At 64.9% G+C, this 57671-nt stretch carries 53 protein-coding genes (1 of these 53 running past the window's edge); 13 read left to right on the forward strand and 40 right to left on the reverse strand.

What is annotated here, in order from left to right:
* Window positions 1–155: 155 nt before the first annotated feature.
* Both PMN64_RS09725 and PMN64_RS09730 read left to right on the forward strand, forming a co-directional pair.
* Entirely contained in the window at window positions 156–1016 is an 861-nt protein-coding gene (locus PMN64_RS09725; protein ID WP_411780531.1) for an SDR family NAD(P)-dependent oxidoreductase, read from the forward strand.
* 85 nt (window positions 1017–1101) lie between these two features.
* The gene (locus PMN64_RS09730; RefSeq protein WP_411780532.1) at window positions 1102–2205 is read left to right on the forward strand and encodes an alkene reductase; all 1104 of its coding nucleotides are present in this window, start codon (window positions 1102–1104) and stop codon (window positions 2203–2205) included.
* Between the two features lie 181 nt (window positions 2206–2386).
* Here PMN64_RS09730 and PMN64_RS09735 read toward each other — a convergent pair whose 3' ends face one another.
* The 23 genes from PMN64_RS09735 to PMN64_RS09845 all read right to left on the reverse strand — a co-directional run bounded on the left by PMN64_RS09735 (window position 2387) and on the right by PMN64_RS09845 (window position 29925).
* Window positions 2387–4129: an ABC transporter substrate-binding protein gene (locus PMN64_RS09735; RefSeq protein WP_028338610.1), complete on the reverse strand. Its 1743-nt coding sequence runs from the start codon at window positions 4127–4129 to the stop codon at window positions 2387–2389.
* 115 nt (window positions 4130–4244) lie between these two features.
* Window positions 4245–4571 (reverse strand): DUF2160 domain-containing protein, encoded by a 327-nt coding sequence (locus PMN64_RS09740; protein ID WP_016846242.1) that lies wholly within the window; start codon window positions 4569–4571, stop codon window positions 4245–4247.
* A 9-nt stretch (window positions 4572–4580) separates the two neighbouring features.
* Window positions 4581–5387 carry a carbohydrate ABC transporter permease gene (locus PMN64_RS09745; protein WP_028333212.1) on the reverse strand — a complete coding sequence of 269 codons (807 nt, stop codon included), beginning with the start codon at window positions 5385–5387 and terminating at the stop codon, window positions 4581–4583.
* Window positions 5387–6289, reverse strand: coding sequence for a carbohydrate ABC transporter permease (locus tag PMN64_RS09750; RefSeq protein ID WP_028338609.1), 903 nt, complete (start codon window positions 6287–6289; stop codon window positions 5387–5389). The genes PMN64_RS09745 and PMN64_RS09750 overlap by 1 nt, the downstream gene beginning before the upstream one ends.
* Window positions 6289–7374, reverse strand: a complete 1086-nt coding sequence (locus tag PMN64_RS09755) for an ABC transporter ATP-binding protein (protein WP_411780533.1) — start codon at window positions 7372–7374, stop codon at window positions 6289–6291. The genes PMN64_RS09750 and PMN64_RS09755 overlap by 1 nt, the downstream gene beginning before the upstream one ends.
* Window positions 7375–7386: 12 nt before the next feature.
* Complete coding sequence (locus tag PMN64_RS09760; RefSeq protein ID WP_028338607.1) at window positions 7387–8526, reverse strand: ABC transporter ATP-binding protein; 1140 nt, start codon at window positions 8524–8526, stop codon at window positions 7387–7389.
* Window positions 8523–10067: a glycerol-3-phosphate dehydrogenase gene (gene glpD, locus PMN64_RS09765; RefSeq protein ID WP_411780534.1), complete on the reverse strand. Its 1545-nt coding sequence runs from the start codon at window positions 10065–10067 to the stop codon at window positions 8523–8525. Before glpD ends, PMN64_RS09760 begins: the two co-directional genes overlap by 4 nt.
* 198 nt (window positions 10068–10265) lie before the next feature.
* Window positions 10266–10535 (reverse strand): hypothetical protein, encoded by a 270-nt coding sequence (locus tag PMN64_RS09770; RefSeq protein ID WP_411780535.1) that lies wholly within the window; start codon window positions 10533–10535, stop codon window positions 10266–10268.
* Window positions 10532–11329 carry a hypothetical protein gene (locus tag PMN64_RS09775; RefSeq protein WP_411780536.1) on the reverse strand — a complete coding sequence of 266 codons (798 nt, stop codon included), beginning with the start codon at window positions 11327–11329 and terminating at the stop codon, window positions 10532–10534. The genes PMN64_RS09770 and PMN64_RS09775 overlap by 4 nt, the downstream gene beginning before the upstream one ends.
* A gap of 75 nt (window positions 11330–11404) precedes the next feature.
* On the reverse strand, window positions 11405–12244 hold the full coding sequence (locus tag PMN64_RS09780) for a DeoR/GlpR family DNA-binding transcription regulator (RefSeq protein ID WP_411780537.1): 840 nt from the start codon (window positions 12242–12244) through the stop codon (window positions 11405–11407).
* A 135-nt stretch (window positions 12245–12379) separates the two neighbouring features.
* Window positions 12380–12574, reverse strand: coding sequence for a hypothetical protein (locus PMN64_RS09785; protein ID WP_028338602.1), 195 nt, complete (start codon window positions 12572–12574; stop codon window positions 12380–12382).
* A gap of 174 nt (window positions 12575–12748) precedes the next feature.
* Window positions 12749–13180, reverse strand: coding sequence for an acyl-CoA thioesterase (locus PMN64_RS09790; protein ID WP_411780569.1), 432 nt, complete (start codon window positions 13178–13180; stop codon window positions 12749–12751).
* A gap of 41 nt (window positions 13181–13221) precedes the next feature.
* The gene (locus PMN64_RS09795; protein ID WP_411780538.1) at window positions 13222–15318 is read right to left on the reverse strand and encodes a 3-hydroxyacyl-CoA dehydrogenase NAD-binding domain-containing protein; all 2097 of its coding nucleotides are present in this window, start codon (window positions 15316–15318) and stop codon (window positions 13222–13224) included.
* A gap of 2 nt (window positions 15319–15320) precedes the next feature.
* A complete protein-coding gene (locus PMN64_RS09800; RefSeq protein ID WP_028338599.1) occupies window positions 15321–16604 on the reverse strand; it encodes an acetyl-CoA C-acetyltransferase in 1284 nt (427 codons plus the stop codon).
* The gene (locus PMN64_RS09805; RefSeq protein ID WP_411780539.1) at window positions 16604–18871 is read right to left on the reverse strand and encodes an acyl-CoA dehydrogenase; all 2268 of its coding nucleotides are present in this window, start codon (window positions 18869–18871) and stop codon (window positions 16604–16606) included. Before PMN64_RS09805 ends, PMN64_RS09800 begins: the two co-directional genes overlap by 1 nt.
* A 358-nt stretch (window positions 18872–19229) precedes the next feature.
* Complete coding sequence (locus PMN64_RS09810) at window positions 19230–20471, reverse strand: SMP-30/gluconolactonase/LRE family protein (RefSeq protein WP_411780540.1); 1242 nt, start codon at window positions 20469–20471, stop codon at window positions 19230–19232.
* Window positions 20472–20797: 326 nt separating this feature from the next.
* Window positions 20798–21421, reverse strand: coding sequence for a flavin reductase family protein (locus PMN64_RS09815; protein ID WP_411780541.1), 624 nt, complete (start codon window positions 21419–21421; stop codon window positions 20798–20800).
* A gap of 160 nt (window positions 21422–21581) precedes the next feature.
* Window positions 21582–22190, reverse strand: coding sequence for a TetR/AcrR family transcriptional regulator (locus PMN64_RS09820; RefSeq protein WP_028338595.1), 609 nt, complete (start codon window positions 22188–22190; stop codon window positions 21582–21584).
* A 21-nt stretch (window positions 22191–22211) separates the two neighbouring features.
* The gene (locus PMN64_RS09825) at window positions 22212–25349 is read right to left on the reverse strand and encodes an efflux RND transporter permease subunit (RefSeq protein ID WP_411780542.1); all 3138 of its coding nucleotides are present in this window, start codon (window positions 25347–25349) and stop codon (window positions 22212–22214) included.
* Window positions 25350–25405: 56 nt separating this feature from the next.
* The gene (locus PMN64_RS09830; protein WP_411780543.1) at window positions 25406–26512 is read right to left on the reverse strand and encodes an efflux RND transporter periplasmic adaptor subunit; all 1107 of its coding nucleotides are present in this window, start codon (window positions 26510–26512) and stop codon (window positions 25406–25408) included.
* A gap of 363 nt (window positions 26513–26875) precedes the next feature.
* Complete coding sequence (locus PMN64_RS09835; RefSeq protein ID WP_304496931.1) at window positions 26876–28201, reverse strand: MFS transporter; 1326 nt, start codon at window positions 28199–28201, stop codon at window positions 26876–26878.
* A gap of 238 nt (window positions 28202–28439) precedes the next feature.
* Window positions 28440–29603: a winged helix-turn-helix domain-containing protein gene (locus tag PMN64_RS09840; protein ID WP_411780544.1), complete on the reverse strand. Its 1164-nt coding sequence runs from the start codon at window positions 29601–29603 to the stop codon at window positions 28440–28442.
* Between the two features lie 79 nt (window positions 29604–29682).
* On the reverse strand, window positions 29683–29925 hold the full coding sequence (locus tag PMN64_RS09845; protein WP_411780545.1) for a hypothetical protein: 243 nt from the start codon (window positions 29923–29925) through the stop codon (window positions 29683–29685).
* Window positions 29926–30083: 158 nt separating this feature from the next.
* Between PMN64_RS09845 and PMN64_RS09850 the strand changes: the two genes are divergently transcribed.
* Window positions 30084–30716 (forward strand): OmpA family protein, encoded by a 633-nt coding sequence (locus tag PMN64_RS09850; RefSeq protein WP_411780546.1) that lies wholly within the window; start codon window positions 30084–30086, stop codon window positions 30714–30716.
* A gap of 63 nt (window positions 30717–30779) precedes the next feature.
* Here PMN64_RS09850 and PMN64_RS09855 read toward each other — a convergent pair whose 3' ends face one another.
* The 4 genes from PMN64_RS09855 to PMN64_RS09870 all read right to left on the reverse strand — a co-directional run bounded on the left by PMN64_RS09855 (window position 30780) and on the right by PMN64_RS09870 (window position 34384).
* Window positions 30780–32084 carry a phospholipid carrier-dependent glycosyltransferase gene (locus PMN64_RS09855; RefSeq protein WP_411780547.1) on the reverse strand — a complete coding sequence of 435 codons (1305 nt, stop codon included), beginning with the start codon at window positions 32082–32084 and terminating at the stop codon, window positions 30780–30782.
* A gap of 224 nt (window positions 32085–32308) precedes the next feature.
* Window positions 32309–32797 carry a VOC family protein gene (locus tag PMN64_RS09860; RefSeq protein WP_028338587.1) on the reverse strand — a complete coding sequence of 163 codons (489 nt, stop codon included), beginning with the start codon at window positions 32795–32797 and terminating at the stop codon, window positions 32309–32311.
* A gap of 30 nt (window positions 32798–32827) precedes the next feature.
* Entirely contained in the window at window positions 32828–33250 is a 423-nt protein-coding gene (locus PMN64_RS09865; RefSeq protein ID WP_035630843.1) for a VOC family protein, read from the reverse strand.
* Between the two features lie 117 nt (window positions 33251–33367).
* Entirely contained in the window at window positions 33368–34384 is a 1017-nt protein-coding gene (locus PMN64_RS09870; protein WP_411780548.1) for an alpha/beta hydrolase, read from the reverse strand.
* Window positions 34385–34601: 217 nt separating this feature from the next.
* Here PMN64_RS09870 and PMN64_RS09875 point away from each other — a divergent pair, with 217 nt between their 5' ends.
* The gene (locus PMN64_RS09875) at window positions 34602–36128 is read left to right on the forward strand and encodes an amidohydrolase family protein (RefSeq protein ID WP_411780549.1); all 1527 of its coding nucleotides are present in this window, start codon (window positions 34602–34604) and stop codon (window positions 36126–36128) included.
* A 137-nt stretch (window positions 36129–36265) separates the two neighbouring features.
* Here the strand turns inward: PMN64_RS09875 and PMN64_RS09880 are convergent, their stop codons facing one another.
* On the reverse strand, window positions 36266–37003 hold the full coding sequence (locus PMN64_RS09880) for an enoyl-CoA hydratase/isomerase family protein (RefSeq protein WP_028338583.1): 738 nt from the start codon (window positions 37001–37003) through the stop codon (window positions 36266–36268).
* Between the two features lie 132 nt (window positions 37004–37135).
* Complete coding sequence (locus tag PMN64_RS09885) at window positions 37136–37654, reverse strand: cupin domain-containing protein (protein ID WP_028338582.1); 519 nt, start codon at window positions 37652–37654, stop codon at window positions 37136–37138.
* 146 nt (window positions 37655–37800) lie between these two features.
* On the opposite strand from PMN64_RS09885, the gene PMN64_RS09890 reads away from it, so the two are divergent.
* Window positions 37801–38004: a CsbD family protein gene (locus PMN64_RS09890; protein ID WP_411780550.1), complete on the forward strand. Its 204-nt coding sequence runs from the start codon at window positions 37801–37803 to the stop codon at window positions 38002–38004.
* Between the two features lie 57 nt (window positions 38005–38061).
* On the opposite strand, the gene PMN64_RS09895 is transcribed toward PMN64_RS09890, so the two are convergent.
* The 3 genes from PMN64_RS09895 to PMN64_RS09905 form a co-directional block, all read right to left on the reverse strand.
* Complete coding sequence (locus PMN64_RS09895; protein ID WP_411780551.1) at window positions 38062–39069, reverse strand: D-2-hydroxyacid dehydrogenase family protein; 1008 nt, start codon at window positions 39067–39069, stop codon at window positions 38062–38064.
* A gap of 46 nt (window positions 39070–39115) precedes the next feature.
* Window positions 39116–39574 (reverse strand): FKBP-type peptidyl-prolyl cis-trans isomerase, encoded by a 459-nt coding sequence (locus PMN64_RS09900; protein ID WP_028333243.1) that lies wholly within the window; start codon window positions 39572–39574, stop codon window positions 39116–39118.
* A gap of 63 nt (window positions 39575–39637) precedes the next feature.
* The gene (locus tag PMN64_RS09905) at window positions 39638–40732 is read right to left on the reverse strand and encodes an NAD(P)/FAD-dependent oxidoreductase (RefSeq protein ID WP_411780570.1); all 1095 of its coding nucleotides are present in this window, start codon (window positions 40730–40732) and stop codon (window positions 39638–39640) included.
* Between PMN64_RS09905 and PMN64_RS09910 the strand changes: the two genes are divergently transcribed.
* Window positions 40664–40864, forward strand: a complete 201-nt coding sequence (locus PMN64_RS09910) for a hypothetical protein (protein WP_411780552.1) — start codon at window positions 40664–40666, stop codon at window positions 40862–40864. The two genes, PMN64_RS09905 and PMN64_RS09910, sit on opposite strands and share 69 nt — an antisense overlap.
* A gap of 99 nt (window positions 40865–40963) precedes the next feature.
* On the opposite strand, the gene ggt is transcribed toward PMN64_RS09910, so the two are convergent.
* Window positions 40964–42550, reverse strand: a complete 1587-nt coding sequence (gene ggt / locus PMN64_RS09915) for a gamma-glutamyltransferase (protein ID WP_018273408.1) — start codon at window positions 42548–42550, stop codon at window positions 40964–40966.
* A 170-nt stretch (window positions 42551–42720) separates the two neighbouring features.
* On the opposite strand from ggt, the gene PMN64_RS09920 reads away from it, so the two are divergent.
* Window positions 42721–43512, forward strand: a complete 792-nt coding sequence (locus PMN64_RS09920) for a rhodanese-related sulfurtransferase (protein WP_411780553.1) — start codon at window positions 42721–42723, stop codon at window positions 43510–43512.
* Window positions 43505–43720: a SlyX family protein gene (locus tag PMN64_RS09925; RefSeq protein WP_411780554.1), complete on the forward strand. Its 216-nt coding sequence runs from the start codon at window positions 43505–43507 to the stop codon at window positions 43718–43720. Before PMN64_RS09920 ends, PMN64_RS09925 begins: the two co-directional genes overlap by 8 nt.
* A gap of 29 nt (window positions 43721–43749) precedes the next feature.
* On the opposite strand, the gene PMN64_RS09930 is transcribed toward PMN64_RS09925, so the two are convergent.
* Entirely contained in the window at window positions 43750–44637 is an 888-nt protein-coding gene (locus PMN64_RS09930) for a LysR family transcriptional regulator (RefSeq protein ID WP_225158615.1), read from the reverse strand.
* A gap of 379 nt (window positions 44638–45016) precedes the next feature.
* Here PMN64_RS09930 and PMN64_RS09935 point away from each other — a divergent pair, with 379 nt between their 5' ends.
* The 3 genes from PMN64_RS09935 (at window position 45017) to PMN64_RS09945 (ending at window position 47542) form a co-directional block, all read left to right on the forward strand.
* Window positions 45017–45430, forward strand: coding sequence for a TadE/TadG family type IV pilus assembly protein (locus PMN64_RS09935; RefSeq protein ID WP_028338572.1), 414 nt, complete (start codon window positions 45017–45019; stop codon window positions 45428–45430).
* 1 nt (window position 45431) lies between these two features.
* Entirely contained in the window at window positions 45432–47102 is a 1671-nt protein-coding gene (locus tag PMN64_RS09940) for a pilus assembly protein TadG-related protein (RefSeq protein WP_304496945.1), read from the forward strand.
* 152 nt (window positions 47103–47254) lie between these two features.
* On the forward strand, window positions 47255–47542 hold the full coding sequence (locus tag PMN64_RS09945) for a PilZ domain-containing protein (RefSeq protein WP_411780555.1): 288 nt from the start codon (window positions 47255–47257) through the stop codon (window positions 47540–47542).
* Window positions 47543–47666: 124 nt separating this feature from the next.
* Here the strand turns inward: PMN64_RS09945 and PMN64_RS09950 are convergent, their stop codons facing one another.
* A complete protein-coding gene (locus PMN64_RS09950) occupies window positions 47667–47852 on the reverse strand; it encodes a hypothetical protein (protein WP_028338569.1) in 186 nt (61 codons plus the stop codon).
* Window positions 47853–47974: 122 nt separating this feature from the next.
* Between PMN64_RS09950 and hemE the strand changes: the two genes are divergently transcribed.
* Window positions 47975–49021 (forward strand): uroporphyrinogen decarboxylase, encoded by a 1047-nt coding sequence (hemE, locus tag PMN64_RS09955; RefSeq protein WP_411780556.1) that lies wholly within the window; start codon window positions 47975–47977, stop codon window positions 49019–49021.
* Between the two features lie 282 nt (window positions 49022–49303).
* On the opposite strand, the gene PMN64_RS09960 is transcribed toward hemE, so the two are convergent.
* Genes PMN64_RS09960 through PMN64_RS09970 form a run of 3 tightly spaced genes read right to left on the reverse strand, consistent with a single transcriptional unit; the run spans window position 49304 to window position 53563 of the window.
* On the reverse strand, window positions 49304–50917 hold the full coding sequence (locus tag PMN64_RS09960; protein ID WP_411780557.1) for a GMC family oxidoreductase: 1614 nt from the start codon (window positions 50915–50917) through the stop codon (window positions 49304–49306).
* 59 nt (window positions 50918–50976) lie between these two features.
* Window positions 50977–52566 (reverse strand): bifunctional 3-(3-hydroxy-phenyl)propionate/3-hydroxycinnamic acid hydroxylase, encoded by a 1590-nt coding sequence (locus PMN64_RS09965; protein WP_411780558.1) that lies wholly within the window; start codon window positions 52564–52566, stop codon window positions 50977–50979.
* Between the two features lies 1 nt (window position 52567).
* The gene (locus PMN64_RS09970; protein ID WP_411780559.1) at window positions 52568–53563 is read right to left on the reverse strand and encodes a VOC family protein; all 996 of its coding nucleotides are present in this window, start codon (window positions 53561–53563) and stop codon (window positions 52568–52570) included.
* A gap of 266 nt (window positions 53564–53829) precedes the next feature.
* Here PMN64_RS09970 and PMN64_RS09975 point away from each other — a divergent pair, with 266 nt between their 5' ends.
* Window positions 53830–55791: a putative bifunctional diguanylate cyclase/phosphodiesterase gene (locus PMN64_RS09975; RefSeq protein WP_411780560.1), complete on the forward strand. Its 1962-nt coding sequence runs from the start codon at window positions 53830–53832 to the stop codon at window positions 55789–55791.
* A 203-nt stretch (window positions 55792–55994) separates the two neighbouring features.
* Here PMN64_RS09975 and PMN64_RS09980 read toward each other — a convergent pair whose 3' ends face one another.
* Window positions 55995–56975, reverse strand: a complete 981-nt coding sequence (locus tag PMN64_RS09980; protein ID WP_304496952.1) for a PDR/VanB family oxidoreductase — start codon at window positions 56973–56975, stop codon at window positions 55995–55997.
* Between the two features lie 12 nt (window positions 56976–56987).
* A protein-coding gene (locus PMN64_RS09985) for a GntR family transcriptional regulator (protein ID WP_411780561.1) crosses the window boundary here: on the reverse strand, window positions 56988–57671 show its 3' portion. 69 nt of this gene lie beyond the right edge of the window; the window shows 684 of its 753 coding nt (coding positions 70–753); its start codon lies off the right edge, out of view — the gene reads right to left on this strand; the stop codon is at window positions 56988–56990.

Genomic DNA, 57671 nt, shown 5'->3' on the forward strand with positions numbered 1-57671 from the left:
GACGCCTTCACCTCCGAGGAATGTGCCAACTACCTCAAAAATTCAGGCTATCGAACTTAATGCCATCACGCTTTAGGCTGCGGCGCGACACGTCGCCTCGCATGCGCAGCCGTGCTACTGCTCCCTGACAACAACAAGACGTCAGGGAGCACGCCATGTCGACCACAACCCACGCACCGAAAGCCATCGATCCGTCCGCCTCGCTGCATGCCGAAGCGCTGGGACTGGCGAAGAACCACGGCCGCCTCGCCGGGCGGCGCGTCATCGTGGTCGGCGCGGGACAACGCACGACGGTGGATGAAGCGCCGCCGATCGGCAATGGCCGCGCCATGAGCGTGCTGTTCGCGCGAGAGGGCGCTGCGGTCGCCTGCCTCGACGTCAACAAGGACGCGGCCGACGACACCGTCGCGCAGATCACCGGCGAAGGCGGCAAGGCCTTCACCGATGTGGTCGATGTCTCCGACGTCGCGGCGATCGCTCCCGCGGTCGAACGCTGCGCGCAGAGGCTCGGCGGGCTCGACGGGCTGGCGCTCAACGTCGGCATCTCCTCCGGCCTGTCGCTGCCCAAGATGACGGCCGAAGCCTGGGACCGCGACTATGCCGTCAATGTGCGCAGCCACATGCTGTTCGCGCAGAAGGCGCTGGAGGTGATGGCGCCGGGCGGCGCGATCATCCTGATCTCCTCGATGGCGAGCCAGCGCGCCGGCGGGCGCAACCCGGCCTACGAATCCTCCAAGGCGGCGCAGATCGCGCTGGGCCGGGCGATCGCGCGGGCCGGCGAGGACAAGGGAATTCGCTGCAATGTGATCGCGCCCGGCTTCATGGACACGCCGATGGGCCGTGACGCCAGCCGCAGGCGATCGGACCGCGCCTTGACAGTGCCTTTCGGCCGCCAGGGCACCGGCTGGGAGGTCGCCTATACTGCGCTGTTCCTGATTTCGAATGAATCTTCCTACGTGAACGCGCACACCCTGTTCCTCGATGCCGGCCACATGGGCGGAATTGTGCGCAGCTAGCCTGCGGAGCGCGAATGCCTCGGGCATTGCGCTCGTCGCGGCAATGCACAATTCTCCTTCATCAGTCATTCTCTGGAACATATACATGAGCCAATCGACCAAACTTCTCGAGCCCTACAAGCTCGGCCCGCTGACGCTGCCGAACCGCCTGGTGATGGCGCCACTGACGCGCAACCGCGCGGTGCCGCCCGGCATGGTGCCGAGCCCGCTCGCGGTGGACTATTACGGCCAGCGCGCCTCCGCCGGCCTTCTGATCACCGAGGCGAGCCAGGTCTCACAGCAGGGCCAGGGCTATCAGGACACGCCCGGCATCTATTCGAAGGAACAGGTCGAGGGCTGGCGCAAGGTCACCGATCGGGTGCATGAGCGCGGCGGCCGCATCTTCATCCAGCTCTGGCATGTCGGCCGCATCTCGCACACCTCGTTGCAGCCGAACGGCGGCGCGCCGGTGGCGCCGAGCGCGATCCGCGCCAAGGGCAAGACATTCGTGAGCGGCACCTTCGCCGACGTGTCCGAGCCGCGCGCGCTCGAACTGTCGGAAATTCCGGGGATCATCGAGGACTTCAAGCGCGGCACGGCGAATGCGCTGGCGGCCGGCTTCGACGGCGTCGAGATCCACGGCGCCAACGGCTATTTGCTCGACCAGTTCGCCCGCGACGGCACCAACAAGCGCACCGACGCTTATGGCGGCGGAATCGAGAACCGCGCCAAGCTGATGCTGGACGTGTCCAAGGCGGTCGCCATCGAGGCCGGCGCCGATCGCACCGGCATCCGGATCTCGCCGGTGACGCCGGCCAACGACATCACCGACTCCAATCCGCAAGCGCTGTTCGACTACATCGTCGACCAGCTCAGTGCGCTGAAGCTGACCTATCTCCATGTCGTCGAGGGCGCGACCGGCGGCCCGCGCGATATCGCGCCGTTCGACTACGCCTCGCTGCGCAAGCGCTTCAAGCAGGCCTATGTCGCCAACAACGGCTACGATTTCGCGCTGGCGGAGAAAGTGCTGGAGGCCGGCGCGGCCGACCTGATCGCGTTCGGCAAGCCGTTCATCTCCAATCCCGATCTGGTCGAGCGGCTCAAGACCGGCGCGACGCTCAACGAGTGGGACAAGGCGACCTTCTACGGCGGCGGCGCCAAGGGCTACACCGACTATCCGACGCTGAGGGCGACCGAGGCGGCGGAGTAGCGCGCTCTCTCTCCACATCGTCATTCCGGGGCGATGCGAAGCATCGAACCCGGAATCTCGAGATTCCGGGTCTGGTGCTTGCGCACCATCCCGGAATGACCTGGCAAACAACAAAACGGCCGGGATCGCTCCCGGCCTTCTGTCGTTCTCGGATGGCGTCGGCTGTTACGCCTTGTCCTACTTACTTCGCTTCGGCGCGCTTCGGCGGGTTGGCCGGCCACGACTTGATCAGCGTGTCGTAGTCGATCGTCTCGCCCTTCGGCTTCTCGTTCGCGAGCTTGCGCTGCGGAGCGATGGTGCCGTCCTTCTCGGCCTTCTTGTACCAGAACTCGGCGGATTCCTTCTTGTTCAGCTTCGGTCCGCAGGCGCCCTGCACACCGGACTTCTCAAGACGCTCCATCACCGAATCCTGGGCCGCGGCCAGCGCGTCCATCGCCTGCTGCGGCGTCTTGGTACCGGACGACGCATCGCCGATGTTCTGCCACCACAGCTGCGCGAGCTTCGGATAGTCGGGCACGTTGTTGCCGGTCGGGGTCCACTGCACGCGCGCGGGCGAGCGGTAGAACTCGATCAGGCCGCCGAGCTTCGGCGCACGCTCGGTGAACGACTTGTCCCAGATATCGGACTCACGGATGAAGGTGAGACCGACATGGCTCTTCTTCAGCGACACCGACTTCGAGATGATGAACTGCAGATAGAGCCAGGCTGCCTTGCGGCGATCCGGCGGGGTCGACTTCAGGAGCGTCACGGAGCCGGCGTCCTGATAGCCGAGCTTCATGCCTTCCTTCCAGTATGAGCCGTGCGGCGACGGAGCCATACGCCACTTCGGCGTACCGTCCGCGTTCATCACGGCGATGCCCGGCTTCACCATGTCGGCCGTGAAGGCGGTGTACCAGAACATCTGCTGGGCGATGTTGCCCTGCGCCGGCACCGGACCCGCTTCCGAGAAGGTCATGCCCTGGGCCTGCGGCGGGGCATACTTCTTCAGCCAGTCGAGATATTTGGTGATCGAGTAGACTGCGGCCGGGCCGTTGGTGTCGCCACCACGCTCGACCGAGGAGCCGACCGGGCGGCAGCCTTCCATGCGGATGCCCCACTCGTCGACCGGCAGGCCGTTCGGGATACCCTTGTCGCCGTTGCCGGCCATCGACAGCCAGGCGTCGGTGAACCGCCAGCCGAGCGAGGGATCCTTCTTGCCGTAGTCCATATGGCCGTAGATCTTGACGCCGTTGATCTCCTTGATGTCGTTGGTGAAGAACTCGGCGATGTCTTCATAGGCCGACCAGTTCACGGGCACGCCGAGCTCATAGCCATACTTGGCCTTGAACTTGGCCTTGTACTCGGGGTTGGTGAACCAGTCGTAGCGGAACCAATAGAGGTTCGCGAACTGCTGGTCGGGCAGCTGGTAGAGCTTGCCGTCCGGCGCCGTGGTGAACGACTTGCCGATGAAGTCATCGACGTCGAGCATCGGGTCGGTGACCTCCTTGCCCTCACCCTTCATGTAGTCCGACAGGATGATGGTCTGACCGTAGCGGAAGTGGGTGCCGATCAGGTCGGAGTCGTTGATCCAGCCGTCATAGACGTTCTTGCCCGACTGCATCTGGGTCTGCAGCTTCTCGACGACGTCACCTTCCTGGATGATGTCGTGCTTGAGCTTGATGCCGGTCAGTTCGGAGAACGCCTTGGCCAGCGTCTGCGATTCATATTCATGCGTCGTGATCGTTTCCGAGACGACGTTGATCTCCATGCCCTTGAAGGGTTCGGCGGCCTTGGCGAACCACTCGAGCTCCTTCTTCTGGTCTTCCTTCGACAGCGTCGAGGGCTGGAATTCCGCGATCCACTTCTGGATCACGGCATCGTCGGCGGCGCGGGCCGGCGTGGCGACCGCGAGCGAGGCTGCGATCAGCGCGGCGGCGCTGGTCATAGTCAAAAGACTATCCTTTGTCGTTCTCAAATGTCGCATTATGATTCCTCCGGTTGCAGCGACAAACAAAACCCCAGGCCCGGGTTGACCCCGGATCTGCTCTTCTTCGCTTTCGTCAGACGGTGCGAAAGATCGCCACGGCTGAAAGAAGCGAAATCAGCGTTGCGAGCCACAGGCTCGAAATTTCCACGCCCTCGCCGATCGGCAGGGTGAGGATCGGATCGGTGCCGACGAGGCCGATCCACACCAGGTGGATCACCGCCGCCAGCACCAGCGAAATGAACAAACGATCGCCGCGCGTGGTCGGGATGCGCAGCACGCCGACCCGCTCGGCCTCGGGATAGACCGCCGCGAGCCAGGTCATCACGCCGAGCGTCGAGGCCAGCAGCACGAAGAAGATCGCGGTCGGCAGCGTCCAGGCCATCCATGCGATGCTTTCCATGATCGCCTCCTAGACCCGGCCGAGCGCGAAGCCGCGCGCGATGTAGTTGCGGACGAACCAGATCACCAGCGCGCCCGGAATGATGGTGAGCACGCCGGCGGCGGCAAGCAAGCCCCAGTCCATGCCGGCCGCCGAGACCGTGCGCGTCATGATCGCCGCGATCGGCTTGGCCTGCACCGAGGTCAGCGTGCGCGCCAGCAGCAGCTCGACCCAGGAGAACATGAAGCAGAAGAAGGCGGCGACGCCGATGCCGCTCGCGATCAGCGGCACCAGGATCTTGATGAAGAAGCGCGGGAACGAATAGCCGTCGAGGAAGGCGGTCTCGTCGATCTCGCGCGGCACGCCGGAGACGAAGCCTTCGAGGATCCACACCGCCAACGGCACGTTGAAGATGCAGTGCGCGAGCGCGACCGCCCACGGCGTATCGAACAGGCCGATTGCCGAATAGAGGTTGAAGAACGGCAGCGCGTAGACCGCCGCCGGCGCCATGCGGTTCGACAGCAGCCAGAAGAACAGGTGCTTGTCGCCGAGGAAGCGGTAGCGCGAGAACGCATAGGCCGCCGGCAACGCCACCGCGATCGAGATGATGGTGTTGAGCACGACGTATTCGAGCGAATTGATGTAGCCCGAATACCAGCTCTCGTCGGTGAAGATGCGCTTGTAGTGCTGCAGCGTCGGCGTGTGCGGCCACAGCGTCATCGTCGAGACGATCTCGGCGTTGGTCTTGAAGCTCATGTTGACGAGCCAGTAGATCGGCAACAGCAGGAAGATCAGGAACAGCGCCATGATCAGGCGGCGGCCGGGGATCGAATGCATCACGCCGCTCCTTCCTTGGCCGGACGCTCGGAGCCGGCATTGACCATCACGGTGTAGAACACCCAGCACACGATCAGGATGATCAAATTGTAGACCAGCGACAGCGCCGCGGCCTTTCCGAGGTCGAACTGGCCGAGCGCGATCTTGACGAGCTCGATCGAGACGAAGGTCGTCGAATTGCCGGGGCCGCCGCCGGTGACCACGAACGGCTCGGTGTAGATCATGAAGCTGTCCATGAAGCGCAGCAGCACCGCGATCAGCAGCACGCGGTTCATCTTCGGCAGCTGGATCGCCTTGAACACCGCCCAGCGCGAGGCGCCGTCGATCTGCGCGGCCTGGTAATAGGCGTCGGGGATCGACTTCAGGCCGGCATAGCAGAGCAGCGCGACGAGGCTGGTCCAGTGCCAGACGTCCATCACGATGACCGTGACCCAGGCGTCGACCTCGTTGGACACGTAATTGTAGTTGAGGCCGAGGTGGTTCAGCACATAGCCGAGCAGGCCGATATCGGGCCGGCCGAATATCTGCCAGATGGTGCCGACCACGTTCCACGGAATCAGCAGCGGCAAGGCGAGGATGACGAGGCAGGCCGCGACGCTCCAGCCCTCGCGCGGCATCGACAGCGCGACGATGATGCCGAGCGGCACCTCGATCGCGAGGATCACGGCAGAGAAGAACAGGTTGCGGCCGAGCGAGGCCAGGAAGCGCCCGCCGAGATCGGTCGATGGATCGAGCAGCTCCTTGAACCAGCCGACGCCGTTCCAGAAGAACTGGTTGTTGCCGAAGGTGTCCTGCATCGAATAGTTCACGACGGTCATCAGCGGCAGCACCGCCGAGAACGCGACCACCAGGAACACCGGCAGCACCAGGAACCAGGCTTTTTGGTTGATCGTCTTGTCCATCAGGCGACCCCCTCCACCAAATGGCTGTCGGCATAGACGTGGACATGCGCGGGATTGAAGATCAGCCCGGCGGTGTCGCCGGAGACCGAGAAGCCCGGCGGCACGCGCGCGGCGAATTTGGTATCGCCGACCCGCACGCGGGCGAACTGGATGCGGCCGAGGTCGTCGATCCGCTCGATGGTGGCCGACAGCAGCCCTGACGCGGGCGCCGTGACATCGACGAATTCCGGCCGCACGCCGATCTCGATCTTCTTGCCCGCAGGCAGCACACCATAGTTTCGATGCAGGCCGATGACATGGCCGTCGACCCGCGCCTCGTGACCACTGACCTCGGCGGGCACGATGTTCATGCCGGGCGAGCCGATGAAATACCCGACGAAGGTGTGCGCCGGCTTGTCGAACAATTCGGCCGGCGTGCCGCTCTGCACCACGCGGCCGTCATGCATCACGACGACGGTGTCGGCGAAGGTCAGCGCCTCGGTCTGGTCGTGGGTGACGTAGATCATCGTGAGGTCGAGCTCGCGGTGCAGCGCCTTCAGCTTGGAGCGCAGCTGCCACTTGAGCTCGGGATCGATCACCGTCAGCGGTTCGTCGAACAGGACGGCCGCGACGTCGGAGCGCACCAGGCCGCGGCCGAGCGAGATCTTCTGCTTGGCGTCGGCGGTGAGCCGCGTCGCCTTGCGTTTGAGATAGGGCTTGAGGTCGAGCAGATCGGCGATCTGCCTGACCCGCGCGTCGACTTCGGCCTTCGCGACGCCGCGATTCTTCAGCGGGAAGGCCAGATTCTGGCCGACCGTCATGGTGTCGTAGATCACCGGGAACTGGAACACCTGCGCGATGTTGCGCTTCTGCGTCGACAGCGGCGTGATGTCGCGGCCGTCGAACAGGATCTTTCCGCGCGACGGCGTCACGATGCCGGAGATCAAATTGAGCAGCGTGGTCTTGCCGCAGCCGGACGGCCCGAGCAGCGCATAGGCGCCGCCCTGCCGCCAGGTCATGGTGACCGGCTTCAGCGCAAAGGATTCCTGCGGCGCGTCGTTGCCGCCGTAGGAGTGCGCGAGATCGACGAGGTCAATGCGGGCCATGGAGCATCTCCCTCACTTGCCGTTGCCGGCTGACGCGTTTGCCGCACGCGCACTGCGATGCACGTTGCCCGAAAACGCGGTCGCGGGCGACGCGACGAGGCGGTCGGCCGCGTCGAACACGAAGATGTTGTCGGGATCGAGCGCGGCGTCGAGCACCTGCCCGGGTTCATATTCGTGCACGCCGTGCAGCACCGCAACCCAGTTCGAGCCGTGGACATGGACGTGCACAAAGCTCTCCGACCCGGTGATCTCGGTCACCGTCACCGCGGCGGAAAATTTGTGACGGCCGGCCGCGACATTCCCGACCTCGAGCTGGTGCGCACGGAAGCCGGTCCGGTAAGCGCCGTCGGGCAGATTGGCATAGAGGCCGGCCGCGGGCGCCTGCTCGCCGCCGGCATAGATCACTTGCGCGCCCTTCTTCTCGATGCCGATGATGTTGAGCGGCGGATCGGAAAACACCTGCGCGACGCGTAGCGTGTCGGGATGGCGGTAGACCTTGGGCGTCGCGCCGGTTTGCAGCGCCCGGCCCTGCCACATGCAGACCGTGTCGCCGCCGAGCAGCAGCGCTTCCGACGGTTCGGTGGTGGCATAGACGAAGATCGCGCCGGAGGCCTCGAAGATGCGCGGCAGCTCGGCGCGCAGCTCCTCGCGCAGCTTGTAGTCGAGATTGGCAAGCGGCTCATCGAGCAGCACGAGGTCGGCGCCCTTGACCAGCGCCCTTGCGATCGCGGTGCGCTGCTGCTGGCCGCCGGAGAGTTGCAGCGGCGTGCGCTTCAGGAACGGCTCGAGCCTCAACAGGCTGGCCGCTTCCACGACCCGCCGCTCGATCTCGGCGCGCGGCTTGCCCTGCACGCGCAGCGGCGAGGCGATGTTCTCGTAGACGGTCAGCGAGGGATAGTTGATGAACTGCTGATAGACCATCGCGACCGAACGCTGCCGCACGTCGGCGCCGGTGACGTCCTTGCCGTCGACCAGCACGCGGCCGGTGGTCGGCTTGTCGAGGCCGGCGAGCAGCCGCATGATCGAGGTCTTGCCCGACAGCGTCGGCCCGAGCAGCACGCTGAGCGTGCCACGCTCCAGCGTCAGCGACACATCGCGGATGGTCGGAATGCCATCCACGGTTCGCGTGACATTCTGCAGTGTGACGCTCATGCCCGTCCTCCCGCTTCGCGGAGGGGACGTTCACCGGACACGCGGTTGGCGAGCATCCACTCGTCGAGCGCGGCGATTTCACCCGCCGTCATCCGCAAGCCCAGCTTGGATCGTCGCCAGACGACATCGTCCGCAGTCCGAGCCCATTCGTTCGCCATCAGGTACCTGACTTCGCTTTCCGTCAAGGTGGCGCCGAAGGAGCGGCCGAGATCGGCCGTCGATGTTGCGTTGCCCAAGACTTTGCTGGCGCGCGTGCCATAGGCATGGGCGAGACGATTGGCGTGCGATTGCGCGAGAAACGGATAGTTGCGGATCAATTCGGCGCTCAGCGCCGCGACCGCGGATACATCCATGTCGCCGCCGGGCAGCGGCGCCTTGCCGGTCCAGCCCTCCTGCGCCTTTGTGCCGCGGAGATAAGGCGACAGCCGCTCCAGCGCCTCTTCGGAGAGGCGGCGATAGGTCGTGATCTTGCCGCCATAGATCGACAGTAGCGGCGCACCGCCGGGCGTATCGAGCTCGAACACATAGTCGCGGGTCGCGGCCTTGGCTTCGCTCGCGCCGTCGTCATAGAGCGGACGCACGCCGGAATAATTCCAGACCACGTCCTCGGGCTTCACCGGCTTGGCGAGATAGGCGCTGGCGGACGCGCAGAGATATTCGATCTCCTCCTGCGTCGCCTTCACCTTGGCCGGATCGCCGTCATAGTCGCGATCGGTGGTACCGATCAGCGAGAAGTCGTTCTGATAGGGAATGACGAAGATGATGCGGCCGTCGGCATTCTGGAAGATGTAGGCACGGTCGTGGTCGTAGAGCTTCGGCACCACGATGTGCGAGCCCTGCACCAGGCGCACCTTGGCGCGCGCGTTGACGCCGGCGCCCGAGGCCAGGACCTGTTCGACCCAGGGACCGCCGGCATTGACCAGCACACGTGACTGGATCGTATCGCGGGCACCCGTAACACTGTCCTCGACCGTGACGTGCCAGACGCCGTCGACCTGCCTGATCTCGACCGCGCGGGTGCGGGTGCGGATTTCGGCGCCGCGATCGGCGGCATCGCGCGCGGTCAGCGCAACCAGCCGGGCGTCGTCGACGAAGCAGTCGGAATATTCGAAACCCTTGGTGTAGCGGCCCGGGATCAGCGGCTTGCCGACCACGTCGCGGGTCAGATCGACCGAGCGCGTCGCCGGCAGCAAATGCCGGCCGCCGATGTGGTCGTAGAGGAAGAGGCCGAGCCGCAGCAGCCAGGCCGGGCGCAGGCCGGCGTGGTGCGGCAAAACGAAACGCAGCGGCCGAATGATGTGGGGCGCGATCTGCCAGAGGATTTCGCGCTCGATCAGCGCCTCGCGCACCAGACGAAACTCGTAATATTCGAGGTAGCGCAGACCGCCATGCACGAGCTTGGTCGACCAGGACGACGTCCCGCTGGCCAAGTCGTTCATTTCACAGAGGAAAACAGAGTTACCCCGGCCCGCTGCATCGCGCGCGATGCCGCAGCCATTAACGCCGCCTCCGATGATGGCGAGGTCGTAAATCTGATCCAAAGAACGCTTCCCCCGGCAACCGCCTTCGCTTTGACGGTTTTACTTTCGGATTGGAGTAAATCACAACCAAAAACGAAAGCAAAGTGAAAACGGGGAACTTTGTCTGGGGATTCTTTGGGCGGAGTGCTCGCGGTCAGGGCTTTTGGGGAGGACGGGACGAGCAACGCTTGGGGTGACGCCAGGCAAGGCGGTGGGCGATCAGGGACGCTGTGGCGATCGTCCGACGCGCAATTCCGGCAGAGCCTTTTCGGGATAGTAGGTACGGCGAACTTCACCGCCTACCCGCTGGGCGCAAGCTCGGCTGTCGCGCACAAAGTAGGCCGCGAGCAAAAGCACACCGGTCGACGCGACGAATGTATGACGGCTGGCGAACAGGACGTAGAAGACCAACGATGCGACGAAAAGGATCGCATACCATTTGAGCGCGAAGCGGAGATAGATTCGCCCGACCGAGCGATCCCTGTTCATCGGATCGCCCGATTGCCTGGCAGCGACGCCGACAGCACGAGAAAGAAAAGCGGAAAGAACACGAAGACCGCGGCATAGGCCCAGAGGTGTCCGCCGCCGAGCGCGACTTGCAGGGCGCTATATCCCGATGATTTTCGGTGCGCCAGGAGTGCCCAGAATGCAAAGCAGAACAGCGGCATCGTGAGATACTTCCACTGCTCTCGCCAGTCGCGCAGGATGGTCGCGAGATCGCCAAGCAATGCGATCAGGAACAGGGAAAACGTGACGGCGTAGAGCGAGACCAGCGGCAGGAAGAGGTGCTCGAACCTCATTTGCGCGGCTGCTTCAGCCGACATCGGGATGCCATCCGCAAACAGGCTGCCGAGCGACGGGATTGCGAACAGCCGCATGTCAAAGCCCATCGCCTGGCCAAGCCAGAACACGACGATCGCCACCAGGCCGATTACCGACTGCGCGAGGAAGGCCCCGCTCGCGGTGCGCTGACACAGCGATCCCGAAGAGAGGATCCGCGACAGTCCGTAAAGCAGTTTCCCGCCGCGGCCGTTCTGCTGTTCCAGTTCCGAAAGCCAGGCCGGGCGGCTCCCGCTGCCGAAGCGAAAGATGTCGGCACGGACGCTACGCGACGGCGGCTGGGTCTCACCATCGAACGCGCGCATGACCACAAGCGCAGAAACGCCGCCGGCCAGCGCCGTTGCGCACGCGGATGCGACGTTAAAGCCAAGGACAAACGAGACGATGCCGAACATCGCCGCCATGCCCAATGCCGTGACGATCTTGAATTGCGTGCTGACCAACGAACCGCTCCACCTCAGGCAGGCTACAGCAGCGGCCGAAAGGCATCCGAAACAGGTTCGCTAAAACTTGAGCGATTAGGCGCCTTGCGCGCTGCGCAGCGCCGCGGGTGCCGCGTCGGCGCCGTTGTCGTCGAGATCGACTTGCGGCTTGTCCATCGCGACGACCACCTCGATGCCGCGGCTATGGCAGATGTTGGCGAGGCCCGCGGGGAGCGGTGAATCGGTGACGAAGGTCTGGATCTGGCTCATATGGGCGATCCGCACCGGCGCGCTGCGGCGGAGCTTGGTCGAGTCCGAGACCAGCATCACGTTGCGCGCATTGGCGATGATCGCCTGCGCGACCTGCACCTCGCGATAGTCGAAGTCGAGCAGCGCGCCCTCCTCGTCGATCGCCGATGCGCCGATGATGGCGTAGTCGACCTTGAACTGGCCGATCAGCTGCGTCGCGGTGGAGCCGACCACGGCGCCGTCGGCGCGGCGCACCGTGCCGCCAGCCACCACGACCTCGATGCGCGGATGGCGATACAGCAGCATCGCGACGTTGAGGTTGTTGGTGATGACGAGCAGATCCTCATGCGAGGTCAGCGCGCTCGCGACCTCTTCCGTGGTGGTGCCGATATTGATGAACAGCGAGCAGCCGTTCGGAATCCGTGCCGCCGCGGCAGCGCCGATCGCCTTCTTCTCCTCGGCGGCGACGAAGCGGCGCGCCTCATAGGCGAGGTTCTCGACGCCCGAGGCGATGATCGCGCCGCCATGGATGCGGGTCAGCGAGCGCTGATCGCAGAGATCGTTGAGGTCCTTGCGGATGGTCTGCGCCGACACCTCGAATCGCTTGGCGAGGTCTTCGACCATGACCCGGCCGAACGCGCGCGCGATGTTGAGGATTTCAGTCTGGCGATGGGAGAGTCCGGCCACGGCGGCCCCCTTGAAACGGCGAGTCGCCCATGGTGCGACCGTTCGGCACGGAGGTCAACGTGCAGTGCCGTGTCAGGGACGGCCGGGCGAAGGTGGACGCTTCGCCCGGACCACGCGCTATCGCGCAAAGGTGTTCTACGACGCCACCTGCATGGATTGACCGGTGAGCAGCCGGCGCGCCGCGCGCTCGGCCTCGCGGGCATTGCGGAAGATCTGGCCTTCAAGGCGGTCGAAAAGGTGCGATGCAGCAAAGAACTGATAACCACGCGTATCGCGCACCACGATACCCGCCGTCTGCGAACTCACTTCGATCACGTAACTGTCGGACATTGTAAGCCTCGGTTTGACTCCGGCCCGACAACGGAGTCGCTGGCTGTTTGTTCCTCAGTTATTTTGCGCGGCGAAGCGCCGGAATCCGATGCTTTTTGCAATCAAACCACGCTCCGGACTCAGTTTCGACGCGTTTGCCTCCGCGCCGAATCAGCGGCACTGGCGCGACGAATGTCAGGTCTCGATCGTGGCGCCATCGCGCTGGATCGGTTGCGGATGGCCCTGCTCGTCGATCGAGACATAAGTGAAATTGCCGTCGGTCACGAGGATCGACTGCTGCTCGCGACGGCGCAGCACCCAGGCCTCGAGATGTACCGTGATCGAGGTGCGGCCGATGCGCACGAGATTGGCATGGACGGAGACCAGATCGCCGACATTGACCGCTTTGCGAAAATTCATCGCGTCGATCGCGACCGTCACGGTGCGCGACTTCGCCACCTTTGAGGCGAACACACCGCCGCCGAGATCCATCTGGCTGAGCAGCCAGCCGCCGAAGATGTCGCCATTGGCATTGGTGTCGGCCGGCATCGCCAGCGTGCGGATGCAGAGATCGCCCTTCGGCTCAGCATCGTTGCTCAGCGGCGCGTGAACATGGGTGTCGGTCACTTGCGAGGCGGTCACCTGCGAATCGGTCACTTGCGAATCGGTCACTTGAAGGCCTCCCAGCCGGGATCCGGCGCAAATCGTCCGCCGAACTTGCGCATCAAGGCCTGCATCGCCGACACCACATTGTCGACGCCGCGGCTGCGCGCATAGTTGAGCGGGCCGCCGCGGAACGGGGCATAGCCGGTGCCGAAGATCATCGCGCCGTCGACCATGTCGGGATTGTCGACGATGCCCTCGCGCAGGGCGGCGACGCAGACATTCGAGATCGGCAGCACCAGGCGGTCGATCATCTCATCGCTCACCCGGGGACCCGTCTCGGGCAACGGCGCCTTCTCCGCCTTGCCGTCCTTCCAGGTGTAGAAGCCCTTGCCGGTCTTGCGGCCGAGCTCGCCCCTGACGACTTTCTCGCGCAACCATGCAGGCGTCGGCGGCAGCGTATCGCCGAACTTCGAGCGCAACATGTCGCCAACATCGAGGCAGATATCGAGGCCAACCTGGTCAGCAAGTTCGATCGGCCCCATCGGCATGCCGAACTCGACCGCGGCCGCGTCGATCAGGCGCTGGTCGGTCTTCTCGTCCAGCATCATCATCGCTTCCAGCATGTAGGGCGTCAGCGCGCGGTTGACGAGGAAGCCCGGCGAGCTCTTCACCGACAGCGGCAGGCGGTCGATGGCGCCGACGAAAGCGAGCGCCTCCTTGAGCATGCCGGTATCGGTGCCGTCATGGCTGACGACCTCGACGAGTTGCAGCCGCGACACCGGGTTGAAGAAGTGCAAGCCGAGCAGCCGCTCCGGCCGTACCAGCGTGGTGCGCAGATCCTGCAGCGGGATGCTCGAGGTGTTGGTAGCGAGGATCGCGCCGGGCTTCATCTTCGGCTCGAGGGAGGCATAGACCTTCTGCTTCAGCTCGAGCTTTTCCGGCACCGCCTCGATGATCAGATCGGCGTTGCGGACGCCCTCGCCGTCCATGTCGGGAATCAGGCGGTCGAGCGCGTCGCGCTGGTCGATCCGCTTGCGCATGATCTTGCCGTACAGCTCCGAAGCCCGCTTCATCGCGCCCGCGATCGGCTCGGCCTTCATGTCGGCGAGCGTCACCCGCATGTCCTGGTTGGCGCACCAGGCCGCGATATCGCCACCCATCGCGCCGGCGCCGATGACATGGACATGCGCAACCTTGTTGCCGCTGCCGGCGACCTTCTTCATCTGCTCGCGCAGGAAGAACACGCGGATCAGATTCTGCGCGGTCGGCGTCACCATCAGATTGGCGAACGAGGCCTTCTCCGCATTCAGCATCGCCGCGCGATTGCCGGCGTACTTCTCCCACAGATCGATCAGCGCATAGGGCGCCGGGTAATGCTTGCGCGGCGCGGCCTTCTCGGCCTCGCTGCGCATCCGCGAGGCGAGGAAGCCCCTGACCGGACCAAGATTGAGAATCGAGTTGAGCGCGCCCGGCCTGGCGCGCTTCAGCCGGCCGAACACCGCATCCTTCACCGCGTTGCGGACATGGCGCTCCTGGGTGACGGCGTCGACCAGGCCGAGCGACTTGGCGCGGCGCGCGTCGATCGTCTTGCCGGTCAGCATCAAGGTCATCGCCTGCATCGGGTTGACCAGCTCGGTGAAGCGCACCGTACCGCCGAGACCGGGATGCAGGCCGAGCATCACCTCGGGGAAGCCGAGCCGCGCGTCGTCGATCGCGATCCGCATCTGGCAGGCCAGCGCGACCTCGAGGCCGCCGCCGAGGCAGAAGCCGTGGATGACGGCGACCGAGGGCACACGCAGCGCCTCGAGCCGGTCGATCACCGCATGGGCGCGACCGATGACGAACTCGACCGCGCTGGAATCGCTGGCGCCGCGAAACTCATTGACGTCGGCGCCGGCGATGAAGCCGCTTGGCTTAGCCGAGCGCACCACGAGGCCGGTCGGCCGCTGGTTCTCGAGCGCCGAGACGATGGCATCGAGCTCCTCGAGCAGATCGGCGGACAGCGTGTTGGCGCTGGCGTCGGCGCGATCGAACAGCAGCCAGGCGATGCCGTCCTCATCGCGCGTCAGCTTGAAATTCCGGTAGGGGCCGTCGGCGGCAGGCTTCGGCCCAAGTTCGAGCACGCGATCGGCGAGAACGTCCATGATCCGTGAATCCATGATCACACCGTCTCTATCAACATCGCGCCGCCCTGCCCGCCACCGATGCATTCGGTGGCGACGCCGCGCCTGGTGCCGAGCCGCTTCATCGCATTGACCAGATGCAGCACGATGCGGTTGCCGCTGGTGCCGACGGGATGGCCGAGGCTGATCGCGCCGCCATCGACGTTGAGCTTCGCGCGGTCGATCTCGCCGGCCGCGCCGTCGAGCCCGAGAATCTCGCGGCAGAATGTCTCGTCGTTCCACGCCGCGAGGCAGCCCAGCACCTGGGTGGCGAAGGCCTCGTTGAGCTCCCAGGTCTCGACGTCCTGCAAGGTCATGGCGTTGCGCTTGAGCATCGCGCTCGCCGACAGCACCGGGCCGAGGCCCATGATCGAGGGATCGAGCGCCGACCATTGGCTGTCGAGGATGACGGCCTTCGGCGTCAGCCCGTGCTTGGCTACCGCCGTCTCCGACGCCAGGATCACCCAGGAAGCGCCGTCGGTGATCTGCGAGGAATTGCCGGCGGTGACCTGGCCCCAGGGCCGTTCGAACACCGGCTTCAGCTTCGCCAGCGTCTCGGGCGTCGAGTCCGGGCGGACGCCGTCGTCGTGGTCGTAGAACTTGCCGTCGCGGGAGAACGCGGTCTCGACCTCGCCCTTGAGAAAGCCTTGCTTCTGCGCGTTGGCCAGCCGCTGATGGCTCTCGGCGGCATATGCATCGGACTGTGCGCGCGTAATGCCGAAGAGATGGCCGACCTTCTCGGCGGTCTGCCCCATGTTGAGCTCGGTGATCGGGTCGGTCAGCCCGCGTTCGAGGCCGATGATCGGCTTGAAGTAGCTCGGCTTCACCTTCAGCGCCGCGGCGACCTTGGCACCTAGCCCCTTGGCGCCGGCAAAGCCGGCAAACCAGCGCACGCCGGAATTGGGCCAGACTAGCGGCGCGTGGCTCAAGGCCTCGGCGCCGCCGGCGAGGATCAGGTCGGAGGTCCCCTCGCGGATGTAGCGGTAGCCGGTGTCGATCGACTGCATGCCGGAGCCGCAATTGATCTGCACCGTGAAGGCGACCATCTCTTCGCCCATGCCGAGCCGGAGCGCCGCGACGCGTGCCGGGTTCATCTCGTCGGCGATCACGTTGACGCAGCCGAGGATCACCTGGTCGAAGCCGGTGGGCGCGAACGGCTGCCGGGCCAGCAGCGGCCGGCCGCATTGCACGGCAAGATCGACCGGGGTGAACGGGCCGGGACCGGAGCGCGCCTTCAGGAACGGCGTCCGGCTGCCGTCGACGATAAAGACTGGTCGCGCCATCAGCTCGCCGCCCTCTGCTCACCAAGCTCCTGGAAGAACTGATGCACGTCGGCGGATTTCTTGTAAATCGGGGACAGCGCCTCAGGCGCAAAATCATCGACCTCGATGACTTTGGCGACGGCCTCGTGAGCGGCCGCGAGTTTCTCGCCGTCGGCCTCGGTGATGACGCCCTTCTTGACGGCATCCTTCCAGTCATGCAGCCGCGCCGCGCGCAGCTGCTTGGCGGCATCCTCGGCTTCGGTGACGAGGCGGAAGGCCTTTTCCAGCCGCGCGATGCCGCCGTCGTCCTCGACAAAGGCGAGGTCCGGCGTCAGCCGGTCGCGCGCCGCCGACGGCGACAGCACGAGCTGCGCGCATTGCTGCACGACGCGATCCGACGGGCCGGTAACGCGGGCGCCGAACGGCTGGATCAGGAATTTCAGCAGCCAAGCCACCGGGCGGTTCGGCAGATTGGCGAAGATTTCCGCAAAGCGGTTCTCGATGGTCTTGAAGCCGGATGCCATGCACCATTGGAGCGCGGGAATATCCTCCTTCTGCCGGCCCTCGTCCTGCCAGCGCTTGAGCGCGGCGGAGAGCAAATAGAGCTCGGAGAGGATGTCGCCGAAGCGCGCGGAGAGCATCTCCTTGCGCTTCAGCGCGCCGCCGAGGGTGAGCAACGCCATGTCGGCGCTCAGCGCGAACGCCGACGAATAGCGCGACAGCTGGCGATAGAACTCGGTCGCATCGCCGGCATCCGGCGCCGGCGCAAACAGGCCGAAGCTCCAGCTGCGACCCCAGGCGCGGAACATGGTCGCGAAGCTGTGGCCGACATGCTTCCAGAACGCGGTGTCGAACGCGGTGAGGCCCTTGTCGCGGTCGGGCTCGCCGAGCGCGTTCATCTCCTGCAACAGATAGGGATGCGCGCGGATCGCGCCCTGCCCGAACACGATCAGATTGCGGGTCAGGATGTTGGCGCCCTCGACCGTGATGCCGACCGGCACCGAGCGGTAGAGCCCGCCGAGATAATTCTGCGGCCCGTCGATCACGGCCTTGCCGCCATGGATGTCCATGGCGTCGTCGATCGCGATCCGCATCCGTTCGGTGGCGTGCAGCTTCATGATCCCGGAGATGACGGCGGGATGATGCCCTTCGTTCAGTGCCGCACAGGTCAGCCGCCGCGCGGCGTCGAGCAGATAGGCCGTGCCGGCGATGCGGGCGAGCGGCTCCTCGATGCCCTCGAACTTGGAAATAGAAATGCCGAACTGCTCGCGGATGCGGGCATAGGCGCCGGTGGTGCGCGCGGCATAGGCAGCGCCGGCCGCCGACAGCGACGGCAGCGAGATGCCGCGGCCGGCGGCGAGCGCCGTCATCAGCATCTTCCAGCCCTGGCCGAGCCGCTCCTGACCGCCGATGATGTAGTCGAGCGGAATGAAGACATCGCGGCCCCAGTTCGGGCCGTTCTGGAACACCTGCATCGCCGGCAGATGGCGGTGGCCGATCGAGACGCCGGGCAGATGGGTCGGGATCAGCGCGACGGTGATGCCGAGCTCCTCCTCGCTGCCGACCAGGTGATCGGGATCATAGGCCTTGAACGCAAGCCCGAGCAGCGTCGCGACCGGACCGAGCGTGATGTAGCGCTTGTGCCAGTTGAGCCTCAAGCCCAGCACCTCGCGGCCTTCGAAATCGCCCTTGCAGATGATGCCGGTGTCGATCATCGAGGCGGCATCGGACCCTGCCTCCGGGCTGGTCAGCCCGAAGCATGGAATGTCCTGACCGGAGGCGAGGCGCGGCAGCCATTTGTCCTGCTGCTCCTTGGTGCCGAAGCGCATCAAGAGTTCGCCCGGCCCGAGCGAGTTCGGCACCATCACGGTGACGGCCGCGGTCAGCGAACGCGACGAGATCTTGCGCACCACTTCGGAATGCGCGTAGGGCGAGAAGCCGAGGCCGCCGAATTCCCTGGGGATGATCATGCCGAAGAATTTCTTGGCCTTGATGAAGGCCCAGACCTCGGGCGGCAGATCGCGCCATTCCCAGTTGATCTTCCACTCGTCGAGCATCCTGCAGAGCTCGTCGACCGGACCGTGCAGGAAGGCTTGCTCTTCGTCGGTCAATCTGGCCGGCGCGAACGCCAGCAATTTCGACCAGTCGGGATTGCCGGTGAACAGATCGGCGTCCCACCAGACGTCGCCGGCCTCCAGCGCCTCGCGCTCGGTGTCCGACATCGTCGGCAGCACGCCACGCGCCCAGGAGAAGATCGGTTTTGTCATATAGTCGCGGCGGAAGCTCATGGCGGATCCTCATGAAACGGCGGCGCGGATGGGTGATCTTATCGGAAAGTGCCGTTCACCGGTGAACACTTCGCTGTTCAAATAAAGCGAAATTGACGCGGCCCAGGCGCCATTCTGTTAACGGCAGGCCACGCGTTCAGTTCCGAAAGCTGAGGTGCGACAATCAGGTAGCGGGGCGATAGCGAATCGCGCGGGACGGCCAAGGAGGCCGCTCTGGCGGCCACCTCTCCCTTGGGAGAGGTCGGCGCGCAGCGCCGGGTGAGGGGTTGCGGTCTCTCGTTGGAGCGGCTCCCCCTCACCCGATTTGCTGCGCAAATCGACCTCTCCCCGCTGGGGAGAGGTGAAGTGAAAACCGAGATCAGGCCGGCCCCGCTCCCTGGGTTGCGGTATAGACCGCGTAGAGCGACTGGCTTGCGGCCATGAACAGGCGATTGCGCTTGGGGCCGCCGAAGGTGATGTTGCCGCAGACCTCGGGCAGCCGGATGCGGCCGAGCAGCTTGCCTTCGGGCGACCACACCGTCACGCCGCTGTAACCGACCGCGCGGCCGGCATTGCTCGAGCACCAGACATTGCCGTTGACGTCGCAGCGGATGCCGTCCGGTCCGCACTTCACGCCGTCGATCGTGAAATCGCTGAACCGCTTGCCGTTGGAAAGCTTGTTGTCGGCGCCGACATCGAACACGAAAACGTCGCCCTTGCCGCCGGGGCCGCTATCGCCCGGTCCCTTGCCGGTCGAGACCACGTAGAGCTTCCTGTAGTCCGGCGAGAAGCAGAGGCCGTTCGGATCGGGCACCTGGTCCTCGCTGACCACGAGATCGATACGGCCGGAGGGATCGATGCGATAGCAATTGGTCGGCAGCTCGCGCTTGGCCGGCACGAAGCCCGCCGGCTGGCCGATCCGGGGATTGAGCTTGCCGGCCGGATTGCCCGGGCCACCCGCGGCGTCGGGTTCGCCCTCATAGAGCTGCCCGCCATAGGGCGGATCGGTGAACCAGTAGCTGCCGTCGGGATGGGCGACGATGTCGTTCGGCGAGTTCAGCCGCTTGCCTTGATAATTATCGGCAAGCACGGTCGCGGTGCCGTCATTCTCGTAGCGCGTCACGCGGCGGGTGAGATGCTCGCAGGACAGCTGGCGGCCCTGGAAGTCGAACGAATTGCCGTTCGAGTAGTTCGACGGCATGCGGAAGACGCTGACATGGCCGTCATCCTCCGACCAGCGCATCTGCCGGTTGTTCGGGATGTCGCTCCACAACAGATAACGGCCCTGCGAACTCCAGGCCGGGCCTTCCGCCCACAACAGGCCGGTGTGGAGGCGCTTGATCGAGGTGTTGGGCTGGGCAAGGTCGTTGAAGGATGGGTCGACCGCGATGATGTCGGGGTCCCAGAAATAGGTGGTCGGCGCACCGCGCGGACTGAAATCGCGCGGCGGGCTGGTGATCGTCGTCGGCGGCCCGACCGGCGCGGGCGCATTCTGAGCCAGCGCGCTGCCCATGCCCGCGACGGCGGCGGCGGAAGCCGCCAGCCCCTGAACCAGCGTGCGTCGTGAAACATTCGGATCGCGTTGTTCTTCGTTCGGATCGCGCCGCGGTTGGCGTGTCATCGCATCCTCCAACTCTGTTGGCCGGCCGTTGATCCGGCCTGGCGGGTGGAGGTTAGACTGCTCCCGGAGAGGTTGCGAGTGACGGTTTTTCATCCCCGCGCGCGGAAATTTCACATTGTTGTGGTGCGGGCTGTCGTTGCGGCGCGACGTCTCTTACCTCGCCCCGCTTACGGGGAGAGGTCGGATTGCATCGCAAGATGCAATCCGGGTGAGGGGTACAGGTCTCACGACGATCATAACTGGTGGAAGCAGCCCTCACCCTACCCTCTAAGAGCGAGCTTCGCTCGTCTCGACCCCGCAAGAGCGGGGCGAGGGAGAAGGAAGAGCTAGTCCGGCCGGATCATCTCGAACATGTTTTCCGGCTTGATCTCGAAGTAGTCGCCGCGGCGGCCGGCGCGGACGATCGGGTGCGCGAGACCGGTCTGGTAGACGCCGTCCTTGATGAAGGCCTTGTCGATGTGGACGGCGACGACCTCGCCAAGCGTCAGCCAGGCCTCGGCCTTCTTGCCGTCGGCGCCCTGGAGCTGGACGATCTGGCTCACCTTGCATTCGAACGACACCGGGCTTTCTGCGACCCGCGACACGTTGACGAGCTTGCCGGCAACCTGCGTCAGTCCAGCGAGCTTGAACTCGTCGACATCGCGCGCGACATGCGCCGCCGTCGCGTTCATGTGCTTGGCGAGATCCATCGTCGCCAGATTCCAGACGAACTCGCCGGTGTCCTGGATGTTGGCGACGCTGTCCTTCCAGTTGGTGGAGGAGAAGCCGATGATCGGCGGCACGTAGCAGAACGCGTTGAAGAAGCTGTAGGGCGCGAGATTGACGTTGCCGCCCTTGTCGCGCGAGGAGATCCAGCCGATCGGCCGCGGCGCGACGATGGCGTTGAACGGGTCGTGCTTCAGGCCGTGGCCGTTCTTCGGCTCGTAGAAATGCAGGTCTTTGGCAGTCACGGCTGGCCCCTCTCACGTAGCCCGGATGGAGCGCAGCGTAATCCGGGACGGTCTCGCAAGCGGAAATGGCCCCGGATTGCGCTGCGCTCCATCCGGGCTACAAACCCGATTTGCCTGCAATGCAAGAAGAGTCAACTGACGAAAACGTCAGGGCTGGCGCTCAATTGGCGCGGCTGCGCGGCGACAGGCCGGCGATCACGAAATCGATCATCTGGTCGATGGTCGGGCCCGGCTTGGTGGCACATTGGGCGATCATCTGCGGGTGGAAGAACCGCATCATCGCCGTGCAGGCGCACAGCGAGGCGAGTTGCAGGTCCGTGATCTCGAACTCCCCCGACGCGGCTCCTTGCGCGATCACCTCGCCGATAATGGAGGCAATACACTCCATATGGGCGACACAGACGTCCCAGTCCTCCTGCATCGCGATCTCGACCATCTCGTGCAGCTTGGAGTCACCGACATAGCGTTCGGTGTTCATGCGATTGATGGTCGTCATCAGCTGGCGCAGGCGCGGCGCCGCCGGCCCCTCCGAGCGCGCGATGCGCTGGGCCTCGATCTCGACCTCGCCCATCAGGCCGCGGGCCACGCTTTCGTGGATCGACTTCTTCGAATCGAAGAAGCGGTACACGTTGGCGGGGCTCATCCGCAGCTCTTTGGCGATGTCGGCGACCGTCGTCTTCTGGTAACCGATCTGCCGGAACAAGCGCTCCGCCACCACGAGAATCCGCTCGCGGGTGTCGGTTTCGCTATGTTCCGAGATCAGTGTCATGTTGGCCTGCTCAATCTTCAATTATTCGGCCGCCTCAGCAAGCGGAAATGCGCGTTGCGCATCGCCGGCATGCTGCGGCGCAGTATCGGCTTGCTCGGAGCCGCTCTCCTCGAGGGTCTTGCGGAACCAGAGGGCGTAAAGGCCCGGCAGATACAGCAAGGTCAGGAAAGTCGCAACAAACAAACCGCCCATGATGGTGATCGCCATCGGGCCCCAGAACGCCGAGCGCGACAGCGGGATCATGGCGAGGATGGCGGCCAGGGCCGTCAGCACCACCGGCCGGGCGCGCCGGACGGTGGCTTCGACGATCGCCTCGCGCCGGGTCAGGCCGGACGCAACGTCGCTCTCGATCTGATCGACCAGGATCACGGCGTTGCGCATGATCATGCCGGCAAGCGCGATCAGGCCGAGCAGCGCCACGAAGCCGAACGGCTGGTTGGCGACGTTGAGCCCGAGCGAGGCGCCGACGATGCCGAGCGGCGCGGTCAGGAACACCAGGAACAGGCGCGAGAAGCTCTGCAGCTGGATCATCAGCAGCGTCAGCATCACCATCACCATCACGGGGAAGAGGATGAAGATCGACGCATTGCCCTTGGCGGATTCCTCGAACGCTCCGCCCGGCTCGATCCGGTAGGCCGGCTCGAGATGGGCCTGGATGTCCTTCAGCTTCGGCGAGATCTGGTTGGTGACGTCGGGCGCCTGCACGCCGTCGACGACATCCGACCGCACGGTGATTGCCATGTCGCGGTTGCGCCGCCACAGGATCGGCTCCTCATGCGCGTATTCGATCTTGGCAATCTGCTGCAGCGGCACGGCGACGCCGTTGCGCGTGGTGATGGTGAGATCGCCGACGCGGCCGAGATCGAGCCGCTCGGACGGTACCGCGCGGGCGACCACGCCGACCTTCTCGATGCCGTCGCGGATCGTGGTGACCGGCGCGCCCGAGATCAGCATCGCCAGCGCCTGCGAGACGTCCTGCGGGGTCAGGCCGAGCGCGCGCGCCCGATCCTGGTCGACGGCGAGCTTCAGGTAGGGCGACTGCTCGTTCCAGTCGAGCTGGACGTCCTTGACGTTCTTGTTCTGGCGCATGACGTCGCGCACCTGGTAGGCGATGTCGCGCACCTTGTTGGCATCGGGGCCGATCACGCGGAACTGGACCGGGAAGCCGACCGGCGGACCGAAATTGAAGCGGTCGACCCGGACCCGCGCCTCGTTCAGCGCGCCATCGGCGGCGGCCTGCTCGATCTTGGCCTTGACGCGCTCGCGCGCCTCGACGTTCTTGGCGAGGATCACGATCTCGGCAAAGGCCTCGTTCGGCAGCTGCGGGTTGAGGCCGAGCCAGAAGCGCGGCGAACCCTGGCCGACATAGGCGGTGTAGGTCTGGATGTCGTCATCGCCCTTCAGCAGCCCTTCGGCCTTCTTCACCGTCTTCTCGGTGACGTTGAAGGCGGTGCCCTCGGGCAGCCGCAGCTGCAGGAACAACTCGGGCCGCTCCGACAGCGGGAAGAACTGCTGCTGGACGTGGCCGAACGCAACGATGGAGGCAACGAAGACGCCGACGGTCGCCGCCACCACCTTGATGCGGTGATCGACGCACCACTGCACGACGCTGCGCAACCCGCGATACATCCGCGTCTCGTAGATCGCGTGCGGATCGTGGTTCTGGTGCACCTTGATGTTGGGCAACAGCTTGACGCCGATATAGGGCGTGAAGATCACCGCGACGAACCAGGACGCGACCAGCGAGATCGCCACGATCCAGAAGATGCCGCCGGCATATTCGCCGACCGCAGAATTGGCAAAGCCGATGGGGAGGAAGCCAGCGGCCGTGACCAGCGTTCCCGTGAGCATCGGAAACGCGGTGGATTCCCAGGCAAAGGACGCCGCCTTCATGCGGTCCCAGCCTTGCTCCATCTTCACCACCATCATCTCGACCGCGATAATGGCGTCGTCGACCAGAAGGCCGAGCGCAATGATCAGCGCGCCGAGCGTGATGCGGTGCAGGTCGAGCGACATCGCGTTCATCACGATGAAGACGATACCGAGCACCAGCGGCACCGACAGCGCGACCACGATGCCGGTGCGCCAGCCGAGCGCGACAAAGGAGACGAACAGCACGATCGCGAGCGCCTCGACGAAGGAGTGCACGAACTCGCCGACGGCGTGCTCGACCACCTTGGGCTGGTCGGCGATCTGCTGGACATCGACGCCCTGCGGCACCGCCTTCAGGAACTCGGCGGTCGCCTTCTGGACCTCCTTGCCGAGCTCGAGGATGTTGGCGCCCTTGGCGGTGACGACGCCGATGCCGAGCGCCGGCTTGCCTTCCTGACGCACCACGAAGCTCGGCGGATCGACATAGCCGTGAGAGACGGTCGCGATATCGCCGAGCCGGAACACGCGGCCGTTGCTCTCGACCGGCGTTTCGGCAACCGCCTTGACGCCGTCAAGCGCGCCGGTGACGCGCAGCGGCACGCGCTGCGATGAACTCTCGACGGTACCGGCCGGGGTGACGTTATTCTGCTTGGCGAGCGAGTCGAACAGCGCCTGCGGCGTGATGCCGAGCGTCGCCAGCTTGGCATGCGAGAACTCGACGAAGATGCGCTCGTCCTGGGTGCCGTAGAGATCGATCTTGGTGACGCCCGGCACCTTCAGCAGGCGCTGGCGAAAACCCTCCGCGACCTTCTTGAGCTGCGCATAATTGGCGCCGTCGCCGGTCATCATATAGAGGATCGAGTCGACGTCGGAGAATTCGTCGTTGACCACGGGACCGAGGATGCCGGAGGGCAGCTCGCCCTGCACATCGACCAGCTTCTTGCGCAACAGATAGAAGAGATAGGGCACGTCCTTCGGCGAGGTCGAATCCTTGAAGGAGACCTGCATCGCCGTGAAGCCCGGCTTGGAATAGGTCTGCACCTTGTCGAAGAACGGCAGCTCCTGCAGTTTCTTCTCGATCGGATCGGCGACCTGCATCTGCATTTCCTGCGAGGTCGCGCCCGGCCACATCACCGAGACGTTCACCACCTTGACGGTGAAGAACGGATCCTCGGCGCGGCCGAGCTTCTCATAGGAGAAGAAGCCGGCGGCGCCGAGAATGATCATCAGGAACAGGACCAGCGTCGGATGGCTGACCGCCCAGGCCGAAAGGTTGAAGCGCTTCATCGAACTCTCCAAGTTCTAGACCAGTCCCAGAACCGTTTCCGCTGCGATTGCGAGGGTTAGAACGACAGCGACGACACGACCCGCACCTTCTGGCTCGGATCGAGTTTCTGCACACCGAGGGCGACCACCTTGGCGCCATCGTCGACGCCGCCCGAGATGACGACGTTGTTGCTCTCGTAGGCCTTCACCTTGACCGGCTTCAGCGCGATGTCGCCCTTGTCGTCGACGATGTAGAGCGAGGGATCGCCGCCCTGGCTGTACAGCGCCGACAGCGGCAACTTGGCGACGCGCTCGCTCGCCTTGTCGGCCAAGGTCAGCGTCGCGGTCATGCCGAGCGAAACCGCCTCGTCGGCGTCCGGCAGCGAGAATTTTGCGAGATAGGTACGGGTAGCGGGATCGGCCTGCGGCGCGACCTCGCGCAGCCTGGCGGCATAGCTCTTCTTGGCGTCCGACCACAGCGTCACCGTGGCTACGCCCGACCTGGCACGAGCGAGAAGCGTCTCGGGGATCGCGACGACAGCTTCCTTCTCGCCAAGTCGGGCGACACGGATCGAAGCCTGGCCCGCGGCAACCACCTGGCCGGGCTCGATCATGGTCGCTGTGACGACACCCCGGGTGTCGGCCACCAGCGTTGCGTAAGAGAGGGAATTCTTGGTCAGCTCGACCGAACGCTCGGCGCGGTTCAGTCGGGCGCGGGCCTCGTCGCCGGCGGCCTTGGCGGAGTCGAGCGCCGCATCGGTGGTCCAGCCCTTGGCCTTCAGATCCTTGGCGCGCTGCTCGGCGGCCGCGGCCTGCGCCAGCACGCCGGTGGCGGCGCGGAACTCCGCCTCGGCCTGCTCGGCCTGCAGCTTCAGGTCGACCTCGTCGAGGGTGGCCAAGGGCTGGTCGACGTCGACTGTCTGTCCGACCTCGACCAGCCGCTTGGCCACCTTGCCGGCAACCCGAAAGCCCATATCGGCTTCGATACGGGGCTTGATGGTGCCGACAAAGCTGCGCTCAGGGGTTTCGGCTTCATAATGGACGGTCGCCACCAGAACGGGGCGCCCCGGATCGGCAACTTCGGCCGCCTTTTCATTGCAACCGGTCAGCGCGAACACCGCAAATGCCAACGATGCTCCCGTCAAGAGCCTGTAATAGCTCGAGAAAACGGAACGAACGAACATCTGAAATCTCCATCGGGCTGACGACTGATGAAGAGTATCGATTTATCACTGATGAATGTCAATATTCGTCAGTGATAACCAATTCGTGAGCGAGGGTCGGATTTGGCGGTGCAGAGTTCGGAAAATGCGTAGCCCGGATGAAGCCAACGGGTCGCGCGAACGCGCGCCCGATGACCGGCTCAGCGAAATCCGGGACCTCACCGGTGGCGTGAGGATACCCGGATTACGCTACGCTTCATCCGGGCTACAGCATCGACGGTCCGTAGGATGGGTAGAGCGCAGCGAAACCCATCAACTTGCCGCGGGTGCCATGATGGGTTTCGCTTCGCTCTACCCATCCTGCGAAGGTCTACGCAGTTGTCGCTACTTCGCGCCGGCGAACTCGGTCTTGGTCTCGTGGCTGCCGAGGAAAACCAGCAGGCCCGCGGCAAGCGGCAACAGCGAGAGCACCAGCAGACCGGTCGACGTGCTTCCGGTGGCTTCCTTGACCCAGCCGATCAGATAGGGCCCGCCGAAACCGGCGAGGTTGCCGATCGAGTTGATCAGCGCGATCGCGCCGGCCGCGGCGGTGCCGGAGAGCCAGGCGGTCGGCAGCGTCCAGAACACCGCGAAGGTGCAGAACACGCCGATCGCGGCGACCGTCAGCACCACCATCGTCATGACCGGATCGGTGATGTAGCTGGAGACGGCGAGCGCCAGCGCCGTCAGCAGCAGCGGCGCGCCGACATGGAACACGCGCTCGCGCGTGGCATCGGAACGGCGCGCCCACAGGATCATCGCGACGGTGCCGAATGCGTACGGAATCGCGGTGACGAAGCCGGTCTGCGCATTGGTCAGCCCGAACGCCTTGACGATCTGCGGCAACCAGAACTGCATGCCGTAGAGCGAGGCGACGAAGCCGAAATAGATCGCACTGAGCGCCAGTACCTTGGGCGAGGACAGCGCCTCGCCCAGCGTGAAATGCTTCGCCGCCTGCTTGGCCGCGACCTCGGCGTCGAGCTTCGCCTTGAGCCACGCCTTCTGCTCGGCCGAGAGCCAATCGGCCTTCTCCGGCCGGTCGGTCAGATAGAACCAGGTAACGATGCCGAGCAGCACCGAGGGAATGCCCTCGATGACGAACAGCCACTGCCAGCCCTTCAAGCCCATCACGCCGTCGAGGCCGAGCAACAGGCCGGAGATCGGCGCGCCGATCACGGTCGAGATCGGCACCGCGAGCGCAAAGGCGGCGAGGAAGCGCGCACGATACTCGGCCGGATACCAGTAGGTCAGATAGAGGATGATGCCGGGGAAGAAGCCGGCCTCGGCCACCCCGAGGAAGAAGCGCAGCGCGTAGAAGCTGTGCTCGTCATAGACCGCCGCCATCAACGCCGAGAGGATGCCCCAGCTCACCATGATGCGGGCGATCCACCTGCTGGCGCCGAACCGCTCCAGCGCCAGGTTGCTCGGCACCTCGAAGATGAAATAACCGATGAAGAAGATACCGGCGCCGAACGAGAAGACCACCGGCGAGAACTTCAGCTCGCTGTTCATGGTGAGCGCGGCGAAACCGAGATTGACGCGGTCGAGATAGGAGAAGAAGTAGGCCAGGATCAGGAACGGGATCAGCCGCCAGGAGATCGCGCGGATCGTCGACGTCTCGATCTCGCTGCGGGCGCCGCGATCGGGCGCGATGGTTGCTGTCTGGCTCATGAGCTTTCCCCGGGTGTTGCTTGCCGTGAGGATTATTGGCTGGCCACGCATTGAGCAATGGCAAAAACTCATAGCTCACAGCGCAAACGGGAACCCTGTGCGTTTTGTGCACGGCGTCGTTGCGAGCGAAGCGAAGCAATCCACTTATCCGCTTGTGGCGCGATGGATTGCTTCGCGGAGCCTGTCATCGGGCGCGCGTTCGCGCGACCCGGTGGCTCGCAATGACGGAGAGCCAGCCCTATTCAGCCAGCTGGAAGCGCTCGAAGCGGTCGAGCTCTTCCTCGATGCGCCGCTTCAGCTCCTTGCGTGCCGCCTGCTTCTTGCCGTTGCCGACCCAGCTCCATTTCTGCATCAGGAGCTTCTTGTTTTGCCGGTCGGTCTTCAGGTCGAGGGCGGCGACGATCTCGTCGCCGACCAGCACCGGCAGCGCGAAATAGCCGAACAGGCGCTTCTCCTTCGGCACATAGGCCTCGAAACGGTGGCCATAGCCGAAGAACAGCTCGGTGCGCTTGCGCTGGATGATCAGCGGATCGAACGGCGAGAGGATGTGAACCAGAGTGGGATCACCCTCGCCGGTCGCTTCCAGCACCTCGGGCCGAGCCCAATGTTCCTGCTTGCCGGCGCCTTCCAGCGCGACCTGGACCAGCTCCTTGCGGCGCAGGCGCGCCTCGATCAGGCTGCGCACCGCCTTCTTGCTCGGCGCGTCGAGATGGCAGATCGAATCCAGGCTGACGATGCCCTGCGAGCGCAGCGCGCGGTCAAGCAGATAGGCGGTCCGGGCCGAGGCCGGGGCCGGCTTCGGCGGCTTGTCCCAGCCGAAGTGCCGGGTCATCAGCTCGTAGGTCTTCAGCATGCCGGCACGCTCGCTGATCGTGACCACACCGCCATAGAAGGCGAGCTGCAGCGCGCGCTTGGAGGGCTTCCGGCTCTGCCAGAGATGCTCTTTCTCGGTCAGCACGTCGTCGTCGATGTCGCGGATGGTCAGCGGACCGGCACGGAGCAGCCGCAGCACCTTGCGCGTATCCGCCGGGGTCACCGACGAGAACCATTTGTGGCCCTCGCGCTTATGCGCCTTCATCGCCGGCAGGAAGATGCCGATGTCCTTGGACGGAATGTAGGACAGCGCGTGCGTCCAGTACTCGAACACGCTCTTGTCCCGGCTCTGCGCCTGCTTGAGGTCGGCGCGGCGGTAGTCCGGAATGCGGGTGAACAGGATGTGGTGATGGCAGCGCTCGATCACGTTGATGGTATCGATCTGCACATAGCCGAGATGATCGACGGCGGCCGCCACCGCTGACGCCCCCTCCCCGAACGGCGCCTTTGTATCGAGCCGCTGCGCGCGCAGCCAGATATGGCGGGCGCTAGCATTGTTCAACGAAAGGGGTTCGGCGGCGCGGGGCATTGCCCCAGCAATGTAGTGAGATTCGCGCCGCTGTGGAGAGCCGCGCGAGGGAAATCAGCTCCGCATCATTCGGATGCGGCTACGTCGATCCGACGACCCGCCGCAACCACGGAACGCCCCCGATCGCCGCGGCCAGGGCCGCGCCTTCCTCATGGAAGATGCGGGACGAATGACCGCCAACCGGAAACCAGCCGCGGCCATCTTCGACGTCCCGCCGATATTCCTCGAAGCCGATGCTGCCGTCCGGGCGCAGGAAGATATCGACGCAGCGCGAGGCGTCTTCGTCATTGATCGAGCGGAGGACGCGATTGACGTGGGCCATGATGTCCTCGCTCTCCCGTCTGCCTGCTTGGCGCAAGGCGGGACGGCACACCGAACCGTGACCCAGATCACATTCCGGGCTTTGAACCGGTCCTATTCTCCCAGCATCAAAACGACAGCAAGCCGGATTGGCTAGCCCGACATTTGAGGACGAAAACCATGACCCGCTCTTTTTCCTTGTCTCTTCTGACAATCGGCGCCGCGCTGTCGATGACGGCGGGCGTCGCACTGGCCGGCAGCGAGACCGTTCCGGCCGCACAGATCCTCAATGCGCTGAAGCCGAAGTCGGCCACCCGCGGCCTTTCCGCCGGCACGCAGGTCGACCCGGCCGCTTCCGCCAAGGAGGCGAGCTTCCTCAACACCGTCCGCAACCGGCAGACCCGTTCGTTGTCGCGCGTTGAACGCCAGGAGATCGCCGACATCGCGGCGAACAAGCCGAAGATCGATCTGGAGATCCACTTCGACTACAACTCGGCCGACATCAGCAAGGGCTCGACCCAGGCGGTGCAGGAGCTCGGCAAAGCGCTGTCCGATGCCAGCATGAAGGGCTCGACCTTCGTCGTCGCCGGCCATACCGACGCGATCGGCGGCGAGGCCTATAACCAGGACCTGTCGGAGCGCCGCGCCGACACCATCAAGAAATATCTGGTCGAGCATTACGGCTTGAACGGCTCGGATCTCGTCACCGTCGGCTACGGCAAGACCCGGCCGAAGGACCCGAGCGCGCCGATGGACCCGACCAATCGCCGCGTGCAGGTCGTCAACATGGATACCAAGACCGCGTCGCAGTAATCTCTTTGCATTCTCGATCCGCCTGCCATGCCCGGCAGGCGGATCACTTTACTTGAAAGACTGTCATATCCAGCTCTGGAACAGCATCAGCCGGTTGAACGTCGCCATCGACGTCTCGATGACACCGGCCGTGACCGGCAGCATCGCAACAAACCCTGCGCATCCAACCGCGACGAACGCCCACAGCAGCCAGCGCGGCGAACCCTTGCGCGTCAAGGCGTAGACCAGCACGAAACTCGCGGTGGTCGCCGCGGGCAGATAGTAATAGATGAAACCGAGCGTGCGCGGCAGCAGCGCCCAGGCGAGATACGGGCCGAGGTAGAACGCCAGCACGAGAAATGCATCACGGCCGCGCCCGACGATCCAGTCGCGCAGCGCAATGATCAGCGCGATCAATGCCGGCCACAGCACCAGCGGGTTGCCGAGGAACACGATCGCGGCGAACCTGTCGTCGCCGACCTTCTCGAACAGGTACCAGACCGGGCGCACCAGGAACGGCCAGGACGGCCACGAGCTCATATAGGTGTGGCCCGCGATGGCGGCCGTGGTGTTGTCGGCAAAGATGCGGCGCTGCGCCTCGATGATATCCGTGAAAGAAAGGCCATAGAGTGGCACGAAGGTCGCGAGATAGGCGGCCGCCGGGATCAGCACGAAGCAGACGATGACGTGTTGAACACGAAAATCCGGCCACAGCTCCGGCCGGTACCAATCCTCCGCATTGGCGTCGGCAAAGCGCGTGCGCCAGCCCTGCATCAGGCGGATCACCACGATGATCGCGATGCAGGTCGCGAGCACGAACAGCCCGCTCCATTTGCTGGCAGTGGCAAGCCCCGCGAAGAATCCCGCCAGCGCAAAGGCGGATTGCGGCCGCTTTTGCCTGAAGCCGTGGACGAACGCCGCGATCGCGAACAGGCCGAAGGCGAGCGCGAAAATATCCAGCATCGCGATCCGCGACTGCACGAACAGCATCTGGTTGAAGAAGGCGAGCAGCACGGCTGCGATCGCGCGTTGCTGCGACGCGAACAGCGCAAGCCCGCCGAGATAGACGCCGACCAGCGCCAAGGCACCGAACAGCGCCGCGGGATAGCGCCATCCGAGCGGCCCATCGCCGAACGCCGTGATCGAGAGCGCGATGATCTCCTTGGCGAGCGGCGGATGCATCGGGTTGAGGATCGGGCCCTCGCGCACCGGCAACAGCATCTGCCGCGCCGCCGGCACGTAATGCACCTCGTCGAAATAGAGCTTGTCCGGCGCGGTGATCCCGAACAGCAGCACGACATGGGCCACGATGAAGACGATGGCCGCGACGATCGCCGTGCGCGCGGCGGGACGTCGTGGAACAGAAGGAGATTTGGATACGATGTTCAAAGGGCAAGCACGGTGCGAGGGGAACGCAGCTTGCGACAATTATACGATATCAGCTGCATCCGCGATCCGTCGCCACGGTCATGTGACGGAACCATCGTGCCCATACTGTCTTGCCCCGCTTCATGCGGGGCATCCAGCGCGCCGCGGCCTATCGGCCGAGCACCGACGTCTCTGGAATACTGGATCGCCCGGTCGGAGCCGGGCGATGCCAGCGAAGCCCTACCTCACGCCGCCGCCTCGCCCTCATAGGCCCGGCGCAGGCCTTCGATATCGAGCTTGATCATCCCGAGCACGGCCTGCATCACGCGCGCAGCGCCGGCGGCGTCGGAACCACCGAGATATTGGCGGACCGCCGCCGGCACGATCTGCCAAGCGACGCCGTAGCGATCGCGCAGCCAGCCACACTGCTCGGCCGTGCCGCCGGCCGCGAGCAACGCGTCCCACAGGCGATCGACCTCGGCCTGGTCCACACAGTCGATCGCGAACGAGACCGCGTGGGTATGCTCCATCCTCATCCCGCCGTTCAGCGCCATGAAGCGCTGACCGGCGAGCGTGAATTCGACCAGCAGCACCGTGCCGGCCTTTCCACCGGGGCTGTCGATGACGTTCTTCTGGACGGTCTCGATCCGCGAATTGGGCAGCAGCGAGACGTAGAGGTTCGCGGCCTCCTCGGCCTCGCCGTTGAACCACAGGCAGGGAGATACCTTGGACATGCTTGAGCTCCTCGTGATGGCAGGATGCGATCAGGCGGTCGCCGCGGCGGACTGCGCCTTCATCGCCGCCTCGACGTCCATCCACATCACCTCCCAGATGTGACCATCGGGATCCTCGAAGCTGCGGCCGTACATGAAGCCGTAATCCTGCTGCGGCGACGGATCGGCGTTGCCGCCCGCGCCCGTTGCCTTGGTGACATAGCCGTCGACCGCGTCGCGGCTGTCGGCGGACAGGCAGATCAGCACTTCGCTCGTGGTCTTGGTGTCGGCAATTTTCTTCGGGGTGAACTCGCGGAACTTGTCGTGTGTCAGCAGCATGACGTGAATCGTGTCGGAGATCACCATGCAGGAGGCGGTGTGGTCGGAAAATTGCGCGTTCTTGGTCGCGCCGATCGCCTCGTAGAACGCAGTGGCATGGGCGAGATTGCTGACCGGCAGGTTGACGAAGATCATTTTGGGATTGGCCACGCGAAGAACTCCTGTTGGCGGGGTTGTGCCCCGAGGACGAACCGCATAGCCGGATCCCGACATCGCCGTGCAGATTTTTATTGCGGCGTCCTGCCGCAGGTTTCAGGTCACGATCGGCGCCGGCATGGTCAGGAATGCCCGCGTCACATGCCAGAACAGCTCCCGATTGGTGGCAAGCGCCACCGAATGTGCGGTGCCGGGCAGGATGACGAACTGCCGGTCGCCGTTCGGCAGCTTGTTGAAGAACTCCTCGAGGTCCGGAACAGCGGCGATGCCGTCATATTCACCCCGGACCAGTAGCACCGGCGCCAGCACCTTCTCCGGATGCACCACCGGCAAATTGGCGGTCATGTCCAGATAGGTGCCGGTTGGGATCTGGTCGCCGAACTGCATCTCGACATCGGCCAGCACCTCGACCACGGCAGGATCCGACGTGCCGGGCCTGTCGCGGGTCGCGATCGATCGGATCATGTCACGGTCGCGCTTGCGCATGTTGTGGCTGCGGTAATAGGCGAGTTGCTCGGCGCGCTTTGCCAGCGTCGGCGAGCCCTCGCCCTTGTAGGTGAAGGCCGCGAACACCAGCCGGTCGATGCACTCGGGCGCGGCCATCGCGAAAGCGCCGGCCCGCAGCGCGCCCGAGGATTCACCGACGAAGTGATAGCGCCTCTGCCCGGTCTCACGCGCGATCACCTCGACCGCGGCCTTCAGATCCTCGACGCCGCTCGCAATATCCGCATTGCCCGAGGTGCGGCCGGACTTGCCGTAATTCTCGTGGTCCATGGTCCAGCAGTCGAAGCCGTAGCGGGCAAATGTGTTCAGCAGCGAATACTCGCCCTTGCCGGGCACCGTGAGGTCGAACACCCGTGATGTCACCGACGAGCCGTGCACGAAGAACACCACGGGCCGCGCCGGCTCGCCCGGCTTCGGCGCGCCGATCCGCTTGCGGAACATCCACAGCGGAACGTCACCCTTCTTCGCCCAGTATTCGTTGCTCCATATTTCTCCCTCGGCAGGAACCGCGCTCGCGGCCTGCGCCCGCGCTTCGCCGAGCATGCCTGCTGCCGTCGTAACGACAATGCCCTGGATAATGCTGCGCCGCGAATGATCTGACGGCATCATGGTTCGCCTCCCTTCCGGATTTCTTCGTCCGATCCGGTGCAATCGAGCATAGCAGCGCGCAAGGCAGGCCGCGCGACGCCGGCTTCTCGGCGCGGCAGATAGGATGCACGATTTTGTGAACGCGGTTTCCGGCAAACTGCGCGGACGACGGACGGACTTGGTCCTAGTCTCCGCCGCGATCCGACCGGAAAAATCCGGCGAGAAGCGGGAGCGAAGAATGAGCAGCAATCTCACCGACGAAGAACTTGCCGCCTTGATGCCCTCCGAACTGTGCCGGCACCAGACGCCGATCCCGACCCAGATCGTCTCCAGCGACGAATTCTATCCGGACCCGCAGAACGAACGTCAGCGCGAGGTCGAGGCGCGGCTGCTTGCGATGGCCGACGATCTCGGCGGCAGGCAGGGCCTCGACCGCCGCAGATTCTTCCAGACCGCGGCCGGCATGGCCGCCTCCTTCGTCGCGATGAACCAGGTTTACGGCGAGCTGTTCGCTGTGACGCCGGCGGAGGCCGCGACACCCGCGATGGCGCAGGAGCGCGCCAACTCCCTGAAAGACCAGTTCATCATGGACATGCACACGCATTTCCTGCGCGACGACACCCGCATCATGGGTTTTGTGGAAATGCGCAAGGCGGTCGGCAAGGCCGGCTGGAACAAGGAGCTCAACGATCACGAGCAGACCATCGAGGATCTCAAGTTCAACAACTACAAGAAGGAGATGTTTCTCGATTCCGACACCAAGATCGCGCTGATCTCCTCGGCGCCGTCGGATATCGAGCAGGACTGGTTCCTGACCAACGAGCAGATGGCCGACGCGCGCAAGAAGATGAACGACGAGGCCGGCTCGCGACGCGTGTTCTGCCACGCCATCTTCACGCCCGGGCAGCCCGGCTGGCTCGACAAGCTCGACGCCGCATTGGCGCTGAAGCCGGAATCCTGCAAGGGCTACACGATCGGCGACAACACCCACAAGGAGATCAGCCGCTACCCCTGGCGGCTGGACGACGAGAAGGTCGCCTACAAGGGTTATGAGAAGATGGTGAAGGCGGGCATCAAGAATGTCTGCGTCCACAAGGGACTGTTTCCGCCCGGGATCGAGAAACAGTATCCGAATCTGCGCGGCTTCGCCGACGTTGCCGATGTCGGCCGGGCCGCCAAGGACTGGCCGCAGCTCAACTTCATCATCTACCACTCGGCCTATCGCCATGTCGGCGGCGATCCGAAGGTCGCGCTCGCCGAGTTCGAGCGCACCGGCCGCATCGCCTGGACCTCGGATCTCGCCGACATCCCGGCGCAGTATGGCGTCAACAATGTCTATGGCGACGTCGGGCAATTGTTCGCGACCACGCTGGTCGCCGAGCCCAATGTCTGCGCCGCGCTGATGGGTACCTTGATCAAAGGGCTCGGCGCCGACCACGTCTGCTGGGGCACCGATGCGCTGTGGACCGGCGCGCCGCAATGGCAGATCGAGGGCCTGCGGCGGCTGGAAATCCCGGAGATGATGCAGAAGAAGTTCGGCTATGCACCGCTCGGCCCGGCCGACGGGCCGGTGAAGACGGCGATCTTCGGCGACAACAATGCCCGGCTCTACAACATCCAGCCGAAGCGCGCGATGCTCGACCTCAAGGGCGATCGCTTTGCGATGATGAAGGCGCAGTATGAGAAGGCAGGCCCCGAACCGTCGAACACACGTTACGGCTATGTCGTGCCGAACGGTGTGATCGATCACCAGGTGTTTGTGTAAGTCTCACCCTCCGTCGTTCCGGGGCGACGCGCAGCGTCGAGCCCGGAATCCATTTCGCAGCGATTGTTGCGGCTAGATGGATTCCGGGCTCTCGCTTCGCGAGCCCCGGAATGACGAAACTATAGCCGCCTCTCGCCCTATCTCCCCGTGAAATTCGGTTTGCGCTTCTCGCTGAACGCCTTGGCGCCTTCCTTGAGGTCCTCGCTGTCCTTGATGGCGTCGAGCTGCCGGCGCACCTCCGCGACCGTCTCCAGCGGCCCCTTCGGCATCGCGTCGCGCGCGAGCTTCTTCAGCGCTTGCACCACCAGCGGCGCGTTGCCGGCGATCTTGGCCGCCAGCTCCTGCGCCGCCGCAAGGTGCTGGCCCGGCGGCGTGATGCGGTTGACGAAGCCGATCTGGTAGGCCCGCTCGGCCGACAGCTCCTCGCCGACAAGCAGGAACTCCATCGCGATCTTGTGCGGCATGCGCGCCAGCACCGAGGAGACGCCGCCACCGGTGGTGCCGATCTTGGCTTCCGGATAGACGAACCGCGTCGTCTCCGAGGCGACGCAGATGTCGGCCATCTGCACCAGAACGAAGCCGCCGCCCACCACCCAGCCCGACGTCGCCGCGATCACCGGCTTGTCGAGCTCGACGCCGAGCCCGGGCACCGCCTGCCACATATTGGCGGGGAAATCCCGGACGTCGGCGCCGACACAGAAGTACTTTTCCTCGGCCGAGGCCAGCACCGCGACGCGGTCATCACTGTCGCGAAAGCGCCGCCAGGCCTGCTGCAACTCGTCGCACAGCGCGTTGTTGAGCGCGTTGTGCGACGCGACGCGGTCCATCGTGATGGTCGCGACGTGGTCGGCGCTCTCGTAACGCACGAGCGTCATGCTGGCCTCCTACCCTAGACTGTCATTCCGGGGCACGCGAAGCGTGAACCCGGAATCTCGAGATTGTGGCGCGAGATTCCGGGTTCGATGCTGCGCATCGCCCCGGAATGACGTTGCAGCTCAGCCGCAACGTCACTTCTTCTCGTCGGGATGGCGGTGCACCGGGTCGACCCACAGCACGGTCTCCGGCTTCTCGATCGGCTCGATGTCGAGATTGATCGCCACCGCTTCGCCGTCGGAGCGCACCAGCACGCATTCCAGCACCTCGTCGCGGCTGGCATTGATCTCCTGATGCGGCACGTAGGGCGGCACGAAGATGAAATCGCCGGGGCCGGCCTCGGCGGTGAACTGCAGCTTCTCGCCCCAGCGCATCCGCGCCTTGCCCTTCACGACATAGATGATGCTTTCGAGATGGCCGTGATGATGCGCGCCGGTCTTGGCGTCCGGCTTGATGCTGACGGTGCCTGCCCACAATTTCTGCGCGCCGACCCGGGCAAAATTGATCGCGGCCTTGCGGTCCATCCCGGCGGTCGACGGCACATTCGGATCGAGCTGGTTGCCCGGAATGACGCGGACGCCGTCGTGCTTCCAGCGCTCATCGTCGTGATGGTGATGGTCGTGGGAATGGGTGTGATCGTGGGAACCGCTCATCGTTCTTGCTTTCGTTGGTCTCATTTCGTGCGTGGAACGCTAGCGAAAAGCGGGCGCGCAGGCGAGCGGAAAATCGGAACGTTGCCAAATCGGAACATCGCCATGTGCCGGCGCGTTACCTCAGCGTATTCCGAAGGAGTAATTTCATGGGTAGCACGACCGATAGGATCAAGGGCACGACCAACGAGGCGATCGGCAGGTTCAAGCGGCGTCTTGGCAAGGTCACCGGCTCTCCCGCGATGCAGGGCAGAGGCGCGATCCTGGAAGCCAAGGGCAAGGGACAGAGGGCACTCGGCGGCATCAAGAGGATCGTCGGCAGGGTGACCGCCGCGGCTCACTGGCCTCGCTGAACGAGAGATGACACGGCTGCCCCATCGAGCCGGCCGTTCGAGCATGAGCGATGCTGGTCAGCCGCTCGGGCGCGAACGTGCCAGCACATCCGGATGTGCCAGCACATCCGGATTGACGACGTTGGTCGGCGTACCGGCCGCGTAAGCCAATATCTGATCGAAGATGTCGGTGAACTGGATCTCGTACTCGTCGCGCGAGACGTAACCGAGATGCGGCGTGCAGACCACATTGTCCATGTTGAGCAGCGGGTCCGCCGTGTCGCGCAGCGGCTCCTTCTCGTAGACGTCGATCGCGGCCATCCCGGGCCGGCCAGCACGCAGCGCACTGACCAGCGCGCCGGGCTCGATCAGCGGCGCGCGGCTGGTGTTGACGATCAACGCGGTCTGCTTCATCCGCGCGAGGTCTTCCGCCTTGACGATGCCGCGCGTCGCGTCCACCAGCCGCATATGCAGCGACAGCACGTCGCAGCGGGCGAAGAAATCCGCCTTGCTGGCCGCGGTCTCATAACCGTCGGCACGCGCCTTCGCCATCGCCGGCTCGCGCGCCCAGACCAACACGTTCATGCCGAACGCCTTGCCGTAACCCGCGACCACCGCGCCGATGCGACCATAGCCATAGATGCCGAGCGTCTTGCCGCGGAGCGTATGACCGACGCCGATCTGCCACTTGCCCGCCTTCAGCGCCGCCATCTGTTGCGGGATCGCGCGCATCGCCGCGAGGATCATGCCCCAGGTGAACTCGGCGGTGGCGTAGGACGGCGTATCGGCATGCTGGCTCGACGACACGATGATGCCGAGCCGCGTGCAGGTGTCGATGTCGATATGGGGATAGACGCTGCGCTGGCTGATCAGCTTCCGCTTCGGCAGACGTTCGAGCAGCGGCGTGCGGATCTTGGTTCGCTCGCGGATCAGGACCAGCGCGTCGGTATCGCGCAGCCGCTCGGCGAGTGCATCGACGTCCTGGACATGATCGTTCCAGATTTTGACGTCGTACCCGCCGAGCTTGCGGTAGCAATCGAGGGTGCGCAGCGTGTCGAAATAATCGTCGAGGATCGAAATCTTCATCGCTGCGCCCCTGTTGTTTCGGGCCGGTTATTTGACGCCCATCAGCTTATTTTACGCCAAGCAGTTCGACGTCGAACATCAGCGTGGCGTTCGGCGGGATCACGCCGCCGGCGCCACGCGCGCCGTAGCCGAGGTTCGGCGGGATGATCAGGGTGCGCTTGCCGCCCACCTTCATGGTGGCGACGCCCTCGTCCCAGCCCTTGATCACGTGACCCTGGCCGATCGGAAACTCGAACGGCTCGTTGCGATCGACCGAGGAGTCGAATTTCTTGCCCTTCTGGCCGTTCTCGTAGAGCCAGCCGGTGTAGTGCATGACGCAGGTCTGGCCGGTCTTCGGCGAGGCGCCGGTGCCGACCTTGCTGTCGATGATCTGGAGGCCTGAAGCTGTGGTCATGGGCTTTCCTGCAGTTTGGGCCGTTGCCGTCCCGCTGACAACGGACGTGGAGACTGCCGCCGCAAGGCCGGCGAATGCAGTCTTGATGATCGTGCGTCGGGAAGATCGCATCTTGCACCTCTCGTGAAGAACGGCCGTCTCTAGCCCAGCGCGGGCCAAATCCCTAGCCATTTTTCAGTGACCGGCCATGCCGCCGTCGCGGTCCAGCGCAAAATCGTCAAGCAATGGCGACGACGCGCCTGCGATCAGATCGCCGATCAATTGCGCCGCCAGATAGGAGAAGGTGATGCCGTTGCCGCCATAGCCATACGCGGCATAGACGCCCTTCGCACCGGGCACCTGGCCGATCAGTGGCAGGCCGTCGCGCGTGGTATCGAACGTTCCGGCCCAGCGATAATCGATCTCGGTGTCGGCAAACGGCCATAGCGCGGCAAGGCGCTTCGCCAGCGCGCGCGATTTCTGCGGGATCAGGCGGTCGCGTGCGTCGGGCTCGATGATCTCGTCACTGTCCTCGCCGCCGACGATGATGCGGCCTTCCGGCGTCGTGCGCGCGTAAAGATAGTCCTTCGCGCACTCCCAGATCAGCACGCCGTCCTTCCAGATGTTCTGCGGCTGCGGCGCGGTCGCGATCGCCCAGCTCGAGGACACCGCCTGGACTCTGGAATGAACGATGTCCGGCATCGCATAGCCGGTCGCCAGCACCACGGCTCTCGCGGCGATTTCGCGGTCATTGTCGAACCCGACCGTGACCGCCGCGCCTGCCGGGTCGAAGGCTGTGGCCTCGGCATCGAACGACCGCGCACCGCGCGCGATCGCGAGCCTGAGCAGACTGTGGGCAAGCTGCAGCGGATCGGCATCCGCCGCGCCGGATGACACAATCGCGGCGGCGCGCGCCATACCAAATATCTCGAGCAACTGCCCGTGGTCGAGGAAGTCGCCGGGCAGGCCGGCGCGGCTGCGCAGCCGGTGTTCGTCGCGCAATTCGGCCGCGGAGCTTCCGGTCGCCAGATAGAGCGAGCGTTTGGTCCTGATCCCGCTCGGAATGTTGGTGCTGCGGACCAGCGACAGCAGGCCGGTTACCGCCGCCAGGCTCGCGCGGTAGGCGCGGACGGCGCGTTCGAAGCCGTAGATCGCGGCCAGCTCGACCAGCGGACGATCGATCTCCCAGAGCAGCATCGAGGTGCTCGCCGCGGTGCTGCCGTGGCCTGGATGCTCGCGATCGACGATGACGACGTCGAGCCCCTGACGCGTCAGCCGCTCGGCGACCAGCGCACCGGTGATGCCGGAGCCGACGATCAGCGCATCGCAGGAGAGATTTTCAGCGAGCGGCGGCGGACGCTTCGACGCCGCACGCCAGGGTGGAGAGCCGCCACGCAGATCGGCCTGTTCGGTTTCGTCTGAATCGAGGGTGCGGATGGCGGACCTCGCGGGGATGGGCTTTCAGCACCAACCCTCGCGACAAATTCTTGTTCCGTCCGTCGAGCCTGCCAGCCGCGACAATCAATAGCCGAGCGCGCAGCCGTCCTTGCGCGGGTCGGAGCCGCCGGTCAGCGTGCCCTTGTCCCAATCGATCCAGATGCCCTGCCCACCGCCGAGCGGCGCGACCACGCTGGTGGTCTTGTGACCGATCTTCTTCAGGCCTTCGACGATCTCCGCCGGCACACTGTCCTCGAGCTGGTAGACGCCTTCGTAGTGCAGGCCGCGCGGCATATCGATGGCTTCCTGGATGTCGCAGCCATAGTCGAGCATGTTGGTCAGCACACGGGTCTGGCCGACCGGCTGGTACTGCCCGCCCATCACGCCGTACGGCATCACCGCACGGCCGTTCCTGGTGGCCAGCGCCGGGATGATGGTGTGCAGCGGACGCTTGCCCGGTGCGATGCAATTCGGGTGTCCGGGCTGGATGCGGAAGCCGCCGGCGCGGTTCTGCAGCAGGACGCCGGTCTTGTTGGAGACGATCGCCGAGCCGAACGAATGCGCGATCGAATTGATGAACGAGCAGACGTTGCGATCCTTGTCGACCACCGTGATGTAGACCGTCGAAGGATTCATCGGCGGCGCAACGTTCGGCAGTTCGAGCAGCCGGTCCATCCGGATGTTCTTGATGTGCTCTTCGGCGAATTCCCTGGCGAGAATGCCGACAACGTCGACATGCACGTGCTGGGGATCGCCGATATGCTGCTCGCGCATCATGTAGGCGATGCGTGCCGCCTCGGCCTCGAGATGGAAGCGCTCGATGCTGAGCGGCTTGAACTTGGTCAGGTCGAAGCGCGACAGGATGTTGAGCATGACCAGCATGGTGATGCCGGGGCCGTTCGGCGGGCACTGCCAGACGTCATAGCCCTTGTACATCGTGCCGATCGGCGAGGTCGCCTCGGTCGAATGCGCAGCGAAGTCCTCGAGCGTGTGCAGGCCGCCGATGCCGCGCAGCGTGTCGACCATGTCGGCGGCGATTTCGCCGCTATAGAAGGCGTCGCGGCCCTTTTGCGCGATCGCGCGCAGCGTCTTGCCGAGCTCGGGCTGGCGGATCACGTCGCCGGCAACCGCGGGCTTGCCGTGCGGCAACAGATAGCGCTCGGTGTTGGTGCCGTTCTTCAGCTTCTCGAAGCCGTTCTTCCAGTCGAAGGCGATACGCGGCGCGACCACGTAGCCCTCCTCGGCGGCCTTGATCGCGGGCTGCAGCAGCCGGTCGAAGCCGAACTTGCCGTGGTCCTTCAGGATCACGTCCCAGGCATCGACCGCGCCGGGAATGCTGACCGCATGTGCCGAGGTCAGCGGCACCGAATGGATCTTGCGCTCGAGATACCAGTCGGCGGTCGCCGCCATCGGCGCCCGGCCGCTGCCGTTATAGGCGGTGATCTTGCCTTCTCCCCGCGGCTGGATCAGCGCGAAGCAGTCGCCGCCGATGCCGGTCGATTGCGGCTCGATGACGCCGAGCAGCGCGCAGGCTGCAACCGCCGCGTCGGCCGCCGTGCCGCCCTCGCGCATCACCTCGATGGCCGCGAGCGCCGCCTCTGGATGCGATGTCGCCACCATCGCGTTCTGGGCGTGGACCGTGGAACGGCCGGCGAAATGGAAATTCCTCATGACGGAGTGCTCGCTTGATCGTGATGGTCTGATGCGGCTGCGGCGGATGATGCCACGTACATGGCACACTCATCCCCGGCTGAGCAATGCCTGGCATGCCAGGGGAATTATCCCGACAATGCATGGCTTTGCGGGTTTCGCCGGCCTGGCCGGCCTGATAAACCCCGGCGATGCCCTTCAAGGTCGCCGCCCTCTACCAGTTCGCCGCGCTGCCGGACTTCCGTGCGCTCCGCGAGCCGCTGCGCGCGTTCTGCGCCGGGCTCGATCTCAAGGGCAGCGTGCTGCTCGCCCATGAGGGCATCAACGGCACGATTGCCGGCACCGACCAGGGCATCGACGACTTCGTTGCGGAGCTCAGGCACGGGCCGCTGTTCGGCGGCCGCCTCGACAATCTCGAGCTGAAGTTCTCCGAAGCCGCGCAAATGCCATTCCAGCGGCTCAAGGTGCGGCTGAAGAAGGAGATCGTCACGCTCGGCGACACCACGGTCGATCCGACGCGGCAGGTCGGCACCTATGTCGATGCCGCCGACTGGAACGAGCTGATCGCCGCGCCTGACATCACGGTGCTCGACACCCGCAACGCGTTCGAGGTCGCGATGGGCACGTTCGAGGGCGCGGTGGATCCCAGGATCGCGAGCTTTGGACAATTCAAGGAATTTGCGGCGCAAAACCTCGATCCGGCGAAGCACCGCAGGATTGCGATGTTCTGCACCGGCGGCATCCGCTGCGAGAAGGCCAGCGCCTATCTGCTCGCGCAAGGTTTTGCCGAGGTCTATCACCTCAAGGGCGGCATCCTGAAATATCTCGAGGAAACGCAGCAGCGGGACAGCCGCTGGCGCGGCGACTGTTTTGTGTTCGACGAGCGTGTCGCGCTCGGCCACGGCCTGCGCGAGCGTGCGGAAGCGCTTGCGAGCGACGTGGAGCGCGCGGGTGCCCCCTGCGAGGCTGCCGTCCATGAATGACACGGCAAAGCTGGGCGAGCGGATCGAGGCACTGGAGGTCCGCCTGACCTATCAGGACGAAACCATCGAGACGCTGAACCAGACCATCACGGCACAATGGAAGCAGATCGACGCGCTGACGCGCCAGATCGCCGAGTTGCGCGACCGGCTTCAGGAGGCCGAACGCCATGCGCCCGGCGCCGCCAACGAGCGCCCACCGCACTATTGATCGGTGCCGCCGGACCGCGGTAGCACCGGCTACATGTTGCTCACCTGACGCATCGGCTTCGCGCCGCTGAAGAACAGGCTGGACAACCGCTGCACCATCGCCGTGGCGCGGCTGCCTTCGAGACCAGGGCGAACGCACAGCAGGCGCTTCTGCACCGGAAGCTCCGGAAGATAATAGTCCTTCGCCGAAATCAGCGAGGATGGGATCATCCGCTCCGGGCACGCTGTCAGGCCGTATCCGGCCCGGGCGGCTTCCAGTCGCAGCTGATGGTTCGGGCTCCTGAACACGATCTTGTACGTGATGTTGTGCTTGGTGAGCGTCCGGATCATCCAGTCGTCACCGGGCCAGGCCAGGATCGGGATCGGGGCGCCCGGCCGCAGCACAAAATCGCGCGATCGCACCCACACCGACCGCTCCTCGGCTTCGGCGGCGATCGTCACCTCGTCTTCGTTCTCCTGCGAAGGGTTGCTGTAGACGAACGCGATATCGATGTAGCCGTCGATCAATCCCCTGATGACGGCCGGTGACATGTCGGCGTGCAGCAGAACGTCGGCGAGTGCATCGGATGGATGCAGCTTCAGGAATTCCTCGGCGAGCATCGTGCTGATTCCCAGCCGCAACGGCTGGGGTCCTTCATGATTGCCGCCGAGCCGAAGCAGCTGATCGTTGGCTTCGAGGATGCGCCTCGCCTGCTGCACGGCGACCTTGCCGAGCTCGGTGGTCGTGGTGCCGTTTGCGGTTCTGACGAAGAGCGCGCCACCAATCAGGCTTTGCAGTCGCTTGACCTGCGAACTGATCGCCGGCTGGCTGAGGCCGAGACGCTCCCCGGCCTTCGACAGGCTACCCGTCTCGGCGATCGCAACGACGGTGCGAACGATTTCAGTAGGAATATTCAAATGCTGACGCGGTCTATGCATCGCGAGCCCTCCAATCTCAGCGGGGACGCAATTCCAATCTCCACAGTATGTGATCAGGCTATACTAACATTTGGTTGCACTTTCGTTTAGGTACAATTACCGCCAAGACACTGATATTGCAGGCCATATGTATTGTTACGTGCATTTCTCCGCTTATCACGGTATCCGACAACTGCATCTCCACACGCCGCAGCACGTCAACCGCACCACGCCCCGGGTTTTTGCGGATATCGCATCAAATATTCTGATCGCCCCATAAGGTTTCGCTGACCCGATAAGTCTGGATTGGCGCCGCTGATTCGCGAAAGCGTTTTCATAGTTTTCCTTAATCAAAGCCTCGCAACGTGACGTCGTAGTCGGCGTTTCGAGGTGTGTTGCAATGACCAGGTTTTTTCGCTGCCGAAGCGGTGCGTCTGCCGTCGAATTCGCGCTGATGCTGCCGCTGTTTCTTGCCTTCATTTTCGGCATCATCGTCTTCGGCTCGTATCTCGCCATGGTGCATGGCGTTCAGCAACTCGCCGCCGAAGCGGCGCGGTCATCCATCGCGGGAATGACCGACACCGAACGCAACAGCCTCGCGACGAACTACGTCACCGCCAACGCGTCGACCTATCCGTTGCTCGTTCCCGGCAATCTCACGGTCAATGCCGCGCCGTCTCCATCGAATGCCAACGTCTACGTCGTGACGGTCAACTACAACGCGGCCGGCAACTTCATCTACAAGCTGCCCTTCGTCCCTGCCCCGGCGAGCACCATCGTCCGCTCCGCGGCGATTCAGTACGGGGGATTCTAGGATGAGAGGCGTCCTCATGCTGATGCGGCGCTTTGGCGCCGACGAACGAGGAAACTTCGCGATGATCAGCGCCGGCCTGATGACGCTCCTGATCGGGTGCGCCGGGCTCGCCATCGATCTCGGCACGATCTTCGCCGACCGGCGCAAGACGCAGAGCACCGCCGATCTCGCCGCGATCGTCGCCGCCGCCAACCTGAACAATCCGGTCAACGCCGCCACCGCGACCGTGACGCAGAACAAGTACCCGGCCAGCGCGCTGGTCAAGGTCGAGACAGGGACCTACACCGCAAACAGCGCCATCGCGCCGCAGGCCCGTTTCGTGACCCCGGCGGTTGGCACTCCCAACGCCGCGCGGGTCACGCTGAACACCCAGACCCCGCTCTACTTCGCGCGCTACCTGACCGGCGCCAGCAGCTTCACCATCAAGACGACCGCCACCGCGACATCGACCGAGATGGCCTCATTCGCGATCGGGTCGAGGCTGCTCTCGGTCAACGGCGGCGCGCTCAATGCGCTGCTCGGCTCGATGCTCGGCACCACGCTGTCGCTCTCGGTGATGGACTACAATGCACTGATCAGCGCGAAGATCGACGCACTGGACTTCCTGTCGGCACTGGCAACCCGGGTCAACCTGACCGGCGTCACCTATAGCGACCTGCTGAGCAGCAACATCAAGGTCGGCGACATCGTCGCGTCCGCGCTGACCACGCAGCAGATCACCAACGGCGCCAACGCAGCGACGACCGCGCTGTCGACGATCTCCCAGGCCGTCACCGGCTCCACCACCAAGATTTCGCCGGGCACGCTGGTCGACCTCGGTCCATTTGCCAATCTTACTGTGGGGCAGAAACCCAAGGTCGGCGCCAGTGTTTCGGTGTTCGACCTGATTTCCACGGTGGCGCAGATCGCCAACGGCAACCATCAGATCGCAACCTCGATCAATCTCGGCCTGCCGGGCATCGCCAATGTCTCCGTGATCGCAACGATCGGCGAGCGCCCGGTCGGATCGAGCTGGATCGCGATCGGCACCCAGGGTGTGAGTGTCCATACCGCGCAGACCAGGATCCTGGCGACGATCAATGTTCTCGGCTCCGGCACCGTGTCCGCGATCAATCTCCCGGTCTATGTCGAGGTCGCCTCGGGTACTGCGACACTCAGCGCGGTGTCCTGCGGCCACCCGAACATCAGCACCTCGCAGGTCACGATCGGCGTGACGCCGGGGATCGTGGATGCATGGATCGGCAACGTCACGGTCGCCGACATGACCAACTTCACGACCAAGCCCAATCCGCCGCCGGCGACCCTGGTCAACCTTGGTCTCGCCACCGTCACCGGCCGTGCCCATGCCGGCATGGGCAACACCACGCCGACCAATGTCAATTTCAGTTACAGCGACATCCAGTCGGGCACCAAGAAGACGGTGACGACGACCAACTTCCTTTCATCGCTGACAGGAAGCCTGCTCGGCGACCTCTCGCTGACCATCAATCTCGGCCCGCTCGGGCTGCCAATCCCGGGATTGGGGGCGCTCGTCATGAGCATCCTGAATGGCGTGACGAGTTCAGTCGATCAGGTGCTGGCGTCGCTGCTCGCGACGCTCGGCATCGGGCTCGGCCAGGTCGACGTTTGGGTGCTGGGCATCCGCTGCGACGGCGCCGTGCTGGTGAACTAGAGCATGATCCGGAAAAGTGCGAAGCGGTTTTCCCTCGCGACAAACGCAAAGCGTTTGCGCAGAGATCATGCTCAAACAAGCAGCGAAAGCGCGACCATCGCGCTTGAGGGGACCGATCGCGACGGGCATCACATCGGGGGTAGGAGACTGCCGTGAGCACAACGATAAGATACAAGACCGACAGCCAACGAACGATCCTCCTGAAGCGCGGGACGATCTTCTTCCGCAACACCAGTGTCGGGTGTCTCGTGCTCAACCTCTCGACCGGCGGCGCGGGGCTCGCCGTGGAAAGCGACGTCGCAATCCCGCTCGCGTTCGAGCTCGAGATCGAGAGTGAACCGATCCGGCGGCACTGCGTTGTGGCCTGGCGCCTGGAGCGGCGGCTCGGCGTGACCTTCGAATCTGACCGGATGCAGCGCCCCGCAAGCGGCCCCGTCTAGTTTATCCCGGCAATCAGAATACGCCGACGGGCTCGGTCGCGCCGGGCCACCGCTCCGCGGCGAGCAGGTCGCCGCAAGTTGAACTCACTTGGCATCGTGGTTAGCAGCCGCTGGGATATACCAGCTAATTGTCCCGATTGCCGTCGTGCTTCGACGGCGCGGGCTGCGTGGCGCTGACCGGATCGGAGGCCGGGAAGGTATCCTCGAGCCCCTCCTTCAGCCGGGCGCGAGCCTTGCGGTCGGCAGCCTGCGCCTCGTGCGGCTTTTCGGCATGCTTGTCGTGCGGGGCAGGATCGAATTTGTCGGCCATGTCGTCCCTCCATTCGCGGGGACAACGCGGCCACGCAAAGAGGGGTTCCAGAACCGCCTTGGCCCATTGCGCTGCAGCGTGTATCAGGGGCGCAAATTTGACCGTGATCAGGAACCATCCGCGTGCCCCAGGATCCCACCAAGAAGCCGCTCATCGACGTGCTGTCGGGCCACCGGCAGGCCGCGCCGCCGCTCTGGATGATGCGGCAGGCCGGCCGCTATCTGCCGGAATATCGCGAGCTGCGCGCCAAGGCCGGCGGCTTCCTCGATCTCTGCTTCACGCCCGAATTCGCCGCCGAGGTCACGCTGCAGCCGATCCGCCGGTTCAACTTCGACGCCGCGATCATCTTCTCCGACATCCTGGTAATCCCCTACGCGCTCGGCCGCTCGGTGCGCTTCGAGGCCGGCGAAGGACCCCGGCTCGATCCGCTGGCAACGCCCGACGAGATCGCGACGCTGGCGACCCATGCCAACTTCGACCAGCTCGAGCCGGTTTTTGAAGCGTTGCGCCGCGTCCGTCGCGAACTCGCCCCCGAGATTGCGCTGATCGGCTTCTGCGGCGCGCCGTGGACGGTTGCGACCTACATGGTGGCCGGACAGGGCACGCCGGACCAGGCACCCGCGCGGATGCTTGCCTACCGCCATCCGGACGCGTTCGCCAAGATCATCGACGTGCTGGTCGAGAACTCGATCCACTATCTGGTCGGCCAGTTGAAGGCCGGCGCCGACTGCCTGCAGATCTTCGACACCTGGGCCGGCGTGCTGCCGCCGCGCGAATTCGCACGCTGGTCGATCGAACCGACCCGGCGCATCGTGGCCGGGGTGCGCAAGCAGGTCCCCGGTGCCAGGATCATCGGCTTCCCGCGCGGCGCGGCAGGCATGCTGCCGGCCTATGTCGAGCAAACCGGCGTCGATGCGGTCTCGATCGATTGGGCCACCGAGCCGTCAATGATCCGCGAGCGCGTGCAGAACCGCGTCGCGGTGCAGGGCAATCTCGATCCGCTGGCCCTGATTGCCGGCGGCGCCGCGCTCGACCGCGCGGTGGACGATGTGCTGGAGAACCTTGGCAAAGGGCGGCTGATCTTCAATCTCGGCCACGGCATCCTCCCCGAGACCCCGATCGCCCATGTCGAGCAGATGGTCGCGCGGGTGCGCGCGTATAAGGGCTGAGGCCTTGTAGCCCGGATGGAGCGCAGCGCAATCCGGGAGTCTCTCCTCCGTCGCTAGACTGGCCCCGGATTACGCTTCGCTTCATCCGGGCTACGGAGCTTCCATCACCGTCACCCTGAGGAGACCGCGCAGCGGTCGTCTCGAAGGGTCGACGGCCCGGACCTGGCCACGAGTAAGGAGGGCGGCGCGTCGAAATATCGGGGCCGTGCATCCTTCGAGACGCGCTACGCGCTCCTCCAGCGACAAAGGCGAAGCGTTTGCGCGGGGATGACGGATCACGTCCTACCGCGCGTCCTCCAAAATCATATCGGATGCCTTCTCCGCGATCATGATCGTCGGCGCATTGGTATTGCCCGACATCAGGTCCGGCATGACCGACGCATCGACCACGCGCAGACCTTCGATGCCGCGCACCCTGAGCCGCTGGTCGACCACCGCGAGCGCATCGTTGCCCATCCGGCAGGTCGAGGTCGGATGATAGACCGTGCTGCCGGTGCGCCGGCAGAAATCGAGCAGGTCGTCGTCGCTGACCACCTTGGCGCCGGGATCGACCTCGCCCACCGAATAGGATTTCAGCGCCGGTGCGGCCAGGATCTTGCGCAGGATGCGGATGCCGTCGATGAAGGCGCGGCGATCGGTCTCGGTCGCCAGATAGTTGATGCGGATTTCCGGCGGCACGCCCGGGTCCGCGCTCCTGATCTTCAGCGAACCGCGGCTCTCCGGACGCAGCTGGCAGACCGAGGCCGTGAAGCCCGAGAACGGATGCAGCTTCTCGCCCATCTTGTCGGTCGAGAACGGCAGGAAGTGGATCTGGATGTCGGGCGACGCCAGCCGCGGGCTGGTCTTGAAGAACGCGCCGGAGGTGCCGGCGGCGATCGTCAATGGTCCTTTGCGCAGCGCGGCGTAGCGGAGGCCCGCCATGACGCGGCGTACGGGATGATTGATGACGTCGTTCAGCGTGACGGTCTGCGCGCAGCGCGTGACGATGCGGACCTGCAAGTGATCCTGCAGATCGTTGCCGACGCCGGGCGCATCGAGCACGATGTCGATGCCGTGCTGCTTCAACAGATCGGCCGGGCCGACGCCGGAGAGCTGCAACAATTGTGGCGAGTTGTACGCACCGCTCGATACCAGCACCTCCTTGCGCGCCTTGGCCTTGCGCAATTGCCCGTCCTGCTTGTAGGCGACGCCGCTCGCGCGCTTGCCGTCGAACAGGATGCGCTGCGCCAGCGCCGAGGTCTCGACATGAAGATTGCCGCGCGTCAACGCCGCCCGCAGATAGGACCGCGCCGTCGAGGCGCGCCGGCCGCGCCGCGTCGTGGTCTGGAAGAAACCCGCGCCCTCCTGGGCCGCGCCGTTGAAATCCGGATTGGTGGGAATGCCGACTTCGGCTGCGGCATGCACGAAGGCCTCCGACAGCGGATCATGATGCCGCCAATCCGACACCGGCAGCGGGCCGCCGGCACCGTGATATGTGTTGGAGCCGCGCTGCTGATCCTCCGCCTTCCTGAAATAGGGCAGGACGTCGTCATAGCCCCAGCCGGCATTGCCGCGCTGTCGCCAGCGGTCATAGTCCTCATGCTGGCCGCGCACATAGAGCAGGCCGTTGATCGAACTCGAGCCGCCGAGCACCTTGCCGCGCGGCTGGAACACCTGCCGGCCGTTGAGGCCGGGCTCCGGCTCGGTCTGGTACATCCAGTTGACGGATTTTTCCTTGAACAGCTTGCCGTAGCCGAGCGGGACATGGATCCAGATGTTGCTGTCCTTCGGTCCGGCCTCGAGCAGCAGCACCGAGTGCTTGCCGTCAGCGCTCAGGCGGTTGGCGAGCACGCAGCCGGCCGAGCCGGCGCCGACGATGACGTAATCATACTCCGCCGCATCATGATTGTTGTTCACTGGTTTCCCCCGGAATTTCTTTCTTCCGGTGGTACAGACAAAGCGCCGGCTTGAAAAGACTAGCGCCCTGCGCTGAGGTTCTGGAGCAGTTGCCCGACAAGCATATTGAGCTCGTCGGCGCTGCCGGCCGAGCCGAACACGTAGCGATCGGGCCGCACGATGACCGCCGCGGCGCCATGTTGCCGCATCCAGTCGGCGAACAGCCCGTCGCGCTCGACCACGGTCAGGATACCGTTAGTCTCGCCACTTTCGCCTGACGTGGTGATGACGACGCGCTCACCGCAGAGGCCCTGCCAGGCGGCACGGGACGTGCCCGACAGCCACGCCATCGGCTCCGCCGCCGACGTCACGATCGCGAATTCCGGTTTCAGCAGATCGTCGAGCCGGTATGTCCGCCCATCCGGCGCACGCACATGGGGCTGCACGAACAGCCGCCCGGCAAGCGCGGCATCGCGCGCGATCAGGCCGGAGACGAGATCGGGGATGAATTTCTGCCTGATGGTTTCGGCCTTGCCGGCCTTCAGGTCGGCGCGCAGCCGAACGTCACGTTCGACGGCGGCCACCGGATCGAGCTCGCCGATGATCTTGCCGAACTCCTTGGCGCTGGCGACGACGGCGCGGACATGCGGCTTGCGCTCGATTTCGTAACTGTCGAGCAGCGCGTCGCCCGCGTCGCCACGCAGCACAAGGCGGAGCTTCCAGGCCAGGTTCACCGCATCGCGGATACCGGCGCACAGCCCCTGCCCGAGGAATGGCGGCGTCTGGTGCACGGCATCGCCCATCAGCAGCACGCGGCGGTCGCGCCAGCGCTGGCCGAGCAGCGCGTGAAAGCGATAGACCGCCGAGCGCCAGATCGTGAGATCCGAGATATCGGTGAAACCCTCGAGCAGCTTCACGACGTTGTCAGGCGCGCCGGCCGCCTCGGGGTCCTCGCCGGGCAGCAACTTGATCTCCCAGCGCCGCAAATTGCGCGGACCCGGCACGAAGGTGCCGGGACGCGACGGCCGGCAATACTGAAAGCTCCTGGCCGGCCGCCTGGCGGGATCGCTGGTCAGCGTGTCGACCACCATCCACCATTCATCGAAGGCGAGGTCGTCGAGGCCGATGCCGAGCTGCTTGCGGACGAAGCTGTTGGCGCCGTCGCAACCGACCAGATAGCGCGCGCGGATCAAGACCTCCTCGCCGGACTCGCGGCGCGCGGTCAGCATCACCGCGCCGTCGTCCTGCTGCAGCGCAACGCCCGTGGCCGCAAGGAAAATGTCGGCATGCGGATAGTCGGCGAGCCTGTCGCGCAGCGCCTGCTCGACGTCCGGCTGCACGAAGGTCACGTTCGGAATCCAGCCGAGCGGAAACGGCGGCGGCATCGGGTCGAAGATCTTGATGATCTCACCGTCGACGCCGAGATAGTGCGAGCCGTTATGCGGGGCGATCGACTGCTCCATGAAATCGCCGAGCCCGATCGCCTGCAGCACGCGCAGCGCTTCATGATCGAGCGTGATCGCGCGCGGCTTGTCGTAGATGTCGGCAACGCGCTCGACGACTGCGACCCTCAAGCCGGATCTCGCGAGCAGATTGGCAAAGATGGCACCGACCGGCCCGAGGCCGACGATGGCCACGTCATGAATGGGATTATCGGCTGGCATTGACATGCTACTTCGCGAGGTAGCTCTCGAGCGTCAGCGGCTTCGGCTTCATTTGCGGCTCGCTGATCGCGACACCTTCGAACGGCGTCGCCTCCTCGAACCAGGCCTGCCGCGCCGGCAATCCCCACGGGAACGAGATCGTATGGTCGGACGGATCCCAGGCGACCGGCTCGTTCTCGATGTCCATGATCTGGTAGTGGGTGTTGAACAGCTCGACGCGATGCCCATCGGGATCGCGCATGTAGACATACATCGCGTGTCCCGGCCCATGGCGCCCGGGGCCGCGTTCAACGGCCGCGCCATAGCCGAGCTCGCCGGCGACATCGCAGGCGTTGAGTAGATGATGAACCTCGGGCGCGAGAAACGCGAAATGATGCAGCCGCGGTCCGGCGCCGTTGAAGAACACGATGTCGTGCGGATTGCCCTTGCGCTGCAGGAACACGCCGCGCAGATCGAATGTGCCCACCGGCGCGATGTATTCGCTGAGCCGAAACCCTGCCGCGGTGTAGAACTCGCACGCCTTGCGCACTTCGGGCGTCAGGACCTGGTAGTGATCGAGCCGCAGCGCCGAGCCGCCGGCATGACGGGTGAATTTGGTGATCATGCGCGGCACCACCGGCATGGTCGCGCAGAACTCCAGCGGCGTGCCGGCCGGATCGGTCGCATGCAGGGTGCGGCCCTGATGCGGCACGTCGGCCCAGGCGGCTCGGCAGCCCTGCGCTTCGAAGAACGCCTTGAGCCGGTCGAGGTCACCATCCTGAAAGACCCGCAGGCCGAGCCGCGCACAGGCAGCGCCCTCGCCTCTGCGCAACACAAGGCTGTGATGACAGGCCTCCTCGACGCCGCGGAAATAGAGCGCGCCGCCCTCCTCCGCGGTCAGGATCAGCCCGATCACCTTTTCGTAGAACTGCCGGCTCGCCGCGAGATCACGAACGGTCAGGACGACATGGCCGGCCCGCGTAATCCGGAACCCGGGATCGTGGTTCGTGATCGGGAGGCTCATGCGCACCTTCTGGTTTTTGCCGTTCGCGGGAACCCAACTCATTGCGAAAAACCCTCGGGGGATCAAGCAGCGCGGCGTCGGGCAAGCTTTGCCGCTCCGTGACCTCGCCTCACGCATTTGTATCGATTTGTTAGCAATGCCCGCCGGTGGAACCGAAGGAGGGGCCCGCCGTGGCACGGTCCGTTCCAATAGTTCATAGTTTGTCAAAGGTTTGCAGAGAATTCTTCGCCACGGCGCCATGGCCAAACCGGGCAGGCAACGTAGTGATGCGTACCCATCTGAGATCATATTTCGCGGCCCTGTTCGCGGGCGACCTCGCGGCCTTCGGTGCACCACCGGCGGATGAAGCGCTTGCCGGCCACATCCGCGCCGAACAAGTCTCGCTCGTGCTCGGCTACTCGTTCGGCATCATGCTGGCCAACGCCTGCAACGCGATGGTGCTGGCGATTGCGCTGTGGCAATCGCCGGACTGGGCCTTTGCGCTGGTGTGGGCGGCCGCGGTGGGCAGCGCGGCGCTGTTCTTCGGCTTGCAGGCGCGGGCAGCGCGCCGCATCGCCAAGCCGCAATTCGTGTCGCGCCGAACCATGTACCGGCTGGTGCGCAATGCGCTGGCGCTCGGGACGGCCTGGGGCGTCGTCCCCGTCGCCTTCTTCGCGAACGCATCGAGCGGAGCCCAGCTCGTCATCACCTGCCTGTGCGCCGGAATGCTGGCCGGCGGCGCCTTCGCGTTCTCCACCATCCCGATCGCCGCGATTGCTTTCACCGCACCGATCTTCGTCGGCACCGCGATCTGTCTCGGCAGGGACGGGGATTTCGTCTACCTCCTGGTGGCCGTGCTCGTCCTGGTCTACGGCTCGGTGCTGCTGCGCGGCGTGTTCCTCAACGCGTTCGAGTTCAGGCGGCGGATCATCGCCCAGCACGAGGCCGAGCGGACGGTGCGGCAGGATCCGCTGACGCACCTGCCGAACCGCGTCGCCTTCAATGAGGCGCTCAACGGCGCACTGAACCGGCTGGCGCGGTCGGGCGAGGAATTCGCGGTGCTGCTGCTCGATCTCGATCGCTTCAAGGAGGTCAACGACAGGTTCGGCCATCCGGCCGGCGACGAGTTCCTGGTGCAGGTGGCGGCCCGGTTGCAGCGCTGCACGCGCGCGGCCGAACATGTCGCACGGATCGGCGGCGACGAGTTCGCCCTGATCATGTCGAATCTGACGCGGCCCGAGGACGCGTTGGCAATCGCCGAGCGGTTCGTCGCGGCCTTTGCCGAGCCGTTTCCGATCGACGGGCTAGAGGTCAACCGGACGATCAGCATCGGTATCGTGCTGGCGCCCCGGGACGGCAGCACGTCCCACGATCTGCTCAAGCATGTCGACATCGCGCTTTACCGGGCGAAGAAATCCGCGCCCGGCACCATCTGCTTCTTCGAGGCCAGCGACGACCAGTCGGCGCGCGACCGCCGCGCCCTGCAGCGGGATCTCGAGCACGCCATCGAGGCGGACGAGCTGTTTCTGGTCTACCAGCCGTTCCTCGACATCCGCAAAGGCCGCGTCACCGGCTTCGAGGCACTGCTGCGCTGGCAGCATCCGACGCGCGGCCTGATCCCACCGACCGTCTTCATCCCGATCGCCGAGGAAAGCGGACTGATCCACCAACTCGGCGAGTGGGTGATCCGCCGTGCCTGCGCGATGCTGTCGCGCTGGCCGGACGACATCCGCATCGCGGTCAATTTCTCCGCGGTCCAGTTCCAGAACGTCGGCATCCTGCAGACGATCGTCGACGCGCTGGCCGAGGCGAATGTCGCGCCGAACCGTCTCGAGATCGAGATCACCGAGTCGATGCTGATCTCGAAATATGGATCGGCGCCCGCGATCCTGCATGCGCTGCTCGAGCTCGGCCTGACGGTCGCGCTCGACGATTTCGGCACCGGCTTCTCGTCGCTGACCTATCTGCGCAAGCTGCCGTTCAGCCGCATCAAGATCGATCAATCCTTCATCCGGGACATGCTGACCCAGCCGGACTGCGCCGCGATCGTCAAATCGGTGATCGGCCTCGCGCAGGAGTTGCAGATCGGCGTCGTGGCCGAAGGCGTCGAGACCGCAGATCAACTCGAATATCTGCGCCAGACCAGCTGCGACGAGGTCCAGGGCTATCTGATCGGGCGGCCGATGTCAGGCAGCGAGATTTCCGCACTGCTCGATCACAATCCGCAGCACTCGGTGCACGCGGCGTAGCGCCATCGAGGGCGCGCGCCGAATGAGCGCGTCGGTCGGACTGTGTCGCTTTTTCTGCTGATCCCGGGAGGCTGCGAGCAAATTCCGCCGTCATTGCGAGCGAAGCGAAGCAATCCATCTGTCCGCAAACGCGGCTTGATGGATTGCTTCGTCGCTATCGCTCCTCGCAATGACAGCGGAGAAAGACTCGCGCCGCAGTAAGGTTAGAGCGCGTCCGACCGATGCAGGGTGTCGACCGTGATGGTGCCGCGGGCACGCGAGACGCACGCGCAGATCTTGCGGCTCTCCCGCTTCTGATGGTCACTGAAGAAGACGTCGCGATGGTCGATCTCGCCGTCGACATCGACCACGTCGACCGCGCAGACCCCGCATTCACCGCGCCGGCAGTCGCTCATCACCTCATGACCGGCTTCGTTGAGCACGTCCAGCATCGACCGGTCGCGCGGGATGACGAACTCGGTCCCTTCACCACTGAGCCGCACGCGGAACGCCTCGGTCGGCAACAGCCCGCTCGATCCAAAGGTCTCGTAGCGCAAATCGGAGAGCGGGCGGCCGGACGCCTCCCAGGCGCGCCGCGCCGCGTCCAGCATCCGGATCGGGCCGCAGAACAGCGTCATCGTGTCCTGCGGCAACGCCGCAAAGACGCCATCGAGGTCGAGCCGCCTGCCTTCGTCGCCGGCATGGACGGTGAGGCGGTCGCCGAGCGCTCGCTCAAGCGGTTCGAGATAGACCGCATCGCCGCGCGTGCGCACGGCATAGTGCAGCGTCACGCCGGCGTCGCGGCGGGCGAGCGCCTGTGCCGCACCGACGATCGGCGTGATGCCAATGCCGCCCGCGATCAGGCAATACTGCCGCCGCGTCCAGTCGAGCTGCACCAGCGAGGTCGGCAGCGTGATGTTGAGCCGCGCCCCCGGCGCGAGCGAGCACATGTAGCGCGAGCCGCCGCGGGAATCCGCTGCGTGCCGAACTGCGATCCGGTAGCCCTGCGGATCGGCTTCGCCGACCAGCGAATAGGAGCGGGTCTGCGGCTGGCCTTCGATGGTGACGCCGACATCGATATGGCTGCCGACGGGATAGGGCACACCCGCAAAGTTATCCGGCCGCAGCAGGAATTCACGGATGCCGGGCGTGAGGTCGCGCACAGCGAGCAGCGTGGCGGATGTCCAGGTCTCGATGAATCGCATGGCGTTCTCCGCTCAGCCGGCTGCCGAATTGATCAACGCCAGCGCCGGCAGCAGATCGAGATGGCCGCGGTTGCGCAGCGCCAGCCGCAGATTGCGTGCCGCAAGCCTTGCATGCTCGCGCATGATCGCCTCGGCGCGCGCGCCCTCGCGGTTCTCGATGGCGTCGACCACAATGCGATGGTGATCCTGCGCGATCAGCAGGATCTGGCGCGCCTCGGGCAAGGCCGATTGCGCCATCACGAAGCCGCTCGGCGAGGCGAATGGCAGCGCCGAGGCGCGGTCGATCTGCCGGATCAGCGGCGGGCTGCGCGACAGCTCGGTGAGCAACGCGTGGAAGCGCGCGTTGAGCGCGACATAGGACGAAAAGGCTTCGACCGAAATCGGATCCTGCCGCACCAGGCCGTCGATCTCGTTGAGGCATTCCTTCAGCGGCTCGAGATCGCGCGACGAGACGCCGCGCTCGGCGGCGAAGCGCGCGGCCAGGCCCTCCAACGTGCCGCGCAGCTCGATCGAATCGAGAATGTCGCGCTCGGAAAATGCCTTGACCATGAAGCCGCCGGAAGGGATCGCCTCCAGCAGGCCTTCCTCTTCCAGCCGGACCAGCGCCATCCGCACCGGCGTGCGCGATACCCCGGTGAACTCGACCGCCTGCAGCTCCGAGATGCGCTCGCCGGGCCGCAGGCCGCCGGAGAGAAC

The organism is Bradyrhizobium sp. UFLA01-814 (genome assembly GCF_046718885.1).
Classification (GTDB): Bacteria; Pseudomonadota; Alphaproteobacteria; order Rhizobiales; family Xanthobacteraceae; genus Bradyrhizobium; species Bradyrhizobium elkanii.

Bases quoted from the DNA above. Each gene is read 5' to 3' on its own strand.
- PMN64_RS09950 (WP_028338569.1), bottom strand. From the start codon at position 47,852: ATGGCCGACAAATTCGATCCTGCCCCGCACGACAAGCATGCCGAAAAG.
- PMN64_RS09830 (WP_411780543.1), bottom strand. From the start codon at position 26,512: ATGTTCGTTCGTTCCGTTTTCTCGAGCTATTACAGGCTCTTGACGGGA.
- PMN64_RS09805 (WP_411780539.1), bottom strand. From the start codon at position 18,871: ATGAGCTTCCGCCGCGACTATATGACAAAACCGATCTTCTCCTGGGCG.
- PMN64_RS09890 (WP_411780550.1), top strand. From the start codon at position 37,801: ATGGGTAGCACGACCGATAGGATCAAGGGCACGACCAACGAGGCGATC.
- PMN64_RS09725 (WP_411780531.1), top strand. From the start codon at position 156: ATGTCGACCACAACCCACGCACCGAAAGCCATCGATCCGTCCGCCTCG.
- PMN64_RS09975 (WP_411780560.1), top strand. From the start codon at position 53,830: ATGCGTACCCATCTGAGATCATATTTCGCGGCCCTGTTCGCGGGCGAC.
- PMN64_RS09920 (WP_411780553.1), top strand. From the start codon at position 42,721: ATGCCCTTCAAGGTCGCCGCCCTCTACCAGTTCGCCGCGCTGCCGGAC.
- PMN64_RS09840 (WP_411780544.1), bottom strand. From the start codon at position 29,603: ATGCCCCGCGCCGCCGAACCCCTTTCGTTGAACAATGCTAGCGCCCGC.
- PMN64_RS09730 (WP_411780532.1), top strand. From the start codon at position 1,102: ATGAGCCAATCGACCAAACTTCTCGAGCCCTACAAGCTCGGCCCGCTG.
- PMN64_RS09860 (WP_028338587.1), bottom strand. From the start codon at position 32,797: ATGTCCAAGGTATCTCCCTGCCTGTGGTTCAACGGCGAGGCCGAGGAG.
- PMN64_RS09755 (WP_411780533.1), bottom strand. From the start codon at position 7,374: ATGGCCCGCATTGACCTCGTCGATCTCGCGCACTCCTACGGCGGCAAC.
- PMN64_RS09875 (WP_411780549.1), top strand. From the start codon at position 34,602: ATGAGCAGCAATCTCACCGACGAAGAACTTGCCGCCTTGATGCCCTCC.
- PMN64_RS09795 (WP_411780538.1), bottom strand. From the start codon at position 15,318: ATGGATTCACGGATCATGGACGTTCTCGCCGATCGCGTGCTCGAACTT.
- PMN64_RS09885 (WP_028338582.1), bottom strand. From the start codon at position 37,654: ATGAGCGGTTCCCACGATCACACCCATTCCCACGACCATCACCATCAC.
- PMN64_RS09930 (WP_225158615.1), bottom strand. From the start codon at position 44,637: ATGCATAGACCGCGTCAGCATTTGAATATTCCTACTGAAATCGTTCGC.
- PMN64_RS09870 (WP_411780548.1), bottom strand. From the start codon at position 34,384: ATGATGCCGTCAGATCATTCGCGGCGCAGCATTATCCAGGGCATTGTC.
- PMN64_RS09785 (WP_028338602.1), bottom strand. From the start codon at position 12,574: ATGTCCGACAGTTACGTGATCGAAGTGAGTTCGCAGACGGCGGGTATC.
- PMN64_RS09745 (WP_028333212.1), bottom strand. From the start codon at position 5,387: ATGCATTCGATCCCCGGCCGCCGCCTGATCATGGCGCTGTTCCTGATC.
- PMN64_RS09750 (WP_028338609.1), bottom strand. From the start codon at position 6,289: ATGGACAAGACGATCAACCAAAAAGCCTGGTTCCTGGTGCTGCCGGTG.
- PMN64_RS09735 (WP_028338610.1), bottom strand. From the start codon at position 4,129: ATGACCAGCGCCGCCGCGCTGATCGCAGCCTCGCTCGCGGTCGCCACG.
- PMN64_RS09935 (WP_028338572.1), top strand. From the start codon at position 45,017: ATGACCAGGTTTTTTCGCTGCCGAAGCGGTGCGTCTGCCGTCGAATTC.
- PMN64_RS09770 (WP_411780535.1), bottom strand. From the start codon at position 10,535: ATGAACAGGGATCGCTCGGTCGGGCGAATCTATCTCCGCTTCGCGCTC.
- PMN64_RS09800 (WP_028338599.1), bottom strand. From the start codon at position 16,604: ATGGCGCGACCAGTCTTTATCGTCGACGGCAGCCGGACGCCGTTCCTG.
- PMN64_RS09865 (WP_035630843.1), bottom strand. From the start codon at position 33,250: ATGATCTTCGTCAACCTGCCGGTCAGCAATCTCGCCCATGCCACTGCG.
- PMN64_RS09895 (WP_411780551.1), bottom strand. From the start codon at position 39,069: ATGAAGATTTCGATCCTCGACGATTATTTCGACACGCTGCGCACCCTC.
- PMN64_RS09880 (WP_028338583.1), bottom strand. From the start codon at position 37,003: ATGACGCTCGTGCGTTACGAGAGCGCCGACCACGTCGCGACCATCACG.
- PMN64_RS09900 (WP_028333243.1), bottom strand. From the start codon at position 39,574: ATGCGATCTTCCCGACGCACGATCATCAAGACTGCATTCGCCGGCCTT.
- PMN64_RS09810 (WP_411780540.1), bottom strand. From the start codon at position 20,471: ATGACACGCCAACCGCGGCGCGATCCGAACGAAGAACAACGCGATCCG.
- PMN64_RS09845 (WP_411780545.1), bottom strand. From the start codon at position 29,925: ATGGCCCACGTCAATCGCGTCCTCCGCTCGATCAATGACGAAGACGCC.
- ggt (WP_018273408.1), bottom strand. From the start codon at position 42,550: ATGAGGAATTTCCATTTCGCCGGCCGTTCCACGGTCCACGCCCAGAAC.
- PMN64_RS09760 (WP_028338607.1), bottom strand. From the start codon at position 8,526: ATGAGCGTCACACTGCAGAATGTCACGCGAACCGTGGATGGCATTCCG.
- PMN64_RS09925 (WP_411780554.1), top strand. From the start codon at position 43,505: ATGAATGACACGGCAAAGCTGGGCGAGCGGATCGAGGCACTGGAGGTC.
- PMN64_RS09850 (WP_411780546.1), top strand. From the start codon at position 30,084: ATGACCCGCTCTTTTTCCTTGTCTCTTCTGACAATCGGCGCCGCGCTG.
- PMN64_RS09970 (WP_411780559.1), bottom strand. From the start codon at position 53,563: ATGAGCCTCCCGATCACGAACCACGATCCCGGGTTCCGGATTACGCGG.
- PMN64_RS09825 (WP_411780542.1), bottom strand. From the start codon at position 25,349: ATGAAGCGCTTCAACCTTTCGGCCTGGGCGGTCAGCCATCCGACGCTG.
- PMN64_RS09835 (WP_304496931.1), bottom strand. From the start codon at position 28,201: ATGAGCCAGACAGCAACCATCGCGCCCGATCGCGGCGCCCGCAGCGAG.
- PMN64_RS09820 (WP_028338595.1), bottom strand. From the start codon at position 22,190: ATGACACTGATCTCGGAACATAGCGAAACCGACACCCGCGAGCGGATT.
- PMN64_RS09965 (WP_411780558.1), bottom strand. From the start codon at position 52,566: ATGTCAATGCCAGCCGATAATCCCATTCATGACGTGGCCATCGTCGGC.
- PMN64_RS09740 (WP_016846242.1), bottom strand. From the start codon at position 4,571: ATGGAAAGCATCGCATGGATGGCCTGGACGCTGCCGACCGCGATCTTC.
- PMN64_RS09980 (WP_304496952.1), bottom strand. From the start codon at position 56,975: ATGCGATTCATCGAGACCTGGACATCCGCCACGCTGCTCGCTGTGCGC.
- PMN64_RS09940 (WP_304496945.1), top strand. From the start codon at position 45,432: ATGAGAGGCGTCCTCATGCTGATGCGGCGCTTTGGCGCCGACGAACGA.